The organism is Collimonas sp. (assembly GCF_035566375.1).
Classification (GTDB): Bacteria; Pseudomonadota; Gammaproteobacteria; order Burkholderiales; family Burkholderiaceae_D; genus Collimonas.
This window is the reverse complement of sequence record NZ_DATMRK010000037.1, coordinates 1-56,726: the sequence shown is the minus strand read 5'-3', so window position 1 is coordinate 56,726 and position 56,726 is coordinate 1. Positions and strand designations below refer to the sequence as shown.

Genomic DNA, 56,726 nt, shown 5'->3' with positions numbered 1-56,726 from the left:
GCAGTTTTGGCACATAGCGGGACGCCAGACGCGCTGGCGTCATGGTCCGGACATTTTTATCCGGACCTTACAGCTCAATTCTACTGGGATTGGCGCGCGAGTGGGAGCCGAAAGCTGCGGCAAGCACAGCTACTTCAGCAAATCGTATTTGCCGCCCTTTTCAATCGCGCGCTGATAGGCAGGCCGCGCATGAATACGCTGTAGAAAAGCAAACAGGCGCGGCCGGCTGGCGTCCAGGCCGCCGCGCGATTGCGAGGCTTCCAGCGGGAAGCTCATCTGGATATCGGCGGCGCTGAACTCGTCACCGGCAAACCAGGTCGATTTACCCAGCTCGCCTTCCATGAAATCCAGATGCGTCTTGAGTTGCGGACCGATATAGTTGCGTTGCACGCCGTTCGCAATCGCTCGCGCCAGCGGCCGCAAAATAGCTGGCATAGGCGGCAGCGCCAGGCGTCCGAAAATCAGCTTCATCAGCAAGGGCGGCATGGCCGAGCCTTCGGCGTAATGCAGCCAATAGGTATAGCGCAGGCGATCCTTGCTGTCCGCCGCCGGTATCAGGCGCCCGCCGCCGTATTGCTGCAGCAGGTATTCGATAATCGCGCCGGATTCTGCAATCGTGTTATCGCCGTCCGTGATCACCGGCGATTTTCCCAGGGGATGAACCGCCTTCAGCGCAGCCGGCGCCAGCATGGTTTTTGGATCGCGCTGATAGGGCTTGATCTCATATGCCAGCCCCAGTTCTTCGAGCAGCCACAGCACGCGCTGCGAACGGGAATTGTTGAGATGGTGAACGATGATCATGGTCGGCAAGTCCGGTCAGGTGGAAGGGAAAACTGCGGCCACGCTAGCGTAACCGATTTACCGGAATTGCTGCCGTTTTTAGAGCGCCCCCCTTCTGGCCGAACCGATATTAAACCTGCGTCGGACTCAACCAGCCTTGGCAAGTCGCGCGCTGCGCATCTGCCGCCGGCAGCTTGCCGCACACCGTATCGCGTTGTTGCCGCAAACGCCCCAGCACCGCCTGATGCTTGCCGTCGCCATTCCAGGCGTTGAGCTTTTTCCCGAGCCGCTCCAGCGCCGCACGGTTACGTTCGTAAAATGCATTCTGAGTACTGCCCAGTTCTTGCAACAGGGTATGCGCGACCTTTTCTATGCGCCCTTCGTCTTGCGGCGTCAGCTCCAGCAAGCCGGACAAATACGCCACGCCCCATTGCAAGCGCGTCGCCGGCCCTTGCGCCGCCTGATAGGCTTGCTCGTACCAGTTGATGGCGACGGTTTTATCGCCGCGCTTCTTGGCGTTCGAAGCCAGGCTGAGCATGAAATAGTAAGGCGCATGCGAGCGCTTCAGCTCGGCCTTAAGCAAGCTATCCGAATCGTCCAGCAAACCGGCGTCGCTCAAGGCATGCGCGCCGGCATTGATCACCGACTGCCGCTCATAGGCATCGGTAGTGGCACTGTCCGCTTGCGCCACTCTTAGCCGCACGTCTTTAATCAAGGCCGGCGCCAGCGCACCGTCCGGAGTATCGATACGCGCTAGCGCTACCTGCGCCGCCAGCGCCGACAAGCGATCGGTCTTGGATAAAGTGCGGTCGCCGGATAAACGCTGCATGGCGAGATTCCAGGCCGCAATCAGCTTGGCGCGGGCCGGCGATTTCGGCAAGGTCGCAAGTTGCACCAGGTCCGCCGGATAGTTGGTCAAGATATCCATGTTCTCGCGCGCGGTATGCACATCCGTCACCGCTTTCGTCAGTTGCGCCGCCGCTGCCGTCTGGTCGACAGCAGCGCCCGCCTTGGCCGCAGCGGCCGCCACCAGCGCGCTCAAGGCCAGGCGATTAGCGCTATCGCCGGCTGGAGCAGCTGCCGCCAGGCGTTTCAACGCAGACGGCAATTCCTTGCTGCCGACCAGTTGCTGTTCATCGGTATCCCATGAGTAGTACGCCAGCAAACGCCATTCGTCGGCCGTCAGCCTGGCGCCGGCTAGCGCTGCCTGCAAAGTCTGCTTGACCGGGCGGTTGGCGCTGATGCCGAGCGTCAGCGTCTGCAGATAACGGTCGGCGTCGACCTCGCCTGGCAGACGGGTGATTTCAGTGCCGTCCGGCTTGAACAAGATCATGGTCGGATAGCCGCGCACCTTGAAACGTTCGCCGAGTTTTTGCGCACCGGCACTATCGCCGTCGATATGCACCGGCACAAAAAAACGCGAACGCTCGATAAATCCTTGCCGGTTAAAGATGGTGGCCTTGACTTGATTGCAAGGCGGACACCAACTCGCGCCCCAATACAGGAACAGGGGCTTGTTATGCGCTTTGGCAAAGGCGAAGGCGGCGTCGACATCGCCGTCATACCAGTTGATACCCTCGGCCGCCGTGGTCGCTGCGGCGGCTGCGGGCTTGGCGTCGGCAGGCACAGCGGCGCACGTCACCGTGGCCAACGTAGCAGTCATGACGGCGACAGCGGATAAAATTTTCATCTTGCATCCATATGAACGGTTGAAGCCGCAGCGGCCTAATAGCGGGCTAAATCCAGCTGCGGCAATGAAAATATCTTCTACGAACCAAAGTGATAATTGAATTCCAGCCATCCCTGACGGCCATAGGGATTGTAGTTACCCACAGGATAATACGGCCAACCGGCGGTATTGTCTTGCTTCACCGAATTGAACACATTATTAACGATCAGCGCCACCGATGCCCGTGGATTGATCTGATAACTGGCGCTCAGGTTAACCAACGCAAAGGGCGAGATGCGGCGGGTCTGATCGGAGCTGGGCAAGCTGCCGTAGCGCGTGACTTGCACCGTGCTGGTCCACTTGTCGCGCAACCAGGTCACGCTGGCGTTGACCTTGGAACCCCAGTCCGGATTGGTCAGCGCATTCAACAGATCCTGATCCGGATCGCTGGCAAACTGCCGGTAGTGATGGCTGAGCACCTTGGTGTAATTCGCCTTCAGCAGGAAATCGCCAACGTCGCCTGCCTTGACGCGCCACTTGCCGCTGACATCGAGACCGCTAGTACGCTCTTGCGCGGCATTGATCGGATTCACCAGGATTTCCTGGATGGCGTTCGGATTGAGCGGCGCATTGGCCGGGTTGCGCTGCACCCGCGCCAGCGCATCGACGCAGGTCGGCGAATTGATGTCGAGCTGGCCGGCGCGGCAATTGGCTTCATTGTGCAAAATGATATCGGGGTCGAGATTGGTGACCAGGTTGTCGATCTGGATCCGCCAGAAATCGGCCGATATATCAAAATTGGAACTGGGCGACCACACCACGCCATAACTCCAGGACTTGCCGTTTTCGGCTTTCAGATCCTTGCTGCCGGTCTGGATATAGTTCGCGCCCGGCGAATAATTATTGAACTCACAGCCGGCCAAAGCCTGCCCTGCCTGCTGGCAGCGGTAATAATCGGTGGTCGCAGCATAGTAGCCGCGGGTGGTGGTCGAATAGATGTAGTTCATGTCAGGTGCGCGGAAACTGGTTGCATAGTTACCCCGCAACAGCAAGGTCTTGGCAGGACGGAATTCGAGCCCGGTGTTATAGGTGAATTTGCCGTCGTTGCGGCCGGCAAAGCTGTACTCGTCGTAACGGCCGGCGACGGTGGCGGTCAATTGCTTGACGATCGGGATATTCAATTCCGCGCCCAGGGCGTAGCGCTTGCGCGAACCGCTGGCGCCTTCGGCCGCTGCCTGGTTGAAGAATACGCCTTGGTTATATTGCGGATCCGGGGTGTTGCTGAAACCCTGGCTGCCGAATTCAGTCACCGCCGCCAGACGCACCGGCCCGGCCGGCAAATTAAACAGTTCGCCGTTAGCGCTCAGGCTCAAGGTCTGGGTCCAGGATTTATTGCGGCTGGTCGCTTCGCCGGTGATGGAGTTGAACTGATCCGGCGTCAGAGGCTGGTACAGTTTTTTCGGATCCGGTGCGTAGATGGCGATACCGTCGGCATCATAGCCAAGCCGCGGACCGAGGAAAAAGCTATCGACATTCTTCAGCAGCAAAGGCGTGGTTCTGCGGCTGGTATAGGCGGAGATATTGTAAGCCGTCTCATAATTCCAGCTGCTGGTCGATGGGATATCACCGCGTATGCCTACCGTCAGATTAGCCGCGACGTCATGCCATTTGCTGTTGTAACGCGTCGCTCCGCCGATTTCTTCGGGCGAAATTCGGCGTGCCCAGCTCTCGTTGACGCCGCTATTTTGATTATAGAAATAACTGCCGTTGGCGGCCTCGGAGGTCCAGTTTGGGCCGCGCGTATTATTTTCCGTAGAATTAAATCCCAGCATCAGATCGCTGAACAATTCGGTCTTGCTGCTCAGTTGATAACGCAAGCTGCCGAACAGATTTTCGCTCTCGTTCTGGGTCATGATGGTCCAGTAGGCGGGGCGCGCCTTGCCGCTGCCGCAATACACGCCTTTTTTCACCTGCGTCCTAACCACGCTGTCATAGAACAGGTCGCCGAGCTGACCACAAGTATCTGCGCCCGGATCGATGTATTTATTGCGGTCGACATTGAGCCGCGAAAATACCGCAGTCGGCGCCGTGCCGTCGGATGAAACCGATGACATGAAATCGCGCTGGCGGGCCCAGATCGGCTGGGTCCGGCTCAGTTCTATGCCAAACACTCCGCTCAAATCGCCGCTGCTGCCGCCGCCGGTGAATTGGATCCGCTGGTTGGCGCCACCGCCGTCCTGGCTGCCGCCGGCCTTGATGTTGAGGTCGAAACCGCTGACCTTCTTTTTAGTAATGATGTTGACCACGCCGGCAATCGCGTCCGATCCATACACCGCCGAGGCGCCGCTGTTCAATATCTCAATCCGCTCCACCAGCGCCGACGGGATATTCGCCAGGTTGACGAAATTGACTGAGCCTTCATAGGCCACCGGATAGTCGGCAATCCGCCTGCCGTTGAGCAGGATCAGCGTGTGATTCGGGCCGAGGCCGCGCAAGCTGATGGTGTTCGCCGCGGGCGTGAAGGTGTTGCCGTAGTCGGCGCCCTGGGTCATGCCGGTATTCTGGGTCTGCGCACTAAGGGCCTCGAACACGTTGCGATAGCCCTGCTTTTCGATATCCTCGCCGGTGATCACCGTGACGCTGGTTGGCCCTTCCTTGCTGGCGCGGGGAATCCGCGAACCGGTGACTACGACCGCTTTAGTGTCGCTGGCTGCCGCGTTGTCTTCTGCGGCCTGGGCATAAGTTAGTTGATGAAAATTCGGGATTGCATAAGCAATCAATACAGACAGCGCAGTCTGCGCCGGCAGGTTTTTAAATCTCAACATGTATGGCCATTCCTTCGCATATATTCTTTTGTAAAGAACTGTGTCGCTCTTTAATGGGGATCGAGAATATAGTAGACGGGTGGCAATACAAACTGACAGTTTTACATATCTATATGCGTTATGTGGAAAACACTTTTCGCAAATTTGAATGCAGCGGCCACGCTCAAAGCATGCTTGCCCGGCTTGCTTTAGACTGGGTGTTTTTTCCGCACCTGGAAAATTTCCAGACAGACCGACACACAGGAGCTTTGATGACCGATCTTTCCCTTTTCCCCATCACCAGGAAATGGCCCGCCCGCCATCCCGAACGGATCCAGCTGTATTCCCTGCCGACTCCCAATGGCGTCAAGGTTTCGATCATGCTGGAAGAAACCGGCCTGCCTTACGAACCGCATCTGGTCAGTTTCGACAGCAACGACCAGACCTCGCCGGAGTTCCTCTCGCTCAATCCGAATAACAAGATCCCGGCCATCATCGATCCCAATGGCCCCGATGGCAAACCGCTGCCGCTGTTTGAATCCGGCGCGATCCTGATTTATCTGGCGGACAAAAGCGAGCGCTTCATGCCGCAGGATCGCGCTGGACGATATGAAACGATCCAGTGGCTGATGTTCCAGATGGGCGGCATCGGACCGATGTTCGGCCAGCTTGGATTCTTCAATAAATTCGCTGGCAAGGATTACGAAGACAAGCGCCCGCGCGACCGCTATGTGGCGGAATCGAAGCGCTTGCTGGCGGTGCTCAACCAACGGCTTGCGCAACGTCAATGGATCATGGGAGACACCTACACCATCGCCGACATCGCCACCTTCCCGTGGGTACGCAACCTGATCGGCTTCTACGAGGCTGGCGATCTGGTGGGCATCGCCGATTTCCCGCATGTCACGCGGGCTCTCGCTGCATTTCTTGCGCGGCCGGCAGTGGCCAAGGGTCTGACGATTCCGCAGCGCGGCTGAATTTCGGATAAGCCCGATAAGCCCGATATAAGCCCGATATAAGCCCGATATAAGCCGAATATAAGCCGAATATAAGCCGAATATAAGCCGGATCAAGCAGCGGCAAAGCCCCCGGCGGCTACTCAAGCCGGGGGCGGTGCGATAAAATTGCGCATCCCATTACACTTGGACCGCCATGCCATCGCGCCGAAAATTCCTACAAAAGAGTTTGTTCCTGACCGCCTCCGGACTCTTTTCCAGCCAGCTCCCGTTTGCAGCTCCGACAGCTTTCGCCAAGGAAGCATCCGCCACTCCTTCTGACACCCTGCCGGCAATGGATCCGCCGCCAGACATCTTTGACGCGCAACTGGTCGACCTGGAATTCTGGCTCAAGCCGCGCGTGATCGAGGTGACACGCCCCGCCAGCGGTGAGCGAGCGAAACTTCTATATTGGAAAGATGGGGAAGTTCAAGAGTCCGCCTATCAGCAGCTATGCCATCTGCTGCGCGATGTCCAGGGTAAGCAAACCGCGCCGATAGACCCCAAGCTGCTTGAAACCTTGTGGGGCACCCAGGCTTTTATTGCGCGCTACGGGATTGTCCAGCCGCTGGAAATCCTGTCAGGATTCCGTACCGCCTCAACCAATCAGCACCTGATCGAAACCGGGGTGCCGGCGGCGCGCAAATCATTGCACCTGGAAGGCCGCGCAGCCGACATCCGCCTCACGCAACTGGATGCCGACGTGCTGGGTGGCTTGATCCGCAGCTTCCGCCAAGGCGGAGTCGGCTTCTATTACCGCCCTGGGAAAAATGGCGGCTGGATTCACGCCGACACCGGATTGCAACGCACCTGGAAAGGGTGATTCGCCTTCAAATACGCTCGATGATCATGGCAATGCCTTGACCGCCACCAATGCACATGGTGATCAAGCCATAGCGTTTATTAGTGCGTATCAACTCATACAGGCATTTGATGGCGATGATGGCGCCGCTCGCCCCCAGCGGATGGCCGAGCGCAATGGCGCCGCCGTTGACATTGGTCCGCGCCGGATCAAGGCCCAGGCCTTTGCAGACACCCAGCGACTGCGCAGCGAAAGCCTCGTTGGATTCGATCACATCCAAATCGTCAAGACTGAGACCGGCGCGCTTCAAGGCCAGCTGCACCGCCGGAATCGGACCGGTTCCCATGATCGTCGGATCAACCCCGGCCACGCCGTAAGAAACCACCCGCGCCAATGGCGTCAAACCGGCGCGCGCCGCTGCATCAGCCGCCATCAAGACGCAAGCTGCCGCACCGTCGTTGATGCCGGAGGAATTACCGGCCGTAACCGTGCCGCCCTCTTTCTTGAACGCCGGTTTCAGCTTAGCCAGCGATTCCATGCTGGCGTCGGCTTTCGGATATTCGTCGGTGTCGAACAGTGCAACGCCTTTGCGCGTCTTGATTTCAACCGGCACGATTTGCGATTTGAAGTGACCGGCGGCGATGGCCGCAGTCGCACGTCTCTGGCTTTCCAACGCAAAGGCGTCCTGCTCTTCACGCGAGATGCCGTACTTCTCCGCCACGTTTTCAGCAGTGATGCCCATGTGGCCGGCGCCGAAAGGGTCGGACAAAGCGCCGACCATCATGTCGATCATCTTGATATCGCCCATGCGCGCGCCAAAGCGAGCGGCTTGCGTAGCGTACAGCGAACGGCTCATGCTTTCGACGCCGCCGCCGACTGCAATATCGGTCTCCTCCAGCTGGATGGCGTTGGCGGCAGTGATGATGGCTTGCAGGCCCGAGCCGCACAAGCGGTTAAGCGTCAGCGCCGTGGAATCCTTGCCCATGCCGGCATTCAGGCCGACCACGCGTGACACGTACATGTCGCGCGCTTCGGTGTGGATGACGTTGCCGAATATGATCTGACCGGCTTGGTTTGGCTCGACCTTGGCGCGCGCAAATGCTTCCTTGACCGCAATCGCGCCCAGCTCGCCTGGCGCGAAATCCTTCAATGCGCCGCCATATGCGCCAATCGCGGTACGGGCGGCGCCGACAATTACTACTTCTCTGATGTTAGCCATGTTTATCTCCTGGTTTGATTAATCACGTGATAGCAAAGCGTATGAGCGCCCCCGCAGTGGACTGGCAGCGCCGTTGAATGCAGACAATCATATTAGCGCAGACGCGCTCGCGGAGTTCATTCTAGAACTCATTTCCTTCAGACGTCGTCTGCTGACGGAATTCCTTAGGCGTCAAGCCCGTATGCCGCTTAAAGGTACGGCTGAAATAAGCCGGATCCTGAAAGCCAAGCTCGTAGGCAATGCTGGCTACTGCGGATGGCAGGTAAGTCAGTTTGCGCCTGGCTTCCAGCATCAACCGATGTTGCATCATGTCGAATGCCGATTTGCCGGTGAGCCTGATGCATAGGCGGTTCAGGCGGCTTTCGGTGACACGCAGCTGTTGCGCAAAACGGCCGACCTGCCATTGCTCGTTGTAATGTTCTTCCACCAACACCCGAAAGCGGCTGAACAATTCGAAATCGTGACGGCCGGTGCGGTCCGCCGAGCGCTGATCGGAATGCAGGCGCACCAGCAGCAGCAATACGCTGCGCGCCAGCCATTCCAACATCAGGGTATGCCCGGCGCGCGGCCAGGACGATTCGGTCAGCAATTGTTTTAGCAAGGCTTCGATGCGTTGCCGGCTTTCATCGACGGCAGTCAGATCTATCGCCAGCGGCTCGACGAAAATAGTTGAAAACAAGGCTGCATCAACGCCAGGTTTGTCGCCAAACAGCAAACTCTGGTCGACCGTCAAGACAAAACCTTGTGCTTCCTTTGAGAAATCGAAACCATGCACTACCGATGGGTGGATGGTGAGCGCCACCGGCCCCTCGCATTCCCAAAGTCCGGAGTCGATCTCGGCGCGGACATGGCCGCCGAACAGAAAGAGGATCTGAAACAAGCCGCGATGCGTGTGGCTTTGAATATGCCAGTCGTGCAGCCGGCTGCGTGTTTCTATCAACTCGATATGGACAAATTCGGCGTTCTCTGGCGCCGTGTTTTCTCCATATAAGGCAAATTGCGGGATCTCTCGTTTTATCGCTTTTTTGTTGACTTTCTTGATTGCATGCCGAGCGCTCATGGAGTGTTTCCTGAAACAAGTGACTGTCAAAATAGTACAAGTTATTCTGCGTTTCATCCATTTTTTACTGAAGCCGTCTGGACTAGCATCTATAGCCACCGGGGATATACAAACATCATTAAAAATGGAGAAGACAAATGCACACAATCAAAACCCAAGTAGCTATCGTCGGCGCCGGGCCGGCAGGTCTTTTGCTATCGCACCTGCTGCATCTGAACGGTATCGAATCTGTCCTGCTGGAAAGTCGCAGCCGCGCCGAGATCGAGGCCACTATCCGCGCCGGCGTGCTGGAACAGGGCACGATGGATATCTTGAACCAGAGCGGCGTCGGCGCCAGGATGCAGCGTGAGGGTGTAGTGCATCACGGTATTGAACTGGCTTTCGGCGGCCGCCGTCATCGCATCAATCTGACTGAACTTACCGGACGCTCGATTACTGTTTATGCGCAGCATGAAGTGATCAAGGACCTGGTTGCCGCACGCCTGGCCGCTGACGGAAAAATCCTATTCGAAGTGAGCGATGTCAGCCTGCACGATCTCCAGAGCACGGCGCCCTCAGTGCGTTATACGCATCTGGGTGAACCGGCTGTGTTGCAGGCCGATTTCGTGATTGGCTGCGATGGCTTTCATGGCATTTCGCGGCCCTGCATCCCCGAGAATCCGCGCCAGGATTTCCAGCGCAACTATCCATTCGGCTGGTTTGGCATTCTGGTCGAGGCGCCGCCTTCTTCGGATGAATTGATCTACGCCCAGCATCAACGCGGCTTCGCCCTGGTCAGCACCCGTTCGCCGACGGTGCAGCGCCTGTATTTCCAGTGCGATCCCAAGGACGATGTGAATAACTGGTCCGATGACCGCATCTGGTCGGAACTAAATACGCGCCTGACGTGTGAGGATGGCTGGGCGCTGAAAGAAGGAAAAATATTCCAGAAAAACATCATCGGCATGCGCAGTTTTGTCTCTACGCCGATGCAATACGGACGGCTGTTCCTGGCTGGCGACGCCGCCCATATCGTGCCGCCTACCGGCGCCAAAGGCTTGAATCTTGCCGTCTCGGACGTGCGCCTGCTGGCGCGTGGCTTTGAGCAATTCTATAAAAAGGGCCAGCAGGACTTGCTGGCCAGCTATACCGAAACGGCGCTCAAACGGGTCTGGCGCGCCGAGCATTTCTCCTGGTGGATGACCAGCATGCTGCACAATTTTTCGGATGCATCGCCGTTCCAGCAGCAGTTGCAGCGGGCTGAACTGGAATATGTGGTGGCTTCACGCGCCGCCGCCACAGCCTTGGCGGAAAACTACGTCGGCATGCAATTTTGACGACAGCCTGAATGTGTTTTTCAGAAAATAGAATCAATCTGCAATGTTGAAAACCATGTCCATTTGGGCGGTTATCGCACAATACGTGCGATAACCGCTTACTGCACGACATCAGCGTCTTGATACGGGCTAGTGCAAGCCCTAGTATTCAGCAAACCGGAAGCATGCAAAGATTTGCGCACAACACCAAAGAACGCTCGCCCGTGCTTTGGTGACTTAACTATAAAAATATAAAACCAGGAGACAATCCAATGCCTAGCACCATCCGTTCGCGGCGGCCGCGTGCCGTCCTTATCTTTCATGCCGTTTTTCATATTGATCGCAACCCCGCGCTGTTCCAGCCGTGCAGCGGGAGCCCAGCATGACGGCCAAACCCACCGTCGATGTACAGCAATTCATCGACGACAAACCGTTTTCTCTCTATCAATGGCTGATCCTGGGGCTGTGTTTCCTGATCATCGCGATTGACGGTTTCGACACCGCAATCATCGGCTTCCTGGCGCCCGCCTTGAGCCAGGAATGGGGCGTCGAAAAGGCGGCCCTGGTGCCGGTGCTGAGCGCTGCACTGGTCGGATTGGCGATCGGCGCGCTGCTGGCAGGGCCGCTGGCGGACCGCATCGGCCGCAAAAAAGTGCTGCTGGCGTCGGTCTTGCTGTTCGGTTTCTGGACGCTGATGTCTGCCTTCGCCGGCTCGATCCAGATCCTCACTGCCTTGCGTTTCCTGACCGGCCTCGGATTGGGCGCGGCGATGCCGAATGCGGTCACGCTGATGTCGGAATACGCCCCGCAACGCAAGCGCTCGATGATCGTCAATACCATGTTTTGCGGCTTCACCCTGGGTTCTGCGCTGGGCGGTTTTGTTGCGGCCTGGATGATTCCGCGTTACGGCTGGCACAGCATGTTCCTCGTCGGCGGCTGCTTGCCGCTGCTGCTGGCGTTGCTGTTGATCCAATTGCCGGAATCGCCACGTTTCATGGTGGTGCGGCGCTGGCCGGATAAAAAAATCGCCGAGGTATTGAACCGGATTGCTCCCGGCTCGATTAGCACGGAGGTGCGCTTTACCGTTCCCGAACTGGTTGCCCTGGCGGGAAAAACTGCGCTGGCGGTAATTTTTTCGGCGCGCTACCGGTTTGGCACACTGATGTTGTGGCTGACTTATTTCATGGGCTTGCTGATTTTTTATCTGCTGACCAGCTGGATGCCGACACTCATCAAGAACGCCGGGTTTTCATTGTCGCAGGCCAGCACCATCACCGCCCTGTTTCCCTTGGGCGGCGTGATCGGCACCTTGGCAGTCGGCTGGCTGATGGATCGCATGAGCGCGCATAAGGCGATTGCGATTACCTATGTGCTGACCGGGATTTTTGTGTACGCCATCGGCCGCGGCACCGGCGACGCCGTGCTGCTCGGCGGCTTGATGTTCATTGCCGGCTTGTGCATGAACGGCGCGCAATCTTCGATGCCGGCGCTGGCTGCCGGTTTTTATCCAACCCGGGGCCGCGCTACCGGCGTCGCCTGGATGCTCGGCATCGGCCGTCTCGGTGGCATTCTGGGCGCAACGATTGGCGGCCAGCTGCTGCAATTCGGCTGGAGCCTGAGCGCCATTTTCAGCCTGCTGGCGCTGCCGGCTTTCGTTGCCGCCGCCGCGCTGTTGTTCAAGCATCTCCATTTGAGATCGCACGGGCAGCTCAGCATGGCCGGCAGATGACCCACTGACCCGCTTCACGGAGCCGCGCCTTTTCATTCGCGAATGGCTGCAATGAGATAAGCCGGCTTCCTTTACCACCATGAAACCCCTGGCGGCGAAGATCACGCTTCGCTAAGGCCCGGTATTGCCCCTTTTTAAGCCGATTGATTGGCGGGACGCAGCATGCCCGTCAATTCGTGAAGCATTGCCGCAGCACCTGACTATAAAAATATCTGGAGACATATTTATGAAGAAATCACTTGTTATCTTGTCTGCTCTGGCTACCGTCGCCAGCGCAGCGCACGCGCAGAGCAGCAACGTCACTATCTACGGTATTGTCGACGCCTCCATCGAGTTCGCCAACAACGGCAAAGATAAATTGAACCGCGTGCAAAGCGGCAACCTGAGCCAGAGCCGGATCGGGTTTACCGGAACCGAAGATCTCGGCGGCGGCTTGAGAGCCTTGTTCACGCTTGAAAACGGTTTCAACGTCGACAATGGCTCCTTCGCCCAGAGCGGCTTGTTGTTCGGCCGCCAGGCTTTTGTCGGCCTGAGTTCTAGCGCAGGCGCCGTCACGCTGGGGCGTCAATATGAACCGCTGCATTCGATGCACACTAAATTCAGCACACACGCGGTCGGTTTCGGCGACGCGGCCGCCGCCTACGTGCCGGCGCTCGAAGATGTGCGGCTGGACAATTCGATCAAGTATGTCTCGCCAGTGTTCGCCGGCGTCACGCTGTCGCTGTTCTACGCATTCGGCGAAAATACAACGGTGCCGAACGTCAGCCAGTCCTACGGCAACCTGTTCAACATCCAGGCCAATTACGACAATGGCCCCTTGTCTGCCGCACTCAGCTACGCCTCCAAGAAAAAGACGCCTTCGGTTCCGGATAACCTGACCAAGAATCTGGCGGCGGCTGTGTCCTATGATTTTTCTTTCATGAAACCGTATCTGGTGCTGGAAACGGTACGCAACGATTTCAGCAGTGTGGCGATTCCCAACTACGATTTCTGGTCGGTGGCGCTGGATGTTCCACTGGGCGGCGGCAGAGTCAATTTCAGTTACGGTAGCCTGAAAAACAAAAGCGCCGCCAACGCCAATTCACGCAGTTATGGCCTGGTGTATGACTATGACCTGTCCAAGCGGACTACCTTGTACACCGGCTACTCGCGCGTCAATAACGATGCGAAAGCGAATTTTGGCGTAGGCTCGGCGAATGGCAGCGAAGTCGCCGCAGCCAATCCAGGCGCCGATCCGCGCGCCCTGGTGTTTGGCATGCGTCACAAGTTCTGACAGCAGGGTAAGCCGTCGCAGGCTACGGCCTGCCCGCCCCGTCACATGCGCCTGGAATGATCAAGGCGCGACCCAGCTGGCGATAGGACTTACCAGGCTGCTGGAATTGATCGCGGTAAACGTCGGCTTGGCGCCAAATTCCGTCACATACAAATCCAGCCGCTTCAAGCTTTTTGCCGCGCTGAAATTGACGGCGAAACGTTTGAAGCTGGCGCCGTTAAGCGGATCGTCTGCATTCGGGTTGGCGGTATTGCTGTTGCTCTGATGGTAGCCCTTGGGCAGCAGCACATTTTGTGTCGTGCCATCGGCAAACGTGGCGCGCAAGGTGTAGTCGCAGCCGGTGCTTTGACAGTAATTCGCATATTTCAATTTCATCTGATCCCAGTCGGACTGGCTGGCCGGATCGAAGGTACGGGGCAGATTTCCCTGGCCTGTGCTGCTTACCGCCAGACGATTCAGCGTGCCATCGGTCTTGGAAATGTTGCCCAGCACGGTGACGACCTGCTGCTTGCCTTGCATGTCGCGTTGCAGCTGGCTTACTTTGGAACTGGCGTCGACGTAGGCGCCCTGGCTTGCGGACCAGCTGGTGAATTGGCTTGCAGCGCTGCCCGCGGCCGGATCATAAACGATACGGCTGTTCATCCAGCCCTGTATCAGCGCACTGCTGTAGTCGGCAAACATGCTCCAGCGATAGCCGCTCGCGTGATCGCCGGAGCCGCCTTGCATCGGATCCTGGCGATAGCAGCGTCCTGCAGGGTCCAGCTGGCGGCCGCTGGTTTTGCAAGGCAAGGCAGGCAATACCGGTGACAACAATTGATTGCGGATTGCGTCATAACCCCAGCTCGATCCGGACAAGCTGCCGCCCGGGTAGGGATAGCTGCCGCTGTTATACATATCGCCCGCATGCAACATGCCGAAACCGTGGCCCATCTCATGCACGAAAATGCCGCCATAATTATCGGAATCGCCATCTGCATTAGTGGCGCCGACACTAGTCAGCCCGCCACCCATGCCGATAAGCTTGCCGCTAAGCGGGTCTTCCAGCACCATCGGCATCCAGTAGGCGACATTCAGATTGCCGTCATTGTTCGCCGTCACGCTGCGCAATTCGGGCAGGACTTGCAGCATCTGCCCCATCAGTACATAACCGTCGCCGCCAGACCCGGCCCTGGCGGCGGCGAAGGAAGCATATGCCTGAGCCGCTGCGGTGCCGGTGGGCGCCACCACGAAGTCGCTGAACGACAGGTCGCCAAGATTGACTCCTTGCACCGATGCAGCGGGGATTTCCTGTGCGTAGTCGGCGGCTATGCCGGCATCCATTTCCAATTTTTCGGCGGCGGCCATGACACGCGTGGCGCCGAAGAAAAAGGCCGGCACGGTTTTCACTTCCAGGTTGACGCCGCCGGTCACGGTCAGCGGCACCGTAGCGACTTCGCTGCCACGTGTGATCTTCAACGTAACCCCCGGTTGTATCCATTCCTTCGGCAGCAGCACGCTGTATTTGCTGGAGGAGTAACTGGGCATGCCATTGTCGGTAGCCGGCAATTTGTCGGGGGTATTCAGAGTCAGGCTGCCGAGGCTGCTGCTGACGACTTCGACCTGCATCGCGCCGCCTGCGCTGGCCGGCTCCACCATCAGCAACGCCGCCCGGTTAGCCAGCAGGTTTAAAGTGCGGCTGTTGCCATTCGCGGTTTGCATGGTGCGGCCGGTTGGCGGCACCACATGTGTTTGCGCCAGCTCCACGCTGTTTAGTGCAAGCGAACCACTTACAACAGGCTGGGATGGAGTGGCTGGCGCGCCCTGATTGGGAACAAGCGGTGTCGTTGCTGCGCCGGGATTTTCAGAATTTCCGCCAGCGGCCACGGAACCGGACGTGGTCGATGAGCTGGAGTTATTGGAACCGCCATCGCCGCAAGCAGACAGGAGCAGTGACAAGGCAGCGGCAGCTGTCGCCGAGCGGCGCATGGATGAGAGAGCGAAAAAACGCATTACACACTTTCTTGATGGGCGAAAATTTCCTTTCGGCAATATTCGTGCCATCTGTTTGTAGCGTAATTGCGCTCTCCATAGCCCCAGGTGGGGCAAATATAGGTCGATCGACAGCAAAAAATTGTCACATGAGAACTAAAAATTGTTCCCTGTTTTTGAACCATGAGGGGAGCTGATTAGCGGTGATGAAGTACGGCTAGCAGCAGAGCATTGGGGAAACGGAGCCGCGAGGGCTCCGTCCGCTTCATTTGCACTTTATAAAAACAGATTACGATTCGCCGGATGCGACGGCGGTTGGCGGCACATAGTTGTAACTTACCGGACCTGTACCAGCATTGCTGCGTTGAAGCAGATTTTTCGGACGGTCGATTAACCCGATCCAATTCTCATCTTGCGGTTTTATCCAGGTCTGGCCAGCTAGAATTTCTTTTTCATCGCGCGCCCATTTCGCCATCTTCGCGGTAAATTTGTCTGGATACTCTCTGGCGGGACAGGCGAGATTCAACCAGGGATCGCAAATCGCCACATGCTCGGGCCACTTCTTCATATCCGCCCCTATCAAGTGGGGAGGGACTTCTCCTATCACCGTAGCGGCATGGTCTGTGCCAAACCAGAGTTTGGCAACGGGCGCCGACGGGTTCTTCCAGGCGATCCAGTCTTCAGACGCCTGTGCCAGCGCCGTACAGTTATGGCCCTTTCCGTTCCAAACGCCGCGCGAATATTCCTGCGTATTATTCAGATCAAGATTTCCAATTTGCCCCAACGCCGCACTAGCGTGTTGCAGCCTTGCCTGTTCTTGTCCAGGATCTTTTTTCAGACTCCTTTTATTGAACGACTTAAGCGATCCTTTTTCTTTATCGTAGAGCGTGCTCTTGACGTAACTAAGCGCCTCCTCCGCCAGCTGCATATTTTGTTCACCCTCTGTGCTTACATGGATCGCAGAGATTGAACTACTGGCTGCCAGCGCGTTCGCATCTGACACCGCCGCCTGATGCGATGGCTGACTTTCCGCCCTCAACGAAGAACTGGAAGCCCATTGCGTGCGCAGATTGCTCGCCATAGTGTTTCCTCCATGATTCTTAATCTTGAAAGGCAGAAAATCTACAACTTTATCGGTCATGGATTGGCGCCGGACCAGAGCAGGCGGCTCGCCATCGCTAGTTCCGACTCCGGGCCTGTGCCCTACGACCGCATGATTAGTGAATGGAATCTTCATGGCATAGCTTTTTGGTAGTGGATAAATTTCTAAAATGATTTCCCGTTGTCTGAAACAGTGGCGGCGAACCGAACAACCCTGCAGTCATCGACGAAAGCTGGCAGCACTCGATGGCTGCGACTGTTTTCGGGAAAACCTTTATTGATTAATGAAAAAGACTGCGAAAAAAACTGCGAATAAAAAACAAGCGCCAGCCTCGTTCATGCTCCCATAGGGATCTGTCGAGTGGACTGCATGGGAATGGCGCTTGCGGAAAATTTACCGTGCCGGCAGACGGCTTTGTGCTCAGCAAAGAGAGGACGATTGATCAGCGCTCTGGACATGCAAGGTTTTCCTCTCATCGACGAAGCATTTATATAGGCAATAGGTAACAACAGGATTTGCATGGTTCCGTCCGGCGTCGAATTAAGCTGCGTTTTTCGGCGCCCCGCTTCACTGCTGCACAGATATGCGCCGCAAGCGGCAGCAGTTGCCCGCAATGATGCAGCCGATTCGGGAAAGTCAGAGCGAATGTAAGCAGCTTGTAAGCTAGCGCGCGCACTAATGGTTCTCTTCAAAACCAGTAGAAACAACAGCTGGCTCAAACGCGGAGACATGCTATCTTCTTCGCTTCTCATGAATGCGACGATTGCGTGAGGTGATTCAGATCGGCGCTGCAAAGCGTGGTTTCTTGTTGCAGAATATTTCGCCGTCCGGCACTTGATCCATGCCGTTCTGTGACGACAGCGGTTTTCAGGAACTAGGTCGGCCAGAGAAGCACTTGAAGCACTTGATGTAGCGGCGCGATGATTGTGATCTTCCCTGCCAGCGCTCAGATAAGCGGATCCGCTTACCCGGCATCGCTGAGCGGTCATGAATATTCAAGAATGCTAACGCGACGGGAGTGGTTGGTCGCCCGGGCCGCAACAGCGCGGCCCGGATGCAAGCGACTCCTGCCGCCATGACAGAAAGTTGATTATTTAATCCATGAATATTGCATGTTATATCCGCAATGCTGCGGTTTTCGACCAAGTCCGGGCCGCACTTGTGCGCGCCGGTTTTGAATCCCACCACTTCCCTTCAGAAACAGTGTTATTGCGCAGCTTGCGCCGGCGTAGTTTCGATTTGATCCTGATCGATATGGCGCTGGCATCGAAAGATAACGACAGCATTCTTTCCTGGCTCAATTTCCGCAGTGGCGAGCGTACACCGACCTTGATCCTTTCCACGGTGCGTAACGCGGATCTGGTGGCGCTGGCGCTCGATAGCGGCGCCGACGATTTCCTGGTCAGGCCGTTTGAGCCGGTTGAACTGATCGCGCGCATCAATGCCTTGCTGCGCCGCTGCTCCCCTCCCAATGTACGGCGCGCTATCGAATTCGCCGGCTTCTCCCTTAACCGGGATACGGTGACATTCAGCTATCGCGGCGCCCCTATCGGATTGACGCCGCGCGAATTCGGCATGGCCTGGCTGTTCTTTTCTTCACCCGGCGTATATATTTCGCGCGAGACGATCGGCGCCGTCATCTGGAGCGCCGATAGTGAAATTGCCGGCAGAACCATAGAACAGCATGTCTACAAGCTGCGCAAAAAACTGCAGATCGGAGATCAGCCGATTGTCATGATCCGCACCGCGTATAGCCAAGGCTATCGCCTGGAATTGTGCGCCGCCAATGAAACATTGCCGAGCGCCGCCTTAGCCGGATGAGTTATTGGTTCGACTGCGCCAGCATGGCGGGCGGGATGTTCTTATACACTTTTTTCGCATACTTGATGCGCAGGCCGGGATCACGCGCATTGTAGGCGCCAACGGCTTCCCAGGTCACGCCCATGCGCTGCATGTTTTGCGACAGGATCCAGGCGCCGACCTGAAGATTGGTGCAGGGATCTTTCAGCCGCTGTTCATCAATGCCGTATTTGCGCAAGGTTGGCAACCAGCTGCTGTTTATCTGCATCAGGCCGATGTCGTAAGAACCGTTTTTATTGCGATTCATGGCGTTCGGATTGAGGCTCGATTCGGTCTTGGCAATTGCGTACAGCAGCTGCGGATTGACGCCATACCATGCGGCGACTTCCGCCCAGCAGGCGCGGGCGTTGTGGTGAAACATGAGCAGGCCGGCAGCCAGCAGACCGCACCTGATACTCATCGAAATACGCGCCATGCGCCGTAATTGCGGATCAGGGACTGAAAGTGGCATTGGCATACCTCATCTCTTTATCGGCATAACAAATCAGGGGTGTATGCTGCGAGTCCATCGCAATCGTACCCATCGGCGTGTTGATGAAACGTCTGCCGTTGGCATCGATATCCCAAAAATGGCAAGCGTCGCCCGGACTCATGATGCGGGAGAGTGATATGGAGGGCGAATCCATCCAGCCAGATGCCTCAACTGCCCGTCCGTACACATGACTCACCGCGGTTACGTCACGATTTGCTGTGATGTCGCGGCTGGCGCTAATGTCACGGCCGGCGCTCATATCGCGGCCGGCGCCGATGTCGCTGTCCGAATTGATAGTCCCGCTGGCATGGATGGTACCCTGCGAATCGATGGACTGCGATGCAATCAAATTTGCGGTGCTGACGGTGCCCGGCACGCTCAGGTTATCGTTCTGGTCCACCGCCAGCGCCACCCAGCTGCCGCCGTTGTAGGTAAAGGCACGATTAAGGCCGGTCACCATGCGGACGTCGCCATCGTTACTACCGGCAAAAGGCAGGTTGCCATAACTGGCGACCGGCTCCTTCCATTGCGAAGGAAAGGTCCAGACGCCGTTGCTGCCGCAGGTGAGCAAGCTTCTGGTCGAATTGTCGACCGCCATGCCCGCTTCCGCCACGCCGGCTTGATTCAGGCACGAAGATCCGAGATTCACCAGCGCCGCGCTGGCCATGCGCAGCGGCGTATACATGCGGTTAAGTTCGGGCCGGCCTGGCACCGCGTTACGGTAAAGAAAATCGGTCGACAATTGACCGGCGCTATTGTAAAAAAGATTGGAAACCAGATGCCCGCCGTCGGCGGCAGTGCCGGCCAGCGCCGCTGCGCCGCTGCATGCGACCGAGCGGTAAGGGCTGGTGTCCATGCTCCAGGAAGCGCCTTTGGCCGTGGCCGGATCGGCCGCGCTGATATAACCGCTGCCCTGGCCGGCGTTCATGGCGATCGCGGCAAGGTCGCGGTCAGAAATTTTTTGTCCGCCGGTAGTCGCAATCAAGGCGTCGAATTGCCCCGGATGGGCGGCAGGATCCGGCTGCCGCAGCAGCACGCATGGCGTCTGTCCGTAGACATTAGCGCTGGCGATGCTGTTCGACAGGAACTGCCCGGCTTTCAGATCGGCGACGCTGATGGCGATTACAGTAGCCGCGCTGGGCGTACGGGTCTGCAGCGTTTGCCAGTTAGCGCTGATGTATTTGTTCGCCGCATTGACGATCTGCGATTGATAATAAGCCGCCTGCCCTCCTTTGGTGTCTTCCAGGGAGGTGTCCATCATCGCCGACAAGCCGACCATGATGATCGAGCCAACCGCCAGCGCCCCCATCAATTCGAGCAAGGCGATACCGCTTTGCGGCTTCTTTGTGCAGGCTCTTTTCATATTGGATTTCTTCACGCTGGATGTTTTCACGCTGGACACTTTCACGCCGGGCATCGTCACGCCGGACACTTTCATTTTGGCATCGCGATCCACACCGGCGCGCCATCCGGAACCGACTTTCCGTTCAGGGCCGTCACCGGTATCCTGGTGTCGCCGAAGACCGGCGATTGCAAGGTCGCGACGCCGCTCTGATAGACCCCGTTCAACACCGAATTCTGGGACTTCATGGCGATTGCCGCCGCGATATTGACTGGCGGCAGCGAGGACGCGTAGATGTAGATAACCCCTGTCGCATCGCGGTAGTTATTCCAGATCGGCGCCGCGCTCTGCTGGTACAAGGCCGACCATGCCGGCAGCATGTGGGACGATTTCAAAGCAGAAAAACTGACGCTGGTATCAAGCACATCGTTCTGGGTGAAATAATCGGCGACCGCTTCCCGATACAGCGCCATGCTGTCTGCAATGCTCATGGCGACGCCCGCATCGGTAGCGGCGAAGGTCTCGAAATTCCTGATGGTGTATACCCCCACCAGAGAGATCATGGCCGTCAATACCAGCATATTCCACATTTCCCGCTCCTCTGCTTTTGCGTTGTTTGTGTCTTGCTTCTGTCTTGCTCCGGCTGCGCCAGCTGCAATCCGTCATGGCCGGCAATTAAGACGCGACAATCAAGACGCGGTAAACGTCACCGCATTACCGGTCGCGCCAACCACACTGCAAAGCGCCGTAGCGCCGGCAACCGTGGCCGGAAAGCTGGTGATCGCGTTTGCTCCGGCCTGGTCGATCTGGGTCCAGCCGCTGGCGCCGCTGATCATGTTGATGCAGACATCCTGCGGCACCGCATTGTATGTAATGGAAAATGCGCCGCCGGTTCCAGCGGCAGTGACAGCGCCCCCCCAACTGTTACTCAAGGTGGTGCCGCCAGCGCCTCTGGCGAGCGTATTGGGAATGGCGTTGGAAGTGATCAGGCTAGGCAGCATGGCGGCAGGATAGGTTTGACCGATATACAGTTTCCTGATGCCGGTGCGGATCGCTACCACTTCTTCCGTGGCTTGATTCGATTTCGCGCTGCCGAAGGCGCCGGTCAGCAGCGATACCGCGCCCAGCACCACGATGGCGGCGATGCCCAGGTAGGCGATGCCTTCCAGCAGTGAGGCTCCGCGTTGCCGCGAAACGCGGTCGGCCGCGCTCAGGGCGGTGTGTTTCAAATCGAAAATGCATGTGTTTTTCATGATCAATCCCTCAAGTCAATGTGATAGTTCAATGGACACTACGGGTCACCGCTGCGATTTCCTGCTGAATGCCGAAAAATCCCGTCACCAGCCAGCCAATCACGATCGCCAGCGTGACAATGGCAAAACCGTTCAACACTTTCATCCGGAGCGATATCACCTCTACTCCTTGCTCCATCCATTCGTCCGCCAGCAATTTCAGCGCATCGGCAAAGCCCTTGTATTCCGCGTACACACACAGGTCGTCGATCACCTCTTTCGATGGAAATCCATAACCCGCATTGCGCAATGCCTCGCCGCAATTCAAGCCGGAGCGCACCCCCAGCAAAGCGCCGTCCAGCCGTTCGCGCAGCCAGGGGTCGGCCATGGCAGACAGGCGCACCAGGGATTTCTCAACCGTGACCCCGGCCGATTGCAGGGCCGCAAACGCCATCAGAAAGCCGCTGCCGACGATCAGCCGATAAATCGAATAGGGCGGACAACCATCGAAGAAGACCCTGACATTGCCGCGCCAGCGCGGCATCGATGCAAACACCGCGACGCCGATAGCCAGCGCCGCAAAGATCGCATACAGCATCCAGTTCTGTACCCATAGCGACATCAGGTAGAGCGACTTCGCAGCGCCATGCCAGCCGGAAGGATCGATCATGCGTGTGAATTGCGGAATAACCCGGGTGCCGAACAGATAAATGTAGACCGCGATCAAAAAGAAAATCGCCACCGGATAGGCAATCCCGCCAACAATCACCGAATTGATTTTTTTGCCAGCCTGCACCACATTGACCACCGCCAGCAAGGTAGTCTCCAGGCGCCCCGCCTGCTCGCCCGCCATGATGATCATCTGTTCCGTTTTCGGCACCCACCACTCCAGCCCTTCTGACAGCAGGCGGCCGTTCTGCACCATGCGCCGGCAATCATCGAGCACGATTGCCAGCGGTTCATTAGGTTTGCGTCCCTGCAGCGAAGCGCGGTCGCGCAACTCTTCCAGTATCTTCAGCAGCGGCAAGCCGTTGGACAGCATTTTCGCCACCTTGCGATAGAGCCGCAACCGGGCCGTATCCGAGAACTGGGTTCTGGCCCACCAGCGATTGATGTCAAAGAACACTGCCGGCCTCCACCACGTGCAGATGCGGCGCATGCTGGGTGGCGCCGATCGTAAGATGGCCCACCACTTTTTCCGCCATGCGCGGATCGATCAAACCAGCCGCCACCTTTTCGATGGCATGATCGAGAATCGTCTTGCCGCCCAATTCCTGGAGCCAGTAAGCCAGCGCCTTAGTCTTTTCGCCAAGCCGCACATATCTGAAAAACTGGTCGTCGGGAATGATGATTTCAGCGATCACCGTTCGCCCTACCGTGCCGTGATGCGAACATTTTTCGCAACCGGCGCCGGTGATATAGACGTCCTCCAGGTTACGCGAGACGGCTTGCCTGACGCGCCCCAGCGCCGCCGGTGACAGCTCCTGCTGATGCTCAGCCAATGGAATCTTGCAATGCGGGCATAATAATTTGACCAGGCGCTGACTGATCAGGCCGGTGATGACGGTGTGATCGGCCACCAGGCTGACCGGCAAGCCGAGATCGAGCAAACGGTCGACGATCGCCAATGCGCTGTTGGCGTGCACGGTGGTCCATACCTGATGCCCGGTCATCGATGCGCGCAAGGCATTTTGGGCCGAGGCGCGGTCGCGCATTTCACCAATCATGATGGTGTCCGGATCGAGCCGCATGGCGTTGGAAATGGCGGCCGCAAACAAGCGCGAACGGTCTTCTTCGGTACCGGCGTTGGTGACCGATGTCTGGACCGCGCCTTCGATCGGATATTCGACCGGATCCTCGATGGTCAACACGTGCATCTTGCCTTCGGCTTCGATGATTTCACCGCATAAAATGCGTTGCAGCGATGTCGATTTTCCCGAACCGGTGGGGCCGCTGATGATATTCATTCCGATCGGCTGTTCTTTGAGTTGCTGCAACGCGATGGCGTGCTCCTCGGAAAATCCCAGGGGCCGCAAATCGATATTGTCGCCGGCGTCGTTGTACAGCAGACGCAACACCATCACGCTGCCCTCGTTGGTCGGCACGGTGGCAATCCGCACCCCGTATAATCCCGGCGGCAGCTTGTCGCGGTCGGCGATGCTGGCGTCCTGCCGTTCGGTCGGTTTGTACGAACTATCCGAAACCGAAGTCATGGCGCCGTACAAGGTCGCCAGCAAACGTTCGCCGTACTCGCGCGTCTGGCCGCCAACCGGCACCAGGTCGTTATGAATCCGAAAATAAATTTCAGTGCAATTTTTTTTAACCCGCAGATGAATATCCGAAGCCCGGGCGCTGCAAGCTTTATTCAGCATGTCCTTGGCGGTGACCTGCATCATCGAGTGTTCCTGATGACGGTCGGCCAGCATTGAAAACGCGTTTTGATTGATGCGGCGTATCACCTCGATATTGGTGTAGACCACTCGGAAAGGCCTGTGCATCTTTTCCAGGCGGCCTTGATAAGACAGCACGTGCGGATTCAGATTCTGGCCCGCGGCGATCAGCAGCCGGCCGTCACCGAGCAGGCACAGCAGTTTTTTTTCCTCGGCGCCGGCTTCGAACGCACCACTGTTACTGAGTACGCCGACGCTGGCCAATTCGCTAAAATCGTTCAATGCCGCTATCCCGACCTGGGCACGGGCGTTTTCAGACGGCTTCGCTATGCGCAGATTCATCTTGCCGATCCTCTCGCCTGGCCAGCAGGCTGGGGCTGGAGCGCCGGCTGCGGCAGGTTGGCGCCCGGATAACTCGGATTGAATCCTGGCGCCGGCGGCGCATAGGACGCCAGACGGATGCGCTGGCTGTTCTTTGATTGCGCAATCACTTCACTGGAGCGTATCGACAGGATCTTCATACCGTTAGCCAGGATATCGCCGCTCTGCACATCGACAATGCTGCCGTCGTTCATTTGCAGCGTCGCAAACATCGTCTTGCCGATGCCCTCGATCGCGCGAATCACCGGATCACCCACTACCGGCGGCGCCGAGATGACGCTGGCCATGGTTTGACGGGCCAGGATTTCGTTCTGCTTGTTGACGATATTGACTTGCACTTCGAGCTGCCGTTCGCGCGCTTTCAGCACCAAGGTCTCGGCGTCGATACGTGTCAGGCTCTCCGAGGTGCTCTCGGCACTGGCGATCCCTGCCAGCATCAGCGCAGAAACAGCCGCCAGCATTTTCAGTTTATTTTGCATAAATCGTTCCCTCCATTGACCATTCCGAACCGCGATAAGTGAGTTTGTCGATACGCACCCCGGGCCGGTTAAGCACTGCTGCAATCTCCGCCGGCCCGACGCCGTGTGTGTTCAGGGAGAATGAATACGATTGCCATTCCGGCCGCCAGCCGCCAGTATTTTCGGCAGGCTTGGGCGGCTCGATCTTGACGATACGGAGCGGCACGCTCAACGCCTGCAAACGCGACATGATGGGTTCCAGCAAGCGCTGATTGTCGATCAGGGTTTCATTCACCCCTGGCGCCAGCGGCAGCCGTTTGCTGTAACTTGCCTTATCGCCGCCAGGGTCGATCACGGCGTCCGGCACCTGCTCACGCAACAGGGCGATGGTGGAATTGGTCCTGATCCAGGCATACGCCAGCTGCTCAGGTGTGCAGCTGTAGGATTCGAGTTGCCAGCCGCCGGCGGTGATATGCGAAAACTGATGCAGGCAGGTCCGCACCAGTGCCGGCGGTGCGGCTCTGTTCGACCACGGGCGCGCCACGGCGGACACTTCAAGCAGCATTTTCTGACGCGCCGCCGCCATCGCAATTTCATTCTCGCGCTCTTGCTTTTTACGTTGGTAATATTGCCAGCCCATCAATGCGGAGACAGCAACCAGCACGATGACGCCGGCGCCGATTGCCATCGGCAGCCACGACAGATTGCGATTGATCTGGCGCAGCCTCCACCATTTATGGATACGGATGCTGCCGTCTTTTTTATGCGGGATCAGGCTTTCGATATCTCTTGCATTGAAATTGTGAAAACCCTGCTCTGCCAGTTCGGCGTCGCCGATCACTACGTTCCAGCCGCCCAGCGCATAGTCGCCATGCAGTCGTTCCAGCACCTCTTCCTTGCTGCCGGCGAAATCGCCGTTCGGCAGGAAATTGGCGTCGCGCACGGCAAAATAAGCCCATTTTCCGTCCGCCAGCTTGAATGCCCCGAGCCAGTTGTGCACCGGTTGTTGCTCGCCGTCGTAAAACGCGCCTTCCAGGGCCAAGGTCTTTGAAACCACCGCCCCCAGCGAATACAATATGCCGCGCGCGCCGTCCTTGGTTTGCGCGAATCCGGCCTGCGCCGTCGAATGGTCCATGCGGATGACCATCAGATCGGAATCGATCTTCTTGGCCAGATCGGCCGCTTCCTTTGCCAGATCCCGCGGCCGCGACAGCGATTGCCAGAACAGCCCGCAGACGAATTTATGTTTCTCTAGCTGTGTGATGTAGATCGCCATGACTCGGTCCGCCCGACTAAGAACCGGACATCGCAACAGGCGTGATCAGCACCACGATCACTTCCTTGGTGGCGCTGGCGTTCATGCCGCCGCCGAAGAGAATATTCTTGGGCGTACCGACGCCGCGATAATCGACATTCTCATCGGCTTGTTCAAAACCGCTGATGACCAAGGTTTCGTTCGACTTCATCGATACCCGTTGCAGGAAATTGCGGGTATCGACCTCGGGCATCTGGATCTTGCTGCCGTTGCTTTCGATCTGGCGTATGGTGCGCAAGGTCGAGATATCGGTAGAGAACTGCAGCATCACGGTGCCGTTGGTAAGGATATGCGGCAAGATGCTCATGTTGAAACCTGCTGTCACCACGCCCGGGATCAATGTGGTAGTGGTGCCAACCTGGGCTACGATGGAGGTTTGCGAAGACTGCAGGTAAGACGTCTGCCTGGCCACTTGCACCGGCACCGGCTGGTTGTTCAAGGTCACTACCGAAGCCGTGGTTTTCTGCCGCACCTTGCCTTGCTCGGACAAAGCATTGATCAGCGCTGTGGTGCCCGAGAATTTGGAGCTGCCAAGAATGCCGGCGGTAAAACCAACCACGCTGCTGCTGACCGGAGCGAAACTGTTGGTGATGCCGAATTTCCGGTTCAAGCTGTTGTAAACCACATTCCAGTTGATGCCATATTCATCGGTATCCAACAGGCTGACCGACAGCACCGTAACGTTGATCGCGATCTGCCGCGCCAGCGCCTTGTTTTCCCCCTCAATGTAAGTCGCAATGCGATCGAGAGAATCAGGCGTATCCACCACGGTGATAGCGCCCGTCGCAGGAGACGCCAGCACTTTGCCATACGGCGAGAGCATCACCTTGATGGCGCTTTCGATACCGGTATAGACCGACAACTTCGACGCTACCCCGGTATTTTGAGAGTTGTTTGCCGAGACCACGCTGCCTCCGCTGCTGGCGCCTCCGCCGCCACCGCTGCCGCCGCCCGAAACGCCGCCCGTGGAACTGGCGCCGCTGGTAACGCTGGCGGTGAAAGTGGAGTCGCCTGGAATCGCGCTGATTTGGAAATTACGCGAATCGGTATGGAAAAAATGGATCACGCCATCGACATATTTCCAAGACACGCCGAAGCGCGCCGCCGAGGTATCCAGCAATCCTTTGAGGGGGCCGTTGGCGTAACTGATGCGCACGCCGTTTGCCACATCGCTGAACACCGGCAAGCCTTGAGAAGCGCTATTGGCGCTGGCCCCGGCTGAACGTGATTGCGGCGAGTTCGGCCCACCGTCGCCTGGCAAGCCCGGCGGCAACGCAGGCATGCTGCCGGCCATGCCCGATTGAGGGCCAGCCAGAAGATTCGACCTGGTATGGAAGGCGGCGCTGGATACCGCCAGTGCATCGGCGCTGACCTTGCTTGGAATTCCCGACCGCAAGGTGATTCTTTCCGCCAGTTCCGACAGCGAATTGACGGTGCGATCGAAGGTCGTGGCTTCGTAAAAAACCGGCGGCAATGCGGGTTGTCCCAGCTTGACGATATTTTTTCCGAGCCAGATGCCCGATTCATGCGTGACCAGCGGAGCCGAAGGCATTACCGCCCCCGGTGCGGTATGTCCAACCTCTTTCACCAGGCTGCTGACCTGAACATTGTGCTGGTCGACAGCAGTTTCGATGCGATTCGATAAGGGAGTGCAACCGCCTGCCAGCAATAGCACGGCAATCAGGGCCGATAGTCTGATGGACATTATTCCCCTCCTTTCGCCGTGATGCGCAGTACTTTGTTTCCTTGATAGAAAATCGCCTTCATTGGAATCTCGGCGGTTTCCATGCTCTTGGCGACGGTGCTGACAGCCTCTTCAAAACTGCCTGGCACCGCAGTCCGGGCTTCCACCGCGTAATCGACCGGCAATTCCCATAACAACTGCCAGCCGGCAGTTGCCGCCCAACGCGCCAGAGCGGCGTTCAGGGTTTTGTCGGAGACGACGATTTCCCATACCGGAGCAACCGGCGCGGCAGGGGCGCGCGCTGTCGAGGCCGCGCCGTCGGCAGTAGCGGCGGCGGCAGCCGTGGCTTTGGACGCCGCTGCAGAGCGTCCGGCAGAGGTCGACGAAGCTCTCTTTGTGGTGGTCTTTTCGGTGTCGAGTCTGGCCAGCACGATGGTATCGTCGGCATCGCTCCTGGCCGTGGCGGCGCTGTTGTCGAAACTCAGTATGGGGTCGCCGCAATCGTCGCCGAAGGGACTGCCGCTGGCGTAAAAATCGAAACCCGAACTAGCCATGCCGAAGCCCTGTCCGCTTGGAAATTCGATGCTGGCAGGACTCGCCGTCGGTGCCGGGTTGGCGGCATGAGAGTTCAGGCACAAAAAATAGAGCGATGGAACAAGTACGTGAGCAGCCGTGCGCATGCTTCTGCCCAGAATGGATGTGAGATGCATAACCTAACCCTTCTTTGCCGCGTAGTCGAAAATCAATGAGCGTTACCCACCGTGCAGAAGAGACAAATGTCTTGCCGCCTGCATCGTTTGCATGCCGGCTTCTGATTCATCCCGGGTGGAACGCTGACGAAAATGCCTTGCCAAGCTTTGACTGATTTTTCACTTTCCACATCAGAACCACCTTGCCATTCTTCCCACTGCGCTTTACGAATCGCGCATTCGCATGGTCAAAGTCACGACAAAAAAAACTTCTCTTCAATCGTGTTTCGTTCTGTGTCTGCTTCTTTCGATATCGAAGAATCTGTGACCGATAGTAACCAACAGTTCCAAAAATATTTCTCAAAAAATATAACCAAGACGGTAAGAAAATATAATCGCGTCGATAAAAAAAATTGTCCATGCCACGCTGCGGGGCGTAATTTGTGCTGCAGATGTTTTTTTTATTCGAACGTGCGCACGCAAATCCTGCGCTGTTCATTGCAGTTCGACGGCCACCCGCCGCCAGCAACAGTCAGGCAACGGCGAGGCAACAGTTACGCGTCAGTATGGGAGCTTGTTTTGCAGTGCCGTGGCGGTAACGCGGAACCTGGATGGTCACCGTGCACGGACTTATATCGAACTGAATCCTCGCGGTTTCTCGCACTTTGTTCTGGGCCGCAGCGGCAGCCGCAGTCCGCCGCCCAGCGATACTGCCGGTGCTTTCGAGACCTCGGGCTCGGATGCGGGTGGCACGGCTGCCTCCAGCGGCAGTTTGACCGCAGTTGCCCCGCTGCCGCCTGCAATCGCCGCGGTCGCTTTAGCTCCGGACGGCTGCGGTGCAGTGCCGGGCGACGGTGAAGATGATGATGGCGGCGATGCTGGCGGTGTAGATGGTGGCGTCCTTTCTTCGCCCGCCGTGGCATGCGCCCTGGCCTTGGCTTTCGATACCGGAGCAGCATCTACGCCGACCGTACCCGATATGCGCGGCGTGATCAGGAACAAGCGTTCGCGCGTGCTGTGCGATTGCGACTCACTGCGAAACAGGCCGCCGACCACCGGCAGATCGCCCAGCAGCGGCACTTTTTGCCGGTCCTTGGTCAGCGACTCCTGGCGATAGCCGCCGATCATCAGCGTTTGCTGGGTATCGATGATGGCCTGGGTGCTGATGGTCGAGCGGGTAACGCTGGCAGCGATGGTGCCGCTATTGTTGTTGTTCGAAGCCGAACCGTTATTGCCGGGACTGTCGATCGAGCCGTCTTCGATATCCACTTCCAGCCGCACGCGGGTAGCGCCGCCGTCGTGGATAATCCGCGGAATCACCCGCAGCATGGTACCAGCCGTAATATCCGACATATCGGCCACCCTCTCGCCGATCAGGGAGACATAGGCGCTCCGGCTCAGATCGAGCACCGCCGCCACATTGTCCAGGGTCAGCACGGTAGGCGTGGCCAGGATCCGTGCTTCGCCGTTGGATTCCATGGCCTTCAGCCGGGCATAAAATCGCGCCGCATTGCTGATCAGCAGGGTCGCGCCAGGCAAGGGCAGATCGATGCCTTGCGACACTTGGGTGCTGCTGTTGATCACGGCGTTGACGGCGCCCGCACGCACGCCCCACTCGACGCCCATGTCGGATAATTTGCTGCGATCGATATCGACAATCAATGCTTCGATTTCAATCTGCTGCGGCTGCACGTCTAACTCCGCAATCAGGGCGGCGTACATGTCGTGCTTTTTTACATCGTCGTAAATCATGATGGCGTTGAGGCCCGGATCAGCCTCTATGCGGGGACGGACGTCGCCCTCGCCTTTGTCGCGCGATGAGCGTGCGCCATCGTCCGCATCCTCGCCGCCGGCTTGTACCAGTGGATTCTTGCCTGATGCGGAAGGTGCCGAAAATAGCGGCACAAAACGCTCGCTGGCGACTTCACGCGCGGCGCCTCTTTCATTTTTTGCTGTTCTCGAGCGTTTGTGGCTATCGGCATCGAACTGGGTTGGCGCACCCGATAGCTTTTCATGCGTTTGCGCTCCGAACAGCAAATTGCTGAGGATGGTCTTGATGCCCGGTATGGTTTCGGATTTGCCGCGTGAGTTGATCACCCGGTCCATGGCGGTCGCATATTTGAGCCGGAACACCATGATCTGCCGCCCTTTTTTTGCGGTCTTTTTTTCGTTCGGCAAAAGTATGTCGCGCGCCAGATTGACATAGGAACGCGGGCCGCCGACGATCACCACTCCCTCGTCCGGCAATTCGCCCCAGCCGAAACGATCGTCGAAAAGACCGAGGCCGATCAGCGCTGCCTTGGCGTCCTGCACTGCATCCTCGCCCACTTCCAGCCGGATCGAGGTATTGTCGTCACGCGGCACGACATGCAAAATATCGTTATAGACAAACCAGCGGAATTTATAGGGTTGCGCCAGGCGATTCAGGAAATCGCTGCCGTTGTCCGCCTTCAGGCGCCCCTGCATCACGCGATCGACATCGATCTCGACCGCTAACCGTACCCCATAGGTGCGGCCGAACTCGTCGAGGACGCTGCGCAAGGTCATGCCGCTGGCGTTGATCGAAAAGCCGGTGTCCTTCCAGCTCGCCGGAACCGCCGCCTGCAGCGTGCTGCCCCATGACAGCAGGAGCAGGAGCACGAACGCGAGCAGCGCGGCCATGCCCCAGGATTTGGTCAGCTGCGGGAGTTTCATCTGTAGCTTCCTGAAAACAGTTTTCGAATCCGTTCTTCGCCACGTTTCGACAGATCGTCCTGCTCGACGCCGGGCTGGGGCTGGGTTAGCGCAGCGCGCCACATGCTGGCCTGGTTCAAGATATTTTCCAAGGCTTCGGCGGCCTCGTCCCAGGTACTGACCGCGGGCAGCCATTGCGCCAGCAACAGCGCCTGATCGTCCATCGATACTGCCAGCCCGGCGTCAAATTCGAGGGCGCTCTGGAAACCTGTCCTGAGCGCCTCCGCCAGCTGCACCCCGGTGTAGTTGCGGAACAGGCAGACACTTAGCTCTGCCCCTAGGGCGTGCAGCTTCAGACAGACCGATTCGCCGTCGATATCGACCGGCTCGCCGACCGCCAGGGTTTGCAGCCATTCATCGAGGTCGTGGTTAGCCATGACTGCTACTTGGTTTCGTTCAATACGGTTTTCAGGGGTTTTTGCAGCAGGCTGAATTGCGCCGTCATGGCGCTATGGGTGACCGACTGCTTCTGCAGCAAGTCCATGAAGGCTTTCGGGTCTGGCATTTCGCCGTCCGTCTGACGCCGGTTGAAGTCATTGATCTGCTGGCCGATATCTTCGAATTTCTGATTCAGATGGCGCAAATTCTGCAATACGGGATTGTGATTGTCAGACATGATTCTTCCCTCTCTCGGTTAGCTGCGGCGTCGCCATAGCATTCTCAGATATGTGGCATCGAGAGGGGAATCAGTTCGCCGCGGCTGCAACTTTATTGAGGCGCAGTCGTTGCCACGGGCGTTTGCAGTGCTTCTGGTTGCAGTGCTTCTGGTTTCTCTGCTTCCTCCTGCAAGTGTGGCGGCGATGTTTCCGTGACCTGCGTAAGAGCCGATTTCAGCGCTGCGGCTGCCAGCCCGAATTCGGCGCGCCATTCGCCGTTGCTGGCCTCCAGCTTGCAGGCGCCGCGGGCCAGCGATGGGTCGGCCTTGAGTTCCCAGGCGGTTTGCGGAACCAGGTCGAAATCGTCCGGGTGCACCCATAGCAGCGGCGTCAGCAGTTTGGGCGGTGCTTCGAACTGCAGACGCCGTAGCACCGCTGCGACTTGCTCGCGCGGGGTGGCGGCCATTACCAGGCGCTCGAACAATTGCTGCGCCAGATCGATCACCAGGCCTTGCGCCCGCTCCAGCAGGGTGGCGTGGGCCGCGTTCAAGGTCGCCAATAACTGCGTGGCTTGCGCCGCTACCTGCTCTTGCGCGGTGTGCACCGCAAGCTGGGCCTCGGCCCGGGCTGCTTGCAGCATTGCCTGCTGTTCCACCTGCGCCTGCTGCAACAGATGAGCCGCCACTTTGCCGGCATCCGATGTGACCAGCAAGGCGCTGGCGCGCAACACACCGTGTTCGGCGCGCAGATGGCTGTCCGGAACCAGCCTGGCGGTGCAAAATCCCGTCATGGAAAACTCACTTTCTACAGAGGAAAAGATCTACGCGGCCATCTGGAATTCGGCGTTTTTACGCGCCAATACACGATCGCGGCAATGCGTCCAGCAGCGCCGTGCACGCGCTGACGCTGAGAGCTCTGCGCCAGCTCCGCTCACGCTGGTTTCCAGCGCAGTGTCTACCGCAACAACCGTAGCGGGCGACAGCAGCAGGCGCAGACGCGGCCACACGCCCGGAAACGCCGGCTCAAGCCAACCCGCCAATTCCAGCAGTCCTCTGATCTCAATCCCCTTGACGGCGGCAGGCGCCGGCTGTGCCTGGGCCTTAAGCGGTTGCGTCATCGCAATGCTCATGCACCAACGGCGATCGGCCAGGGCAAGTTGGGCTAGCATGGACTGCTCCGCTTCGCGCGCGACGATCAGGCCGCCAAATAATGCAGCGGCAGCCAACAGATCCGGCCCTTGGGTGGTTGCAGCGACATGCCATGCAGCGTCGAAACCGGCCTGAAAATCTGCGGCCACGCCGGCTTGCGCACACCATAAGCGGTAGCCGTCATGTTGTCCGACCCGGTCAGTCGCGGCCGGCAAGTGGCCCGGCTCGGGCGCCGCATAAGTCCACGGCGCAAACCACCAATCGAGAAAGAAATCAGGCAGCATCGGCGTTGCGGGAGCTGAGCTTTTGGGCGCCATCAGCTGGCTCCGCCGGAGGCGGCTGGCGGCAGCTTGCCGGGATTGGGCGGCTTGCGTGAACGCTGGCTTAGCCAGTGCGCCACCATCGAATTTCGCTGCGCCAGCGTGAACAGAAAAAATCCGGCGCCGCTCAAGGCCAGCAAGGTGATCGCCATCAGGGTCAGCGACAGGGAACCCGCAGAAGCTGCTTCCACCTTGAACGGCCCGACCGTAGTCCATTCGATCCCGGGACGTTGCGCTTCTCCCGGCACCATCACGACCGACACTTTGTTACGGCCGTCGTCGCCGGACAGCCCAGGAATGCTGGACGCCACCAGCCTGCGTATGCGCGGCAGGATGGCGTCTTCGTCCAGCGGCGGACGATACTTGACAAACACCGCCGCCGACGACGGCTGGATCGGTTCGCCAGGCGCGATGCGCTCCGGCAGTACCACATGCACCCGCGCCGAAATCACATTATCAAACTGCTGCAGCGTCGATTCCAGCTCTTCCGACAAACCGTGAATGTAACGAATGCGTTCTTCCATCGGCGTCGAAATCATGCCTTGCTTCTTGAATACTTCACCCAGGTTCGACAGGCTCCGGCGCGGCAAGCCAGCCGCATTCATCGCCTCGGTGGCGCGTGAGATATCGTCATCCCTGACGATCAGGGTGACACCTTCCTTGCCCTTCTGCTTTTCGACGCCGATGCCCTGGCGATTCAGCACCAGGACAATTTCGTTGGCGTCGGCGTCGCTCAGGGCTGCTTGCAGCGTTACCACTTTAGTGCATGCGCACAAGGCGACCAGCAGGCAGCAGATGCACAGCCAGGAAATCGCGTTGCCGATACGCCGTCGATTCATCGCGGCCCGCATAAGCGGGCTTGAAAGCAGGTTTTGCATGGAGTCAATCTCGCGTTATTCATTGATTAATCACTGATTAATCACTGATTAATCACTGCAACTTGGTCAGGGAATCGACGGAAGAAGCCGCTTTCGATACGGTTTTTGAAATTGTCTGGACCCGGATCTGATAGTCGTTCAAGGCCATCATGGCCCGCATCAGCTGCATCGAATCGCCGCTGCGGGTGGCCTGCTCCAGCAGTTTTGAAACATATTGCTGATCCTTCTTTACGTCTGCCGCCAGATTGGTCGCGCGCCCTGCAATCACCTTTCCTAGCGATGCGTTATCGGCACTGCCGGCCGGTGCCCCCTTTTGCATATGACGCTCCAGCGCTGCACGGAACTGCGCGCCATCGGCCGGTTCGACCGACTGTATTTCCAGTGAAAACTGGCCTTTTTGTTGTACTCCGCCGGCAGGAATGCCGGCGGCGATCGAAGTTACTGAATTCACGTTTACTCCCGGTCATGGAAATGCGATTTAAGCGTAACAATTGATTCGTAAGGACAAAATGCTTGATGCTAGGTGGCAGCGCCAGCCGATCCGGTTCCAAACCGGATCGGCTGGCACGTCAATACAAGGATTCATGCAGATGAACGCAATATTCGCCGCCGCAACCGAATTCCGACGAAGGATCGCAAAATCCGTCAGCGCCGCAACGCCGTCCGCATTCGGCGCGCGACGACGGCCGCAAGGAAGGCAGGCTGCGGGGTTTTTCTGGCGCGGCGCGCCGCAATGGCGGCGTGGCGGTGATCGCGATCATGGCCAGATGGTGCGCACGATCACCGCTGCCAATGATGGTTTCATCGCCTGACGTGGAATTCCCGCCACTGTCGAGCGACAGCAACAGGGCGTTGGAGGAAGCCGCCGAGCGATGTCTTGCATGGCTGGCGGTAAGCGGCGTCAACACCTCGTCGGTCATCGCCACGATGACTTCCGCCGCCGCAACGATGCATTCATCCTGCCCTATGCAGGCATCGGGCAGCGCCGGCTTTTCGCTGCCGGCCTGCCCTCTGTTTTTCGGCTGCATGGCGGCCTTGGGTTGCCGCCGCTCTGCCTGGGGCGCGCCGGACTGTTCCGCCAAGGCGATATCTGCTGTTTTCATCTGCTGTCCACGGTTAGTCAACGGTTACGGCGCCTGGCCGGCCGGCGGCTCACCGCAGATTTCCAGCGCCACCTCCTTGCCGGTCTGATGCGATGCGATCAGCTCCTGCACTACCGCGTAGACATGGGCTACCGCTTCATAACTCGATTTCGGCACCACCGTATCCGGCTTGCAGGTGGCGTACAGAGTGCGCGCCAGCCATACGTGGCGGATCACCGGAATGCCGCACTCCCGGGCGCGCTTGATCATCGCCTGCGCCACCTCGTCCTTACCTTTGGCCAATACCAGCGGCACCATGGTTTCGGCGGCATCGTAGAACATCGCCACCGCGAAGTGGGTGGGATTGACCACCAGCGCATTGGCGTCCTCGGTTCTGGCGACCGGCGATTCGTTGGCCCATTGCCGCGCCAGCCTTTTGCGCTGGCCCTTGACCATGGGATCGCCTTCCGACTCTTTGTGCTCGCGCTTGATTTCTTCCATATCCATCATCAGGTCTTTTTTGTGGAAATGCTTTTGTATGGCGAAATCGACAATTCCCAGGCACAGGCAAACTATCACGATGGTATGGAATATCGCCCGCACCAGCTCGATGAAGGCGTGGTAAGCATCTTTCGGCTCACCGCCTGCGAGCTGGACAATCACCGGCAGCTGATTGCGGACCAGCAGATAGACAATCCATCCGATCAGGCTCGCCTTGCCGACGGTAATCAATAACTCGATCAGCTTTTTCATCGAAAACATTTGCTTGATGCCGTTTACCGGATTCAGCTTGTCGAATTTCGGCGTGATCGATTCGGTGGAGACCAGCACCCCGAACTGCCCCCAGTGGGCCGCCACGGCGACTACGATGCAGATCACGAAACAGACGCAAAATACGATCAGCAGCAAGCTGCCGACAGCCATCAGCATTTGCATCATGGCCGGCATGAAATCATGGCCGACGCTGGCGATACTGAAATTCATCAGATGTTGAATCGCATCGCGCCACAGCGGCTCCGAGGCGAATGCGGCTTCCGCCACCGCCACCAGCGTTGCCAGTTTTGCCAGATCCTTGCTGACCGCAATCTGGCCCTTTTTCTTGGCGTCTTCAATCTTCTTGCTGGTGGGTTCTTCGTTCTTTTCTTCACTCATGCCAGCCTCATGTCCCGGCTCTCAACAAGCTGGCGGCAAGATCGAGCAAGTGGGAAAAATCGCCGGCGATGTAATGCGAGAAGGTCGGCCAGTACACCAGCAATATCAGCAGCCCGGTCAGGCTTTTTACCGGCGAAGAGGCAAACGAAACCTGTAAATTCGAAGCGAAAACGCCGACGATGGCGAACCCGAATTCGATCAGGATCAAGGGAATGATGACCGGCGCGCCATACACAACGATATGCCAGAACAATTCGCCGAAACGCTTGATCAGGATATCGAAGTGGCCTGCTTCGAAAGGCGGCATCAGCGTAAAGGAAGGCCAGACACCGTAGCTCTCGATGAGAATCCGCGCCAGCGCCGAAAACAAGCCAGCCTGGACCATGACCAGCACCACCGCCTGGATCAGCATAGCGCCGACGGCGCTGGCGTCGCGGTCGACGCTGGCGTTATTGGCCTGGATCTGGATCGGCGAACGCTGGCTGTCGAGAATCGATCCTATCGATTGCGCCACCCACAACGGGATCGACATCATGACGCCAAGCATCAAGCCGATGATCGCCTCCTTGAAAATCAGCATGCCCGACAACATGAGTCCGGGCGCCGTCTCTTGCACGAAATAAAACGTCGGCAACGCAGCTGGCAAAGCAATTGCCATGGCGGCTGCATTTTTGGCGGCGCCGGTCATGACATTGAGGCCGAAACCCGGCAAGATCACCAGGCACACCAGGACTCGCGGCGTCACCAAGGCGATCGTCACCAGGACGATCTGAATATCTAACAGGAGAGAGGATGGCATCGCTAGTTTCGGAAAAGGGATTTCAACGACCGACGTCGGGCACCATGAGCAGCGCCAGATCGACCAGATGGATCAGCTCGACGCCGATCCAGCGTCCCATCGCCGCCAGAGTGACCGCGACCGCGACCAGCTTGACCACGTAAGGCAGAGTCTGGTCCTGGATCTGCGTCACGGCCTGTATCAGGGAGACCACCAGGCCGCACATGGTGGCGACGATCAGCGGCGGCGCCGACAGCATGACGGCCATCCACAGGCCTTGTTGGAAAAAATTCAGCGTATCAGCCATTGCCGCAGCTCCAGGTTAAACAATCGAACGGCGCCGAAGGCCCGTAATGCTCGTCTGTCAGATGTAAGACATTGCCAGAGCATTGAGCAACTTGCCCCATCCGCTGACCAGGGTAAACAACAGCAACTTCAACGGTATGGTGATGGTCTGCGGACTGACCTGCTGCATGCCGAGCGCCATCAGCAGATTGGAAATCAGCAGATCGATCACCACGAACGGGATATAGATCAGGAAACCGATCTCGTATCCCGATTGCAATTCGGATACCACAAACGCCGGTATCAATATCAGGGCGTCGCTGGAGTGCGCATCGCGGGCGGCGTCCTTCGGCCACAGTTTTTTTGCCGAAGCAAGAAACAGTTCACGCTGTTCCGGACGGCTGAACTTCAACATGAAAGTGCGCAACGGTTCAAACGCATCCTGCGCCTTGGCCAACAGCGGCAAGGTGCGGGCGTTGCCAGCATTGCCGGCATTGCCCGCATTACTGGTACTGACCTCCTGGCTCATCGCGCGCTTGCCGATTTCCTGCACCGTAGGCGCCATGATGAAGACACTCAGCGCCAGCGCTATGCCGTAGATCGCCAGCGTCGGCGGCACCTGCTGGACGCCGATGGCGTTGCGCAGCACCAGCAGCACCAGCGAAATCTTCAGGAACGAAGTGGTTGTCACTACCATTAATGGCACCAGCGACAGCATCGCCAGCATGACGGAAAATGAAACCACATCGTATTGGCTGCTTAGCATGTACTACCCCAATGCGTGATACGTATGCCCAATACGCCATCGACATCGACCGCCTCGCCGCGGCCCAGCGTGCGGCCCGAGCAGACAATCGCAAGCGACGCCGCCGAGCCGTCTTTGACAGAGAGAATCGCCTGCGGCCCCAGCGCGCGCAGCTCGGCCAGCGTAATGCTGATCTTGCCCAATTCGAATCTCAACGTCAGCGGCAGCGCATCGAGTTGATCGATCACGGCCGGCTGGGCATCGACGTTTTCGTCTAATTCTTCTGCTTCCAATTTATTCTCCAAGGCGATGATTTCCAATGAACCGGGAGCCTGGCAACGGACCTGAAACTGCCTGTCGCCGAGCCGCACCGAGCCCTTGCCGTCACACGTAAAATTCGGGCTGTCTGGCAATACAATGTCGCCGGCGGCAAGTCTGCGCACGGCAAATGCCGGCAGCCGATGGCGCGCCAGCAACAGCGTGGTTTCGACCACCAAATCCCTGCATGCAGAAGGCGTCGCCCGCCGCTGCGACCATTCAGCGCCGGATAAAATCTCCAGCCAGGTCGCAGCCGGCGCCCGTGCATGGGTGCTCAAGCTGTGGCGAGCTCCGTGCAAACCGAGCCGCAATAGCGCGACATCGCTGCCGTCAATCCGGGCCACAGGCACCATCCGATCCATAGCGGCCAAGGGCGTAGCGGCCAGGCGGCCGACAGCCGCTGCCTGCAACCATTCGCGGGTATCGCCGGCGGCCGCATCCAGATCGATACCGGTCAGGGCGCGTATCCAGCGCACGCCGTCAGCGATTTCCAACATCCCCGATGGGCCGGCCAGCATCACCGGCTGCGGCCATGCGGCGTCTGGCTCCTCGCTCAGATGGATACTGAATTCGGCGTCCAGCAGCGGCAGCCGTAGTTGCAAGCCGCGCCCGATCATGCGGCTCAAGCTGGCTTGCGCGGCGCTGACGCTGTCTCTGCTCAATAGCAGTTGCCTGACGTCGGAATCGGCAGCCGCCAGGGTGGCCAGACCCGCTGTGTCAGAATCAAGAGCTCGATGCACTAGGGTTGCGGTATCTGGCATGGTCGCTGGTTCTGCTCATTCTGATCTGGCGTTGACAGGAATATCAGGGTTGTCAGGGTTAGGTTGCGGCCCGGACAGTTCTCTCACAAAGTTTGACTTCTGCTGCGCTTGCAGGCCTGAACGCTCTGCGCATTACCTTGCTCAGCGCCTTTCTCAGTGTGCTGCTAAAGAATCGCAAGCTCGATGTTTCTATGCATACGTCGCTGCAAACCCTGTTCCAGTTCCATTTTTTTTGCGCGCAGCATACTGCGCGTTTTGTCGCTGCCGGCGGTTATCAGGTAGGAGGCTGACGCAGGATGCAGATCCACCGCCACGCCCAAGGTTTCGCCACCGGGCAGCAGTACTTCAAAGATGCCGCTGTCGCCGCCGGCTGGCAGCAAATCCAGCAGCTCTTCGGCATCCAGCGCTGCTTCACCAGCCTCAACATCGCCAGCCTCAGCAGCCTTGCCTGATTCGGTGCCGCCATCGTCTTGCCCGCCTGCCGACTGTCCCTGCTGGTCCGTCAACGCCAGGCCACTGAAAAGACCGCAGCAACTATCGTCTGCGCGGTCTTGCGCCGAGCTTTGCCAGGCGCTGCAGGAATTGTCCGTAGCGGATCCCTTGCGGCTGGCCGATGCGACCTTGCGCAGCGGCGGCCGGGCCGGCGGCGCCGGCGCTTCCGGCTGGCGCGGCGGCAACCGTGGGGAAAACGGCGCAGCCGCAGCAGGCTGCTTGCGCACTGGCGGCTGTTGCGCCACGCTGGCCGGGGTTACCGGCGGTATGCGGATGGCGGCCATGCTACATCTCGTCTGTTGACGCCAGCAGGCGCATCTCATCGCGCAGGATGCTCAGTTTTTCCTGCTGGCGATTGGCTTCCAGCACACACTGGCGCGCCTCAAAAAAAACTTTGCCGGCCTGCCGGCAGCGCTGCAGTTTCTCCTGGCATCCCATATATAACTGGGCAGCGTCTTGCTTCATCCGTTCATACATCGATTTGGCCTTGCGAAACTGGCCGCTGGTGGTGCTCATCGCCAGGAATGCCGCGCGCGCCTGCCGCCACTGTTCTTTAGCCTGATGCGAGGCTTCGCGCCAGCGTTGTTTGATATCGTGCAGCGCCTGCCGTTCTGCGCGCCAGGCAGCGCGCGCCGCATTGCGCTCGCGTTCGAGACGGCTCAAACGCTGTTTGCGGACGTTTAGCAGTTGGTCCAGGCGCTTGTCTTCGATTTTCCGTTCCGGCACCTCGACCACTTCACGCCTGGCGCGCCGGCGGCCGTTACCCGTTTCAGTCTCATGGCGGTTCATCCCTGTAGCTCCATCAGCTTGGCTAGCGTCTTTTGATAATCGAAACCGGCGCTGGTGTCCTGGCGCAAGAAAGCCAACTGCTCGGGCCGCATTTTCATCGCTCGGTCAGCGATCGGATCGGCGCCGGATTTGTATTCGCCGAGCCGGATCAGCAATTCCATTTCCTGATAGCGCGCCATCAGCTCGCGGAAATGCGAGGCCGCCTTGCGGTGATCCCTGCTCGTCACATTGCTCATGACCCGGCTGATGCTGGCCAGCACGTCGATAGCGGGGTAATGGCTTTGTTCAGCCAGTTTGCGGGTCAGCAGGATATGCCCGTCGAGCAAGGATTTGGCTTCGTCGCCGATCGGATCGGACGCCGATTCGCCATCCACCAGCACGGTATACATCGCGGTCACCGATCCTTCCGGCGTGCTGCCGGCGCGTTCTATCAAGCGCGGCAGCATGGTATATACCGACGGCGTGAAACCGCCGCGCGCCGGCGGTTCGCCGGCAGCCAGGCCGATTTCGCGCTGGGCCCGGGCAAAACGCGTCAGCGAATCGACCAGCAGCAAGACCTTTTTGCCGCGGGCGCGAAAGGCTTCGGCAATCGCAGTGGCGGTAAACGCGGCGCGCGAGCGTTCCATCGAGGTGCGGTCGGATGTGGCGCAGACGACGATGGTTTTTCGAATCAGATCGGCGTCCAGTTCGTGCTGCAGGAATTCATTCAACTCGCGGCCACGTTCGCCTATCAAGCCAAACACGATGGCGTCTGCCTCGCAACCGCGGGCAATCGCCGCCATCAGCGTGGTCTTGCCGCAACCGGGGCCGGCAAACACGCCTATGCGTTGTCCTACCCCCATTGTCAGCAGGCCGTCGATAGCGCGCACCCCGGTCGCCAGCGGCGTTGCGATGCGCGGGCGGTCGGTCGCCTTGGGTGCGTCGCGCATCACCGGTACCGTATCGCGCCAGGTGGAAACGGTGCCGCTGGCCGCCGGTGCGCGAAACATCCAGCGCCCGAATCCGTCCAGCACGCAGCCGAACAGATGATCTCCGACTTCAATCGAATGCGCGCGCCGCAGCGGCTCGATGATGGTCCGGTTGGAAACACCTTCGAGCGGACTAAGGGCCGAGAGGATGGCAAATTTATCGGTGAAGCCGATCACTTCCGCCAGCATCGGCTTGCCGGGCAGATCCGGGTTAAACAGATGACACAGTTCGCCGATTTGCACCGGCGGCATTTGCGCTTCGATCAGCACGCCCAATACCTGCGACACCTTGCCGTGGCTGCTGAAACCCGGCTTGGGCGGCAACCTTGCCAACCAGGCGGGCAGCTTGCCGCGCATCTGTTCCAGGCTGCGATCGATGCCCTCGATCAGACCGGCTTGCGGCGTCACCACTTCACTTCGATGATGCGCTTGCCGGTAAAGCTAAGCTGGTTGCCATCGATTGCCGCCAGCCGCATGCCGCGATATTCGTCGCCGATATACAGACGGTTGCCATCTTGCGTCACGATGCTGGCGTTGGCGCCGGAAATGACTTGCTGAATCTTGAACGGCAACATCGCTTCGGCGCTGCCGATCTTGACATCGACCGGGAAGCTGATCTGGTTGGCGGCCATGAAGGCGGCCAGCATGCGTTGAAAACGCTGAGCCTCGTCTTCATCCAGCGCCGCCTGCATCGACCATGAATAGTCGTCCAGTTTCAAGTTGAAGCGTTTCAGCAGATCGACTTGCTCCAGGCGCTGGCGGAACGCCTGGCGCAAGGCTTCCTGCGACAATCTTTTTTCCGGCTGGCCAGGCGTCTGCAGCATGCCTGACTGATTTTTTTCCGGCGCCAGGGCCGCGGCCGACCTGATGGATGCGGTTTTCGGCGTAGCGCCCGGATATTTGGCGGTGATCGCGTAAGCGGCGGCGGCGAACAGCACCGTCCCCAGCACCACCGGGATCAGCAGAAAACGGCGTTTGCGGGCGCCACGCTGCGAGGATTTTTGCGCATTGCCGCTAGCCGTCAGCGGCGCCGCAGGATTCGATTCATCGCCAGCCGCCGCTGGATCGAAGCCTGCGGCGCCGGTAGTGCTGTAGATGTCATCATGGTCATCCGCCATAGCGGTGTCGGCGCTGTCCGCTGGCGCGTGGGTTGGCATCGGTGGCGGATCTTGCCAGGCGGATTCCTGCTCAACCACAGTCAGCCATATTTGTCCGGCACGGGCGAAATCGCCGGCAGCCAGATGCAACAGCTGCTGTTGCGCGTTGCTGTCGGCGCTGCGCAGGTCGCCATCCAGGGCGGCTAAGGTCCAACCCTGCGGCGTCAGCTGCAAACTGGCGTGCCTGGGGGCCACACCGGGATCGACCAGCACCACATCGGCGTCGTCGCTGGCGCCGATGATCAGGATCGCTTCGTGCAGAGGCAATGTCGCGCCCCGATGATAGCCGTTGAGAATGCGTAGTTCGACCATGATTCTGCTCCATCAAAAAATGCACATGTATATCGATGAGTAGAATCTGGCGCCGGCTAGTTCCATTGAAAGCGAACGATGCGCTGCGATTCAATCCAAGGTCTTCAACAGCGCCAGCAGAATGCTTTTGCTGTCGCTGCGGCCGGTTGCCGGGTCCAGCGGATCCCAGTCAAGGTTGTCGCTGTTGAGCAGCGCTCCTATCACCATCGCTTCGGCCAGCTCGCGCCTTTGCCTTGCCAAGCCTTCGCGCTGGCGCGCCGCGCTGCACAGAGCGGCTGCGGTATCCTGCTTGCTGCGTAGCAAGGCTGCGGTCTGGCTGCCGGCGCCAAGCGCAAGCGTCACCTCGTGCATGACCTCGTTCACGAATACGCAGCATTTTTCCCGCAATTTATCGATTTCCCTGGCTAGAAACCGGTCTTCGCTGGCGCGCGCGATGATGCTCATGGCGTGCTCGTGCGTCATCGTCGCAGCATGCGTTTGCTCCGATATTTTTTCTGCTGAAGCGTTCATTGCGCTGCTCCGTCCTGATGCTGAGATGGTGGCCTGGAAGCGGAGCGATCCGGGGCGCGGTCCTGGCCGCGATCGTGGCTATCCACATTTTCCTGGTTCTTTTTCAACTGCTCTTGCTGCTGTTGTTCTATCTCGGAAGGCAAAGCGGCAGGCGGCTGTTTTTCAACCTCACTGTGAGCGCCGGCGTTCTGCTGCGGCGCTGCCGCGTCATCAGATGGGCTGCAGCCAATCAGCGCCAACGCGTTCTTGCGTCCGGCTTCGGCCAATGCGCGCCGGGCGTTGTCAGCATCTTTGCAGTGCGACTCCGACCAATCTGCGGGCGCCCCTAGCGTTCTTTCCATCTCTTTCAGTGCGCGGCAAATATCCTGTTCATGGCCCCTAAGCCGCGCGCTTGCAAGGGAAAAGATGTTCCGCGTGAACTGATGCTTATCAATGTGCCCGGCAGCATCAGGCCCGCCGGCCGGAAAACGATGGCTGTGGTCCTGGTGCTGTGGTGCAAAGGCTTGCAGGCGGGCAGTCAGAAAGCCAAAATTGAAGGCGGCGAGTTTGTTGAAAATGCCCAACGGAGCCTTGGGCGCAAACTTGCCGGCGGCGGCTGGCGGATTGTGCTGGCCTGCCTCGGGCGGAGCCACAGGAGACAGATGGGGTGAGTGACTGGGAATCATGCTTGATGCTCCATTTTATGTTCCATTAAATCGATGCTGTGCGGTACATTACCGGCCGCCGCCTACACTTCGATCATGCCGACCGGTTTTACCTTGGCATGCTGCGTCAGTTCAGAAAACGCGAATACCGGCACCGGAAAGAATTCCTCTTCGATTAGCTTACGTACCGAGCGCCGGATGTCGGCTGCGGTGACCAGCACCGGCGGCGCGATGGTGGAACTGACATTGCTTGATAATTCGTTCAATTTATCGAGGATAGACTGTTCGACTTCAGCGTCGATATCGACGTAGCTGCCCTGGCTGGTCTGGCGCATCGCGTTGCGCAATTTGTCTTCCAGCTCTGGCGACAGGAGGATCACTTCGATCAGGCCGTCACGCGCCACCTCGTAACACAGCTGCCGTTTGAGTGCGAGCCGCACATAGTCGGCGATCACATCCGGATCGCGTTCCTTGGGCGCCCAGTCGAGCGTGGTTTCCAGCAGCAGGCGCGCATTGCGCAGCGACACGCCTTCGCGCGTCAGGCGCTGCACCACCTCGGTCAGGCGCGGCAAGGTGACCGATTTGATCACCTCTTTGCCGAGTTCGGGATAGCGCCGTTCAGCCCAGCGGGTAAAGCGTATGACTTCATTCACGCCGACAAACATCTGGCAGTTGCGCAGCATTTCAACTTCGATATCGGCGGCAAACACGCGTTCCCAGCGCTGGAACTGGACGCCGGCCTCGGTCAGCCTGGTTTCATCGTCGAGACGCACCCACACCCGGCTCCGCCGCGAGCCGGCGATGTTACGCTCGATCGCCGTGAAACCCAGTTCGGACAGGCGTTCCTGGCTCTCCCTGGTGGCGCCCCAGCCGAGCATTATTTCATTGTCGACCAATGGCACCTCGGACATCAGGAAATGAACGCGCCCTTCCGGGATCGAAGCATGAAACTCGAAATCAATCGGTTTCAAATCCGGAATGCCGCGCCGTTCCAGCATACCGTTGCGCATAACGCGCACCGCCGTGCGGATGATCTCCGCTTCCTGCGTGGCCTTCATCGATTCCGGCATGCGCAGGATAAAAGGCGTGGTCGCGGAAAAATTCGTCAGATCCACAATACCGGCGTTCTTTCTCTCGGTTTCCTCGGTTTCGCGCTGTTGATGGGCGTCGGCCAACGGTTTCAGCAGGCCGATCACGCCCGCCACGCTGAGGCCGAACGCCAGCGAAATGAATACCAGGGTAGGCATGCCCGGAATCAAGCCGAACAGCAGCATGATGGCTGCCGCGGTCAGCAGCGCCTTCGGCTCGGAAAACAGTTCGCCGACGATATCCTGGCCGATGTTGCTGGTTTCGCCGTCTTTGTGATTGTCGTTGATCACGCGCGTGGTGATCATGCCGGCGCCCAGGGAAATCAATAGCGCCGGGATCTGCGCGATCAGCGCGTCGCCGATCGACAAGATGGAATACACGCGCATTGCTTCGCCGGCGTCCATGCCGCGCTGGACGATACCGATGGAAATGCCACCGATCAGATTGATCGCCACGATGCAAATGCCGGCGATTGCATCACCTTTGACAAACTTCATGGCGCCGTCCATCGCCCCATGCAGCTGGCTTTCCTGGCCTAGATGAGAGCGCTTGGCCTTGGCTTCCTCGGCTGTCAGCAAGCCGGCGCGCAAGTCGCTGTCGATAGACATCTGCTTGCCTGGCATGGCGTCCAGGGAAAAACGCGCCGATACTTCCGAGACCCGCTCCGAACCTTTGGTAATGACGATGAACTGCACCACGGTCAAGATCAGGAAGATCACCAGGCCGACCACCAGATTGCCGCCGACCACGAAATTGCCGAAAGTTTCGACGATATGGCCAGCATCCGCTTCAAGCAGGATCAGGCGGGTGGTGGAGACTGAAATCGCCAGCCGGAATAGTGTGGTCAGCAGCAAGACTGCGGGAAACGTCGAGAATGCAGTTGGCCCCGACATGTACATCGCCACGATCACGATCAAGCCGGAAGCGCACAAGCTGAGGGAAATCAATATATCCAGCAGCCACACAGGCATCGGCAAGACCAGCATGAAGACGATGCCGATCACCAGGGCGGCAGCCATCAGTTCCGCCCTTTTTGCCACCTTTGCGGAAAATCGATTCAGCAATAGTACGATGCTCATCGCTTGCATGAAGGTTTTCCTTGATTGAGTTCAGTGAGTTCATACGGCGCAGCGGCCGTGACGTCGTGAATTTCCATACGGCGCAATACCAGAGCAACCCACTCCGCGCACTCCTCGTCTTTCAAGGCCAGCAACACCTCGCGCTCGACAGGCTCCAGTAATTCCGCGGCGGCATAGGACGCCATCAGGATCAACCACTTGTCCGCCGGCCAGATGCAAAGGCAGCCCCTGGCCAGCCGATATGCTTCTTCAAACTGAAAGGCGTTCAGATGCCCCCATACCAGGCCGGTCGCCAGCATCAGCTCATCCGGCATGGCGTTACGCTGTACTCGTTTCCTCATCGCGCTCTTTATCCTTATCCTCATCCTGCGGATTGAGGTCCGCTTCCGCATCGCTCTTACGCATTTGCTGCCATCTCATGCGCAATTGCACCGCTTGTTCCACCAGCCTGATCGCATCCATGCACTCCGTCCTGTCGCCTGGCGGCCTGGTCAAGGACTGTTCGATCAGTTTTCTTTGCAAAGCCCGCATGCGCGGCAGCGGATCGCCGCTCCAGGCGGGGTTATCGAATGTCAGGCGCGCCCCCAGCATGCGGTTCAGCAGCAGCATCGCCGGCGCGGTGATAATTAGCGGCGGCGGCAACGACGCCGCTTCTTCCTGCGGCAGCAGATAGGTGCGCGATTTCAGCGCCGGCGAGACCTCGGACAGATTCTGGATTTCTCCGAATTCACTGCTGTCCGCATACCTGACTCGGTCTGCGCCGGATAAAGGCAGGCTGCTCAAGTCAATAACTCCTCAGCCGCAATCAATTCTTCCTCGGAGATAGCCGCGGCATCATCGCCGTTAGCGCCTGTGCGTCTGACCACATACCAGCTGCCGTCGTTGAACTGAACCGGCAGCCACGCGCCAAAGCGCGGCATGTCTTGCGAGCGTTTGCGCAATATCGATGCGCCCTGGATCTGGCCGCCACCGCCAATGCCGACGCCGACTGCAACCAGCACGCCCTGTTCCTGCGGATAGGCAAACATATGCATGCCGTTGTCCAAAGTGAGCCCGGCTACGGCCTGCTCCATGCGCGCATCTCGCATCAGTTGCGATAGCAGCTGTTCCATCATGTCGATTCTCCTGTTCGCTGTGGCCGCTTGTTGTCAGCCGGTTACCGTTACCAGTTACTGCTGCCGCTATAGCCGCTGCCTCGATTCCGCCCTGCTCAGCGCTGCTATCGAATCGCGCCATTGCTGTTCCCTCTGTTCTTCATAGCTCGGCAGCAGCGGCATCTCGGCCTGAGCGTTGCTGGCTAGCCGGCCTAATTCTTCCAGCAATTCGCGGCGCGCCGGCAACTTGTCTGGCGGCCACAGCGTCAGCGGCAAATTTTCCATGGCGTCGCGGATGAGGGAATACGCAGTGGATTTCCTGGCCGGGCTGTGTTTCTTCAACTCGACAATTTTGCTTACCAGCTGCGAGGCTTTTCCTTTGCCCCAACCCGCTTCCACAGCGGTGAGCAGAGACACTGCCATTTCGGCCGCACTTTCTTTGGCGAGTATCTGGGTTTTCTCGGCCAGGTCGCGGCGTAAAGCTTCGGCGATATAGAAACTGGAATTGACCAATGTAAACGCCGATGCATCCGACATCGTCAGCCAGTAACGTCCCATGCTTCGCTGCGGATTCTGGCGCAGATCTGATTTCATGAAAATCTCCTCAAAGGCCGGACATCATTCTGGAACGCAGGCTTCTGGTAACTTGCATGCAATTCTCCGCGCCGAAATTTTTTATCAACGCTTTCAGCATGGTCAATGGCGTGAGCGGCGCATCGAAGTTTCCCTTGGATTTGGCACCGATCAGAAAGCGCAGCTCGCGCGTCGACGGCAGCTTGCCATGACCATGTTCGTCTGCCGCCATCGCCTCCAGCGACACCACCAGATCGTCGGTTTCCTGCAGGGCCTTCCTCAACTCGTGCGGATAGCGTTCCATCAGATCGCTCATCATTTCGTTGAGCGCGTTTTTCATTGAATTTTTTTTGTGCTTGCTCACCGGCTGTTGCTCTACATCTTGCAATGCATCGAACAGTACGTTGTAACGCTGCATCGGATCAAAATGCTGCGCCAGCCTGGCTTCCACTTCGGCGCGCTGCTCCCGTCCGCTGTCTTCACGCAGCAAATCCAGCGTATCGGATACGGGAAACAGATGTGGTTCATCTTCATCCATGTCGTCGCGATTATTGACATTGATACGCGGTTTTTTTGTGAGATTGCTGCGATTCGGCGGCTGCGTGCGCGCCGGCGCCAGGCGCCGCTGATGCAGGCTTTTCTTGTGGTAGCTAAGACCTTCCTTGATACCCGCCTGCGCATTGATGGCGTCCAGCGGCGTCAATTCCGTCGCCGTGCTGTTGCTGGCGCCAGCCGGCCTGGCTGCAGTCGACGCCAGCAGTTTTTCCGCGGGCAGCGGCTCCAGGGGATTGTTGTTGAAGCGGTTGATTTGCATGTTCATGGCGATTCTGTGGCGCCGATGGCGATTGCAGTTCCATCCCGCGGCACACAGCTTGCCTGGATTTTCATGCCGCCCGGGGCGCAGCTCAGTCTGCTCGAATGCACCAGCGGTTCCATTCGATGACAGGAAATCGCGCGGTTATTCCTCAACTTTTTTCAATGTCTCACGAATACTCACAGAACCCGCGCGCTTCGCATTACGGCTGCTATCTTTCATCCATACCTGCAAAGACAGCGCCGAAACCAAAGTGGCAGTGTCTTCGCTTTCAGACCAACACCAGTGTTTCAAGGGGAACGCCATGCTGCACACTGCTTCTGATACCAACCACACATTTGTTACCGCCACCGTTGCCGACACCGCCGACAGCAGCGCCGGCGCGCCGGCTGCCAGCATCGACATTGTTCAGCTATATACCGATCACCGCAGCCATCTGCTGCGCTTCGTGCAGCGCTATGTCGGCAATCGCGAAGACGCCGAAGACGTGGTGCAAAATACTTTCATCGAAGCGGTGAAGTGCGTACATCGCTTTTCCGGTTTGTCGAAACCGTCGACCTGGCTGTTCGGGATTGCGCTCAATCTGGCGCGCAATCAGGTGCGTCGCAATAGCGCCGATAAATATGACATGGTCGATGAAAATTTCATGGAACAGATTGTCGATGCGCATGCCGATCCGGCGCTGCTGTTCGAGCTGCGCCAGATCGCCGGTAAAGTGGATGCATTGCTGAGTGAGCTGCCGGCCAAATTACGCTCGACTTTTGAAGCCGTTCTGGATGGCGATGCAACCTACGAAGAAGCTGCCGAACATTTGCATATCCCGATCGGCACCGTGCGCTCGCGCGTGTCGCGCGTGCGGGCCGCAGTGCGCCATGAATGCGGCATGCCGTCCATGTCTGGCTGCCATGATCGCCGTTAGGCGGCGCCGCGCTGGCGAGCTAGCCAGCGCTGATCGAGGACAAATAGGTAGTGGCCAGATCGGCGGTGAGCAGTATGGCGTCCATGATGCTGAAGCCGTCAGGCAGTTCTGTCACAGGTATTTTGCGTACCACGATGTAACGGCCTTCATCGGCGTGCCATAAAAATTCGGCGGTTGCGGCAGCTTGATCCGCCGCAGCTGAGGCTGGGACTGGGACTGGGACTGGGAGCGAAAGATAATGCGGCTGTGCGCATCTGGGCAACAATCCGGTGATCGATAAATAATGATCTGCGCCACCTGCTTCGACGGCGGTCCTGGTCAGGATCTCGCCGATCTGCAATTCGAGCACCGGCGCACCTGGCGCTGCTTGATCGGCTAATAGGATCAACTCCGTGAGGAAGCGATTGATATCCTCCACGGAATAATTGCATTCGCCGTCCATAGCGTCGGTGTCGTCGATGTCGTCGTTATTGTTTCGCAAAATCAAGGTCTTGAGGTTTGGTAATGTCTGCCCATGCGGTTGCAAGGCAGTGAGTTCATGCTGTCGCGAGATTGCGAGAGCATTCTACTCCGTGTCCCCGAATGCGATGGAAAACGGCCGGCACTGACGACATCGAGCGGCAAGTTTCCTGACTTGCCGCGGCAGCAGGTTACAGCACGCTGAGTTGACGCCAGATCGGCAGGCGATGCTGAAGAATCGCTGCGGTGGTGAACTGGAGCTCAGCCAGTGTTTCTTCGGCCGACTCCAGCGGCTTGCCGTCCTTGATCAGGCGATGCCCTTGCACCTGCATGATATCGCGTACCTGACGAGCAATTGCGTCGGCGTCGCCTTTGCCTGGCTGGGCCGACAGGGCCCGGTATATCAGCCGCTGCACCAGGCCGGATTTGACGCCGTTGCCGAGCAGCGGGGAGGCCAGCGCCTGATAGTGATCGTCGAACCGCGACTGTTGCGCCACCGCCAGGTTCATTCTTTGCGCCGGCGCATTTGACATCTGCCCGGAACAAAGAAAATACACGCAGGCTTGCCCCGATGCGGTCAGCAGCGCGGCTATTTCTGCCACTTCCAGCAGGCTCTTTCCCGCCAGCTCAGGCAGCGCCGCCAATGCCGTCAAGCTCTGCGGCTGCCTGGCCAGCGCATCGAGCACCGGCAGATAGAGGTCGGCGTCTGCCTTGATCCTGCCGATCGGCAACGCCAGATCGAGCGTGGCGGTGCTGCGTAATGTGGTCAGCGCCAGGCCGGTCTGGCCTAGCCATTCCGCCTGCCTGGCGGCGCTCATGCGACGGCCGCCGCGAATGAATATGTCTTCGCGAAAACTTGTGTTCTGCAGGTAGTCCTTGATGGTTTCGCGCAAGGCAGGGTCAGCAATGGTGTCGAGCAATTCCTGTTGCTGCGGTGTCAGGAACAGGTGCGGAAACGCTCTCGATAATTCGGCCGAACCGATATAGTCCAGCTTGGCGTCGGCCAGCTCGCGCGCAACATCGGCGTGATACAAGGGCTGCCAGCCGCGGTTCATGTATTCATGCGCAAGATAACCGGTTTTATCTTTGTGGATCGAGTCCATGCGATGCTGGAGATTGGCGTCGCCGTTAAAGTAGGCAGCGCCGGATTGCGCCAGGCTATCGACGAATTGCCGCGCCTGCTCGACCTGCACTTGGCGCGCGTTGGGGTGGTTGTCGGCATATTCCAGTATCAAGCGTTGCAGGGGCAGCGCCGAGGTCCAGCCGGGCATCGCATTGTAGTTGACATAAACAATCCCGCCCGGCTTCAGGTAACGTTCGATGAGCTTGACGATATGGCGCCGGTTTTCCGCCGTTACCCAACTGTAGACGCCGTACATGGTAATGAAATCGAGCTGCGGCAAGGCAACCTCGCCTGCGGCCAGTTCAGCGAAGCTGCTTTCCAGCAAACTCAGGTTATCCAGTTGCGCGGCGCCCGCCAGTTGCCGCGCCGCGGCAACCTGGCCCGGGTTGAAATCGACTGCGTAAAATTGTCCCTGCGGGTTGCTTGCCGCCAGAATATTGGCGGTCAAGCCCTGGCCGGAGCCCAGTTCAAGATAGGTGAAGCGCCGCTCCAGCGCCACCGGCTCAACTCCATTGAGCACGCAGGCAAAGCTCAGATGCGCCGGGCTCTGCTCCGGGAAAAAAGCCGCCGGATAGGCGATATCCGATACATAACCGTCATTCCAATCCATTATTCTTTCCTTCTCCGCTTGAGTGCTAAACCAGGGTTACGCCAATGAGTTACGCCAATGAGTTAGACCAATGCGTCAGGCCAACACTTGCAAGTCTTCCCAGACCGGCTTGCGATATTCAAGAATCGCCTTTACCGTCGACCTGATTGCGCTGAGTTCTTCTTCCTTGGACGTCAGCACATGGCCATCCTGCTCGACCGGCAGCTGCTGTTCCCGCATGGCTTGCCAGACCTGGCCGCTAATCACGTCGGCATCGTTTTCCTCCGGCCGCAGCGACAGCGACAGATACACCAGGCGCTGAAATAACGCCGCCTTGACGCCGCTGCCTAGCAGCGGCGACGCAAACACCCGGTAATTGCTGTCCAGCCGTGCTTGCTGCGCAATCGCTCGATTCATTCTTTGCGCGGGAAGATTGTCCTGGCCGGCGGAGCACAGGAAATAAGTCGAGGCCTGCTCGGATTCCGACAGCAAGGCAGCGATTTGCGCCACCTCGGCCATGCTCTTTCCTGCCAGCGCCGGCAGCGAAGCAAGCTGGACCAAGGTCTTCGGCCCTTGGGCCAAGGCATCAAGTACTGGAACATAAAGCGCTTCCGGCAAGCTGTATTTGTTAAGCGGAAATTTCATGTCCAGGGTAACCGTCGAGCGCAAGGCGGTGAGTGTCAGGCCGGTCTTTTTCAGCCACTCGGTTTGCCTGGCCGTAGTCATCGGCCGCGCTCCACGCACGAAGATATCCTTGCGGAAGCAGGTATTTTTCAGATAGTCCTTGACGGTTTCACGCATGGCGGCGTCGGGCACGGCAGCCAGCAATTCCTGCTGGGCGGGTGTAAAAATGAGATCCGGAAAAGCCCAGGACAAACCTGCCGAACCGACAAAATCCAGCTTGGCGCCCGCCAGTTCGCGCGCAACATCGGCGTGGTATAGCGGCTGCCAGCCACGGTTCATGTATTCATGCGCAATATAACTGGACCAGCTGGCGTCCCCTTCCATGACTGAATTTAGATAAACTTTCAGATTGGCGCCGGTGTTGGACGTGAAGTAGCTCGCCTCGGTTTCGATCAGGCCGGCCACCAGCTTACGCATCTGCTGGATCTGCTGGTGCTTGCTGCCCGGATGCAAATCCACATGCTCCAGGATCAGGCGCTGCAAAGGCAAGGTGGTGGTCCAGCCAGGCATGGCGTTGTAACTGAGATAGGCAACCCCGCCCGGTTTCAGGTAGCGCTTGATGAAATCGACGATATAGCCGCGATTCTCGGGCGTGACCCAGCTGTAGACACCGTGCAGCGTGATGAAATCCAGCGGCGGTAATGCGACCTTGCCGGCAGCTAGTTCTTCAAAGCTGTTTTCCAGGAAAGTCATATTGTTCAATTGCGCGCAATCCGCAAGCTCACGGCTGGCGGCAATATGCGCCGGATTGAAATCGGCGGCATAGAACTCCCCTTGGGGATTGCTGGCGGCTAGTACATTGGCAGTCAGCCCCTGGCCGGAGCCCAGTTCGAAGTAGGTAAACGGCCGATCCAGCGCCACCGGTTCAACCCCATTCAGCACGCAGGCGAAGCTCAAATGCGCGGGGCCTTGGTCTCTGAAAAATTCTGCCAGATAGTCGATATCGGACACGTAGCCGTCATGCCAATCCATAGCGTTTTTCCTGTCAATGAGGGTAATAAAAAAGTACTTCTGTCGCGGATCTGGGTAGCGGCCGCGCGCGCAACCTGGCGTAAGCCTTCAAGTTATTTCTTCGCCATCCGTCGTATCCGATGCCACGGAAATCCTTCTTCCAGCGTTGTGGCGCTGTGCTTGACAACGCCGGGCGCCAGCGCCGCAAGCGCAGGCTTGCCGCCCGCTGCGCAATCCGATTCGCCGATGGGCGATGGCTTCATCTCCATTGCATCCTCCCGAGGACAATTGATCTTAGAAATAATTTTCACAAGCTCGTTCACAAGCTCGACCTGCTATTGCATAGGTAGGCAAAACAGGGGCTCCGGTTCCATGCGTGAGTGACGGACTCTGGCGCGGTGAACGGGTGGCGAATTCCGGCCGTGCATCATCTAGCCGCATATCAGCTAACCGCACCTCATCTCATACGCAGCAAGGCCTTGCGCTGCCTGTCGGCGATATTTTTTCCGGATCGCCGCTGCGCGGTTCCGATGTTGCCGACGGTTCCGCCCAGCGCGCCCGAGGTGGCAGCTGGCGTCAGTTCGAATCTGCTTTCGCGAACCAGAACCGTCCTCGGTTTTTCCGCTTGCACCGGCCGCTCTGTCCGGTGATTGGCAGGAATCGCTTCAATCGCCTTGTATTGTTCGTAGCCGATACCCTTCCAGGCCGGGATGAGACCCTGATCGCCTTCGTCCAAACGATTCCAGGCAGCTCTGACGGATCTGTTGGGCAGCGTCCTGCGCAGGCTGGCAACAAACCACTTGCTGCCTCGCTTTGGGCTGATCAGCGCCTGCCGCGGCGCTTCGACGGCCAGTGTCGGCGCCGCGATGGTTGCCGCCACGGTGGCTGCATCGTTGCGATCCCAATAGTCCCGATAGTTGCTCCAGGCCTGGCACAGCTCACGGATACTTGAAGCACTGCCTGCGACGCCGCCAATCCTCATGTCATTTCCAGGTATTCGGTTCACCAAAAAAACGCACATTGGCGTCCATGGCGCCGCCGGCACAGCTTTCAATCCGCTGCACCGGCGGCCCCGTCTTGCCCTTACGCGGCGATAGTGCCATCCTTACGCGCGTTGTCGGCGTCGCCGGTGGACAACAGGCCGTCATGCGTGCCGGTAGTCGCCGACTCGATGCTCTTGAACATCTCGGCGTCATTCGCCATATAGCGTTTCGCCGCGTTCTGCACCTCTTCCGGCACCTGGAAGGTTTTGCCGTTCTTGTCGGTGCAATAGCCCGTGTCGGCCATTTCCTGCATTTGCTGGACCGATAACAGGTCGATGCCCTTGTCTTTCTGGAAGTTTTCTATCGTGTCTGCTGCGCTTGATTTCGATGGCAGATTACTGGTGTCGTCCGGGGCATAGCTAAACGATGTGTCGGCGCTGTCATCCTTGCCGTAGGTGGACAGCGAGCCATCCTTGCGCGCATTGTCGGCGTCGCCGGTGGACAGCAATCCATCGTGGGTGCCGGTGGTCGCCGATTCCACCGTCTTGAACATTTCGGCGTCATTCGCCATATAACGCTTGGCCGCGTTCTGTACCTCTTCCGGCACCTGGAAAGTTTTGCCATTCTTGTCGGTGCAATAGCCGGTATCGGCCATTTCCTTCATCTGTTGAACCGATAACAGATCGATGCCCTTGTCTTTCTGGAAGTTTTCTATCGTATCGGCTGCGCTTGATTTCGATGGCAGATTACCGGTGTCGTCCGGGGTATAGCTAAACGAGGTGTCGGGGTTGTCATTCTTACCGATCGTGCCATCCTTGAGTGCATTGTCGAAATCGCCTTCACCTAGTTGACCGTCATGTTTGCCATCCGTAGCCGATTCCATTTTTTTAAACAGTTCGCCATTGTTATCCATGAAGGTTTTCGCCGCATCCTGCACTTCTTCCGGCACCTGGAAGGTCTTGCCGTCCTTGCCTGTGCAATAGCCGGTGTCGGCCATTTCCTTCATCTGCTGGACTGACAGCAAACCGATATCGTGATCTTTCTGGAACTGGTTGATGGTTTTTGCCGCGCTGTACTCGGACGGCCGGTTGGGTGACAGATGACCATTCATGACAGCTGACAGGAAATCTTCGTTCTGCAGCCCGCGGGTATGGCCGGAATGGCTGCCGCCGTTTGCCGAAATCGTGCCGTCCTTGACGGCGTTGTCGTAATCGCCCTGGCCGAGCTGGCCGTCGTGCTTGCCGTCGGTAGCCGATTCCATTTTCTTGAACAGCTCGCCGTTATTCGACATGAATTTTTGCGCGGCAGCCTGCACGTCCGGCGGCACCTGGAAGGTCTTGCCATCCTTGCCGGTGCAATAACCGGTATCGGCCATCTCCTTCATCTGCTCCACTGACAATAAGCCGATGCCATGGTCCTTCTGGAAATTATTGATGGTTTTCGCGGCGCTCGAATCCGATGGCAGATCCGATTCGGAATCCATGTTCATCTTGTTGCGGATCATGTCTTTCACTGCGGCAGGAAACGGCAAGCCGTCCAGCCAGCTGCTGTCTCCATCCGACGACCTATGGTGAGCGTGCCGATGGCCTTCTTGACCTATGTCTTCATTTTCCGGACCGTCGTCATCGTGCCTGGCCGGATGGAAACTGCCACGGTGGTGCGAGGATTCGTCGCTGATATAGACAGTGGTGGTGATAGTGGTGACAGTAGACGACATGCTTTTCTCCGAAATTTGGTTGAGTATTCAAACGTCCTGAAGGCACCGGCTCTCACGGACTGAATGCTAAGTAACGATGAAAGATGCTTAGTTCCATCAGCGAAATCATGACATCACCACGGCAGGAGTCATCTGGGGGCTGGAGTCATGTGGGGGCTGGAGTCATGTGGGGGCTGGAGTCATGTGGGGGCTGGAGTCATCTGGGGTCAGATACCGTCTTGAATAGCAAGCCCGTTGGTTAAATAATTTGGATCGAAGGGCTTGCCAGTACGGACCACCCCGTAAATAAGATGCGTCATTTTGTGCATGACGGCCCCGATCACAGCTTTTTTCGCCATGCCGGTGGCCGATAGCCGCTCAGCAAAACGACGTAGTGTTGGGTTGTGTCGGCATGCTACCAAGCTAGGCATGTAAAGTGCTGCCCGCATAGACGTGCTTCCTGCCCTGCTCATCATGGTTCGGCCT

General features: G+C 58.2%; 56 protein-coding genes and 1 pseudogene. 7 read left to right on the top strand and 50 right to left on the bottom strand.

Annotation, left to right across the window (positions count from 1 at the left end; all coding sequences use genetic code 11):
* Positions 1-129: 129 nt before the first annotated feature.
* The 3 genes from VNZ60_RS11980 to VNZ60_RS11970 all read right to left on the bottom strand — a co-directional run bounded on the left by VNZ60_RS11980 (position 130) and on the right by VNZ60_RS11970 (position 5,274).
* Entirely contained in the window at positions 130-801 is a 672-nt protein-coding gene (locus VNZ60_RS11980; RefSeq protein ID WP_325659393.1) for a glutathione S-transferase, read from the bottom strand.
* A 109-nt stretch (positions 802-910) separates the two neighbouring features.
* Positions 911-2,470 (bottom strand): thioredoxin family protein, encoded by a 1,560-nt coding sequence (locus VNZ60_RS11975; RefSeq protein ID WP_325659392.1) that lies wholly within the window; start codon positions 2,468-2,470, stop codon positions 911-913.
* Positions 2,471-2,547: 77 nt separating this feature from the next.
* Positions 2,548-5,274, bottom strand: coding sequence for a TonB-dependent receptor (locus VNZ60_RS11970; RefSeq protein WP_325659390.1), 2,727 nt, complete (start codon positions 5,272-5,274; stop codon positions 2,548-2,550).
* 251 nt (positions 5,275-5,525) lie between these two features.
* Between VNZ60_RS11970 and VNZ60_RS11965 the strand changes: the two genes are divergently transcribed.
* Together VNZ60_RS11965 and VNZ60_RS11960 are read left to right on the top strand one after the other, a co-directional pair.
* The gene (locus tag VNZ60_RS11965) at positions 5,526-6,230 is read left to right on the top strand and encodes a glutathione S-transferase N-terminal domain-containing protein (RefSeq protein WP_325659388.1); all 705 of its coding nucleotides are present in this window, start codon (positions 5,526-5,528) and stop codon (positions 6,228-6,230) included.
* Between the two features lie 175 nt (positions 6,231-6,405).
* Positions 6,406-7,071 carry a YcbK family protein gene (locus VNZ60_RS11960; RefSeq protein WP_325659386.1) on the top strand — a complete coding sequence of 222 codons (666 nt, stop codon included), beginning with the start codon at positions 6,406-6,408 and terminating at the stop codon, positions 7,069-7,071.
* Between the two features lie 7 nt (positions 7,072-7,078).
* Here VNZ60_RS11960 and VNZ60_RS11955 read toward each other — a convergent pair whose 3' ends face one another.
* Positions 7,079-8,269, bottom strand: coding sequence for an acetyl-CoA C-acyltransferase family protein (locus tag VNZ60_RS11955; protein WP_325659384.1), 1,191 nt, complete (start codon positions 8,267-8,269; stop codon positions 7,079-7,081).
* Between the two features lie 121 nt (positions 8,270-8,390).
* Entirely contained in the window at positions 8,391-9,329 is a 939-nt protein-coding gene (locus tag VNZ60_RS11950) for a helix-turn-helix domain-containing protein (protein ID WP_325659381.1), read from the bottom strand.
* A gap of 146 nt (positions 9,330-9,475) precedes the next feature.
* Between VNZ60_RS11950 and VNZ60_RS11945 the strand changes: the two genes are divergently transcribed.
* The 3 genes from VNZ60_RS11945 (at position 9,476) to VNZ60_RS11935 (ending at position 13,626) form a co-directional block, all read left to right on the top strand.
* Positions 9,476-10,645, top strand: a complete 1,170-nt coding sequence (locus tag VNZ60_RS11945; RefSeq protein WP_325659563.1) for a 4-hydroxybenzoate 3-monooxygenase — start codon at positions 9,476-9,478, stop codon at positions 10,643-10,645.
* Positions 10,646-11,006: 361 nt separating this feature from the next.
* Complete coding sequence (locus VNZ60_RS11940; RefSeq protein ID WP_325659379.1) at positions 11,007-12,353, top strand: MFS transporter; 1,347 nt, start codon at positions 11,007-11,009, stop codon at positions 12,351-12,353.
* 226 nt (positions 12,354-12,579) lie between these two features.
* Positions 12,580-13,626, top strand: coding sequence for a porin (locus VNZ60_RS11935; protein ID WP_325659376.1), 1,047 nt, complete (start codon positions 12,580-12,582; stop codon positions 13,624-13,626).
* 60 nt (positions 13,627-13,686) lie between these two features.
* Here the strand turns inward: VNZ60_RS11935 and VNZ60_RS11930 are convergent, their stop codons facing one another.
* From VNZ60_RS11930 to VNZ60_RS11920, 3 genes are all read right to left on the bottom strand, one after another.
* Positions 13,687-15,615 (bottom strand): M66 family metalloprotease, encoded by a 1,929-nt coding sequence (locus tag VNZ60_RS11930; RefSeq protein WP_325659374.1) that lies wholly within the window; start codon positions 15,613-15,615, stop codon positions 13,687-13,689.
* A gap of 268 nt (positions 15,616-15,883) precedes the next feature.
* Positions 15,884-16,735, bottom strand: a complete 852-nt coding sequence (locus VNZ60_RS11925) for a hypothetical protein (protein WP_325659372.1) — start codon at positions 16,733-16,735, stop codon at positions 15,884-15,886.
* Between the two features lie 296 nt (positions 16,736-17,031).
* Positions 17,032-17,427, bottom strand: coding sequence for a hypothetical protein (locus VNZ60_RS11920; protein ID WP_325659370.1), 396 nt, complete (start codon positions 17,425-17,427; stop codon positions 17,032-17,034).
* Between the two features lie 370 nt (positions 17,428-17,797).
* Between VNZ60_RS11920 and VNZ60_RS11915 the strand changes: the two genes are divergently transcribed.
* Entirely contained in the window at positions 17,798-18,517 is a 720-nt protein-coding gene (locus tag VNZ60_RS11915; RefSeq protein ID WP_325659368.1) for a response regulator transcription factor, read from the top strand.
* Between the two features lies 1 nt (position 18,518).
* Here VNZ60_RS11915 and VNZ60_RS11910 read toward each other — a convergent pair whose 3' ends face one another.
* The 35 genes from VNZ60_RS11910 to VNZ60_RS11740 all read right to left on the bottom strand — a co-directional run bounded on the left by VNZ60_RS11910 (position 18,519) and on the right by VNZ60_RS11740 (position 48,842).
* Positions 18,519-18,956 carry a lytic transglycosylase domain-containing protein gene (locus VNZ60_RS11910; protein ID WP_473964751.1) on the bottom strand — a complete coding sequence of 146 codons (438 nt, stop codon included), beginning with the start codon at positions 18,954-18,956 and terminating at the stop codon, positions 18,519-18,521.
* A 31-nt stretch (positions 18,957-18,987) separates the two neighbouring features.
* A complete protein-coding gene (gene pilV / locus VNZ60_RS11905; protein ID WP_325659364.1) occupies positions 18,988-20,484 on the bottom strand; it encodes a shufflon system plasmid conjugative transfer pilus tip adhesin PilV in 1,497 nt (498 codons plus the stop codon).
* Positions 20,463-20,960: a type IV pilus biogenesis protein PilM gene (gene pilM / locus VNZ60_RS11900; protein WP_325659362.1), complete on the bottom strand. Its 498-nt coding sequence runs from the start codon at positions 20,958-20,960 to the stop codon at positions 20,463-20,465. Before pilM ends, pilV begins: the two co-directional genes overlap by 22 nt.
* A gap of 99 nt (positions 20,961-21,059) precedes the next feature.
* On the bottom strand, positions 21,060-21,623 hold the full coding sequence (locus VNZ60_RS11895) for a type 4 pilus major pilin (RefSeq protein WP_325659360.1): 564 nt from the start codon (positions 21,621-21,623) through the stop codon (positions 21,060-21,062).
* A gap of 28 nt (positions 21,624-21,651) precedes the next feature.
* Positions 21,652-22,728, bottom strand: coding sequence for a type II secretion system F family protein (locus tag VNZ60_RS11890; protein ID WP_325659358.1), 1,077 nt, complete (start codon positions 22,726-22,728; stop codon positions 21,652-21,654).
* Positions 22,718-24,334, bottom strand: a complete 1,617-nt coding sequence (locus VNZ60_RS11885) for a GspE/PulE family protein (protein WP_325659356.1) — start codon at positions 24,332-24,334, stop codon at positions 22,718-22,720. The genes VNZ60_RS11890 and VNZ60_RS11885 overlap by 11 nt, the downstream gene beginning before the upstream one ends.
* Complete coding sequence (pilP, locus tag VNZ60_RS11880) at positions 24,331-24,852, bottom strand: type IV pilus biogenesis protein PilP (RefSeq protein ID WP_325659354.1); 522 nt, start codon at positions 24,850-24,852, stop codon at positions 24,331-24,333. Before pilP ends, VNZ60_RS11885 begins: the two co-directional genes overlap by 4 nt.
* Positions 24,842-26,107: a type 4b pilus protein PilO2 gene (pilO2, locus tag VNZ60_RS11875; RefSeq protein ID WP_325659352.1), complete on the bottom strand. Its 1,266-nt coding sequence runs from the start codon at positions 26,105-26,107 to the stop codon at positions 24,842-24,844. The genes pilP and pilO2 overlap by 11 nt, the downstream gene beginning before the upstream one ends.
* Positions 26,108-26,123: 16 nt before the next feature.
* Entirely contained in the window at positions 26,124-27,851 is a 1,728-nt protein-coding gene (gene pilN, locus VNZ60_RS11870; RefSeq protein WP_325659350.1) for a PilN family type IVB pilus formation outer membrane protein, read from the bottom strand.
* Positions 27,851-28,540: a toxin co-regulated pilus biosynthesis Q family protein gene (locus tag VNZ60_RS11865; protein WP_325659348.1), complete on the bottom strand. Its 690-nt coding sequence runs from the start codon at positions 28,538-28,540 to the stop codon at positions 27,851-27,853. The genes pilN and VNZ60_RS11865 overlap by 1 nt, the downstream gene beginning before the upstream one ends.
* Positions 28,541-29,149: 609 nt before the next feature.
* Positions 29,150-31,213, bottom strand: coding sequence for a type III secretion system outer membrane ring subunit SctC (gene sctC / locus VNZ60_RS11860; RefSeq protein ID WP_325659346.1), 2,064 nt, complete (start codon positions 31,211-31,213; stop codon positions 29,150-29,152).
* Entirely contained in the window at positions 31,210-31,629 is a 420-nt protein-coding gene (locus VNZ60_RS11855) for a hypothetical protein (protein ID WP_325659344.1), read from the bottom strand. Before VNZ60_RS11855 ends, sctC begins: the two co-directional genes overlap by 4 nt.
* Before the next feature lie 5 nt (positions 31,630-31,634).
* A complete protein-coding gene (locus VNZ60_RS11850; RefSeq protein WP_325659342.1) occupies positions 31,635-31,868 on the bottom strand; it encodes a hypothetical protein in 234 nt (77 codons plus the stop codon).
* Between the two features lie 92 nt (positions 31,869-31,960).
* A complete protein-coding gene (locus VNZ60_RS11845; protein ID WP_325659340.1) occupies positions 31,961-32,638 on the bottom strand; it encodes a FliH/SctL family protein in 678 nt (225 codons plus the stop codon).
* Between the two features lie 30 nt (positions 32,639-32,668).
* Positions 32,669-33,313, bottom strand: a complete 645-nt coding sequence (locus tag VNZ60_RS11840) for a hypothetical protein (RefSeq protein ID WP_325659338.1) — start codon at positions 33,311-33,313, stop codon at positions 32,669-32,671.
* Positions 33,313-34,155: a type III secretion system inner membrane ring lipoprotein SctJ gene (gene sctJ, locus VNZ60_RS11835; protein WP_325659336.1), complete on the bottom strand. Its 843-nt coding sequence runs from the start codon at positions 34,153-34,155 to the stop codon at positions 33,313-33,315. The genes VNZ60_RS11840 and sctJ overlap by 1 nt, the downstream gene beginning before the upstream one ends.
* Positions 34,156-34,246: 91 nt before the next feature.
* On the bottom strand, positions 34,247-34,645 hold the full coding sequence (locus tag VNZ60_RS11830; RefSeq protein WP_325659335.1) for an EscI/YscI/HrpB family type III secretion system inner rod protein: 399 nt from the start codon (positions 34,643-34,645) through the stop codon (positions 34,247-34,249).
* A gap of 118 nt (positions 34,646-34,763) precedes the next feature.
* Positions 34,764-35,297, bottom strand: a complete 534-nt coding sequence (locus VNZ60_RS11825; protein ID WP_325659334.1) for a hypothetical protein — start codon at positions 35,295-35,297, stop codon at positions 34,764-34,766.
* Positions 35,298-35,321: 24 nt separating this feature from the next.
* Positions 35,322-36,428, bottom strand: coding sequence for a type III secretion system export apparatus subunit SctU (gene sctU, locus VNZ60_RS11820; protein ID WP_325659332.1), 1,107 nt, complete (start codon positions 36,426-36,428; stop codon positions 35,322-35,324).
* 7 nt (positions 36,429-36,435) lie between these two features.
* On the bottom strand, positions 36,436-37,227 hold the full coding sequence (gene sctT, locus VNZ60_RS11815; protein ID WP_325659330.1) for a type III secretion system export apparatus subunit SctT: 792 nt from the start codon (positions 37,225-37,227) through the stop codon (positions 36,436-36,438).
* Between the two features lie 22 nt (positions 37,228-37,249).
* Positions 37,250-37,513, bottom strand: a complete 264-nt coding sequence (gene sctS, locus VNZ60_RS11810) for a type III secretion system export apparatus subunit SctS (RefSeq protein ID WP_325659328.1) — start codon at positions 37,511-37,513, stop codon at positions 37,250-37,252.
* Positions 37,514-37,570: 57 nt separating this feature from the next.
* The gene (sctR, locus tag VNZ60_RS11805) at positions 37,571-38,257 is read right to left on the bottom strand and encodes a type III secretion system export apparatus subunit SctR (RefSeq protein ID WP_325659327.1); all 687 of its coding nucleotides are present in this window, start codon (positions 38,255-38,257) and stop codon (positions 37,571-37,573) included.
* Positions 38,251-39,315: a type III secretion system cytoplasmic ring protein SctQ gene (sctQ, locus tag VNZ60_RS11800; protein ID WP_325659326.1), complete on the bottom strand. Its 1,065-nt coding sequence runs from the start codon at positions 39,313-39,315 to the stop codon at positions 38,251-38,253. The genes sctR and sctQ overlap by 7 nt, the downstream gene beginning before the upstream one ends.
* 164 nt (positions 39,316-39,479) lie before the next feature.
* Positions 39,480-40,091, bottom strand: coding sequence for a hypothetical protein (locus VNZ60_RS11795; RefSeq protein WP_325659324.1), 612 nt, complete (start codon positions 40,089-40,091; stop codon positions 39,480-39,482).
* Between the two features lies 1 nt (position 40,092).
* A complete protein-coding gene (locus VNZ60_RS11790; protein ID WP_325659323.1) occupies positions 40,093-40,596 on the bottom strand; it encodes a hypothetical protein in 504 nt (167 codons plus the stop codon).
* Positions 40,593-41,921 carry a FliI/YscN family ATPase gene (locus VNZ60_RS11785; protein WP_325659561.1) on the bottom strand — a complete coding sequence of 443 codons (1,329 nt, stop codon included), beginning with the start codon at positions 41,919-41,921 and terminating at the stop codon, positions 40,593-40,595. Before VNZ60_RS11785 ends, VNZ60_RS11790 begins: the two co-directional genes overlap by 4 nt.
* Before the next feature lie 47 nt (positions 41,922-41,968).
* Positions 41,969-43,033 (bottom strand): FHA domain-containing protein, encoded by a 1,065-nt coding sequence (locus tag VNZ60_RS11780; RefSeq protein ID WP_325659322.1) that lies wholly within the window; start codon positions 43,031-43,033, stop codon positions 41,969-41,971.
* Between the two features lie 90 nt (positions 43,034-43,123).
* Entirely contained in the window at positions 43,124-43,543 is a 420-nt protein-coding gene (locus VNZ60_RS11775) for a hypothetical protein (protein WP_325659320.1), read from the bottom strand.
* Complete coding sequence (locus VNZ60_RS11770) at positions 43,540-44,208, bottom strand: hypothetical protein (protein ID WP_325659319.1); 669 nt, start codon at positions 44,206-44,208, stop codon at positions 43,540-43,542. The genes VNZ60_RS11775 and VNZ60_RS11770 overlap by 4 nt, the downstream gene beginning before the upstream one ends.
* 62 nt (positions 44,209-44,270) lie before the next feature.
* The gene (sctV, locus tag VNZ60_RS11765) at positions 44,271-46,364 is read right to left on the bottom strand and encodes a type III secretion system export apparatus subunit SctV (RefSeq protein WP_325659318.1); all 2,094 of its coding nucleotides are present in this window, start codon (positions 46,362-46,364) and stop codon (positions 44,271-44,273) included.
* A complete protein-coding gene (locus VNZ60_RS11760) occupies positions 46,352-46,696 on the bottom strand; it encodes a hypothetical protein (RefSeq protein WP_325659316.1) in 345 nt (114 codons plus the stop codon). Before VNZ60_RS11760 ends, sctV begins: the two co-directional genes overlap by 13 nt.
* On the bottom strand, positions 46,674-47,138 hold the full coding sequence (locus tag VNZ60_RS11755; RefSeq protein WP_325659314.1) for a hypothetical protein: 465 nt from the start codon (positions 47,136-47,138) through the stop codon (positions 46,674-46,676). Before VNZ60_RS11755 ends, VNZ60_RS11760 begins: the two co-directional genes overlap by 23 nt.
* Positions 47,135-47,470, bottom strand: a complete 336-nt coding sequence (locus tag VNZ60_RS11750) for a hypothetical protein (protein ID WP_325659312.1) — start codon at positions 47,468-47,470, stop codon at positions 47,135-47,137. The genes VNZ60_RS11755 and VNZ60_RS11750 overlap by 4 nt, the downstream gene beginning before the upstream one ends.
* Before the next feature lie 66 nt (positions 47,471-47,536).
* On the bottom strand, positions 47,537-48,043 hold the full coding sequence (locus VNZ60_RS11745) for a hypothetical protein (protein WP_325659311.1): 507 nt from the start codon (positions 48,041-48,043) through the stop codon (positions 47,537-47,539).
* A 10-nt stretch (positions 48,044-48,053) separates the two neighbouring features.
* Complete coding sequence (locus VNZ60_RS11740) at positions 48,054-48,842, bottom strand: hypothetical protein (RefSeq protein ID WP_325659309.1); 789 nt, start codon at positions 48,840-48,842, stop codon at positions 48,054-48,056.
* A gap of 298 nt (positions 48,843-49,140) precedes the next feature.
* On the opposite strand from VNZ60_RS11740, the gene VNZ60_RS11735 reads away from it, so the two are divergent.
* The gene (locus tag VNZ60_RS11735) at positions 49,141-49,755 is read left to right on the top strand and encodes an RNA polymerase sigma factor (RefSeq protein ID WP_325659307.1); all 615 of its coding nucleotides are present in this window, start codon (positions 49,141-49,143) and stop codon (positions 49,753-49,755) included.
* 19 nt (positions 49,756-49,774) lie between these two features.
* On the opposite strand, the gene VNZ60_RS11730 is transcribed toward VNZ60_RS11735, so the two are convergent.
* The 7 genes and pseudogenes from VNZ60_RS11730 to VNZ60_RS11700 all read right to left on the bottom strand — a co-directional run.
* A complete protein-coding gene (locus tag VNZ60_RS11730; protein WP_325659306.1) occupies positions 49,775-50,236 on the bottom strand; it encodes a hypothetical protein in 462 nt (153 codons plus the stop codon).
* A gap of 169 nt (positions 50,237-50,405) precedes the next feature.
* On the bottom strand, positions 50,406-51,947 hold the full coding sequence (locus VNZ60_RS11725) for a methyltransferase regulatory domain-containing protein (RefSeq protein WP_325659304.1): 1,542 nt from the start codon (positions 51,945-51,947) through the stop codon (positions 50,406-50,408).
* 75 nt (positions 51,948-52,022) lie between these two features.
* Positions 52,023-53,582, bottom strand: a complete 1,560-nt coding sequence (locus VNZ60_RS11720) for a class I SAM-dependent methyltransferase (protein ID WP_325659302.1) — start codon at positions 53,580-53,582, stop codon at positions 52,023-52,025.
* A gap of 92 nt (positions 53,583-53,674) precedes the next feature.
* Positions 53,675-53,824: a hypothetical protein gene (locus VNZ60_RS11715; RefSeq protein ID WP_325659300.1), complete on the bottom strand. Its 150-nt coding sequence runs from the start codon at positions 53,822-53,824 to the stop codon at positions 53,675-53,677.
* Positions 53,825-54,018: 194 nt separating this feature from the next.
* A complete protein-coding gene (locus VNZ60_RS11710; protein ID WP_325659298.1) occupies positions 54,019-54,543 on the bottom strand; it encodes a hypothetical protein in 525 nt (174 codons plus the stop codon).
* 101 nt (positions 54,544-54,644) lie between these two features.
* Positions 54,645-56,261 (bottom strand): hypothetical protein, encoded by a 1,617-nt coding sequence (locus tag VNZ60_RS11705; protein ID WP_325659296.1) that lies wholly within the window; start codon positions 56,259-56,261, stop codon positions 54,645-54,647.
* A gap of 206 nt (positions 56,262-56,467) precedes the next feature.
* Positions 56,468-56,726: pseudogene (locus VNZ60_RS11700) on the bottom strand (IS110 family RNA-guided transposase); the annotation flags it as partial.

Coding starts and splice junctions, on each gene's coding strand:
- VNZ60_RS11920 (WP_325659370.1), bottom strand. CDS start 17,427: ATGTCTCCGCGTTTGAGCCAGCTGTTGTTTCTACTGGTTTTGAAGAGA.
- VNZ60_RS11885 (WP_325659356.1), bottom strand. CDS start 24,334: ATGAATCTGCGCATAGCGAAGCCGTCTGAAAACGCCCGTGCCCAGGTC.
- VNZ60_RS11785 (WP_325659561.1), bottom strand. CDS start 41,921: ATGCGCGGCAAGCTGCCCGCCTGGTTGGCAAGGTTGCCGCCCAAGCCG.
- VNZ60_RS11955 (WP_325659384.1), bottom strand. CDS start 8,269: ATGGCTAACATCAGAGAAGTAGTAATTGTCGGCGCCGCCCGTACCGCG.
- VNZ60_RS11795 (WP_325659324.1), bottom strand. CDS start 40,091: ATGGCCGCCATCCGCATACCGCCGGTAACCCCGGCCAGCGTGGCGCAA.
- VNZ60_RS11775 (WP_325659320.1), bottom strand. CDS start 43,543: ATGAACGCTTCAGCAGAAAAAATATCGGAGCAAACGCATGCTGCGACG.
- VNZ60_RS11970 (WP_325659390.1), bottom strand. CDS start 5,274: ATGTTGAGATTTAAAAACCTGCCGGCGCAGACTGCGCTGTCTGTATTG.
- VNZ60_RS11735 (WP_325659307.1), top strand. CDS start 49,141: ATGCTGCACACTGCTTCTGATACCAACCACACATTTGTTACCGCCACC.
- VNZ60_RS11745 (WP_325659311.1), bottom strand. CDS start 48,043: ATGAAATCAGATCTGCGCCAGAATCCGCAGCGAAGCATGGGACGTTAC.
- sctV (WP_325659318.1), bottom strand. CDS start 46,364: ATGCAAGCGATGAGCATCGTACTATTGCTGAATCGATTTTCCGCAAAG.
- VNZ60_RS11710 (WP_325659298.1), bottom strand. CDS start 54,543: ATGAGGATTGGCGGCGTCGCAGGCAGTGCTTCAAGTATCCGTGAGCTG.
- VNZ60_RS11935 (WP_325659376.1), top strand. CDS start 12,580: ATGAAGAAATCACTTGTTATCTTGTCTGCTCTGGCTACCGTCGCCAGC.
- VNZ60_RS11850 (WP_325659342.1), bottom strand. CDS start 31,868: ATGTCTGACAATCACAATCCCGTATTGCAGAATTTGCGCCATCTGAAT.
- VNZ60_RS11865 (WP_325659348.1), bottom strand. CDS start 28,540: ATGCATCTCACATCCATTCTGGGCAGAAGCATGCGCACGGCTGCTCAC.
- VNZ60_RS11940 (WP_325659379.1), top strand. CDS start 11,007: ATGACGGCCAAACCCACCGTCGATGTACAGCAATTCATCGACGACAAA.
- VNZ60_RS11930 (WP_325659374.1), bottom strand. CDS start 15,615: ATGCGTTTTTTCGCTCTCTCATCCATGCGCCGCTCGGCGACAGCTGCC.
- VNZ60_RS11740 (WP_325659309.1), bottom strand. CDS start 48,842: ATGAACATGCAAATCAACCGCTTCAACAACAATCCCCTGGAGCCGCTG.
- VNZ60_RS11980 (WP_325659393.1), bottom strand. CDS start 801: ATGATCATCGTTCACCATCTCAACAATTCCCGTTCGCAGCGCGTGCTG.
- VNZ60_RS11965 (WP_325659388.1), top strand. CDS start 5,526: ATGACCGATCTTTCCCTTTTCCCCATCACCAGGAAATGGCCCGCCCGC.
- VNZ60_RS11715 (WP_325659300.1), bottom strand. CDS start 53,824: ATGAAGCCATCGCCCATCGGCGAATCGGATTGCGCAGCGGGCGGCAAG.
- VNZ60_RS11770 (WP_325659319.1), bottom strand. CDS start 44,208: ATGATTCCCAGTCACTCACCCCATCTGTCTCCTGTGGCTCCGCCCGAG.
- VNZ60_RS11925 (WP_325659372.1), bottom strand. CDS start 16,735: ATGACCGATAAAGTTGTAGATTTTCTGCCTTTCAAGATTAAGAATCAT.
- VNZ60_RS11950 (WP_325659381.1), bottom strand. CDS start 9,329: ATGAGCGCTCGGCATGCAATCAAGAAAGTCAACAAAAAAGCGATAAAA.
- VNZ60_RS11780 (WP_325659322.1), bottom strand. CDS start 43,033: ATGGTCGAACTACGCATTCTCAACGGCTATCATCGGGGCGCGACATTG.
- sctU (WP_325659332.1), bottom strand. CDS start 36,428: ATGAGTGAAGAAAAGAACGAAGAACCCACCAGCAAGAAGATTGAAGAC.
- VNZ60_RS11760 (WP_325659316.1), bottom strand. CDS start 46,696: ATGAGGAAACGAGTACAGCGTAACGCCATGCCGGATGAGCTGATGCTG.
- sctJ (WP_325659336.1), bottom strand. CDS start 34,155: ATGAATCGACGGCGTATCGGCAACGCGATTTCCTGGCTGTGCATCTGC.
- VNZ60_RS11975 (WP_325659392.1), bottom strand. CDS start 2,470: ATGAAAATTTTATCCGCTGTCGCCGTCATGACTGCTACGTTGGCCACG.
- VNZ60_RS11855 (WP_325659344.1), bottom strand. CDS start 31,629: ATGGCTAACCACGACCTCGATGAATGGCTGCAAACCCTGGCGGTCGGC.
- VNZ60_RS11720 (WP_325659302.1), bottom strand. CDS start 53,582: ATGGATTGGCATGACGGCTACGTGTCCGATATCGACTATCTGGCAGAA.
- VNZ60_RS11790 (WP_325659323.1), bottom strand. CDS start 40,596: ATGAACCGCCATGAGACTGAAACGGGTAACGGCCGCCGGCGCGCCAGG.
- VNZ60_RS11960 (WP_325659386.1), top strand. CDS start 6,406: ATGCCATCGCGCCGAAAATTCCTACAAAAGAGTTTGTTCCTGACCGCC.
- sctT (WP_325659330.1), bottom strand. CDS start 37,227: ATGCCATCCTCTCTCCTGTTAGATATTCAGATCGTCCTGGTGACGATC.
- pilO2 (WP_325659352.1), bottom strand. CDS start 26,107: ATGGCGATCTACATCACACAGCTAGAGAAACATAAATTCGTCTGCGGG.
- sctC (WP_325659346.1), bottom strand. CDS start 31,213: ATGAAACTCCCGCAGCTGACCAAATCCTGGGGCATGGCCGCGCTGCTC.
- VNZ60_RS11825 (WP_325659334.1), bottom strand. CDS start 35,297: ATGAAAACAGCAGATATCGCCTTGGCGGAACAGTCCGGCGCGCCCCAG.
- VNZ60_RS11705 (WP_325659296.1), bottom strand. CDS start 56,261: ATGTCGTCTACTGTCACCACTATCACCACCACTGTCTATATCAGCGAC.
- VNZ60_RS11915 (WP_325659368.1), top strand. CDS start 17,798: ATGAATATTGCATGTTATATCCGCAATGCTGCGGTTTTCGACCAAGTC.
- pilN (WP_325659350.1), bottom strand. CDS start 27,851: ATGTCCATCAGACTATCGGCCCTGATTGCCGTGCTATTGCTGGCAGGC.
- pilM (WP_325659362.1), bottom strand. CDS start 20,960: ATGTGGAATATGCTGGTATTGACGGCCATGATCTCTCTGGTGGGGGTA.
- VNZ60_RS11750 (WP_325659312.1), bottom strand. CDS start 47,470: ATGATGGAACAGCTGCTATCGCAACTGATGCGAGATGCGCGCATGGAG.
- sctS (WP_325659328.1), bottom strand. CDS start 37,513: ATGGCTGATACGCTGAATTTTTTCCAACAAGGCCTGTGGATGGCCGTC.
- VNZ60_RS11910 (WP_473964751.1), bottom strand. CDS start 18,956: ATGAGTATCAGGTGCGGTCTGCTGGCTGCCGGCCTGCTCATGTTTCAC.
- sctQ (WP_325659326.1), bottom strand. CDS start 39,315: ATGCCAGATACCGCAACCCTAGTGCATCGAGCTCTTGATTCTGACACA.
- pilP (WP_325659354.1), bottom strand. CDS start 24,852: ATGCAAAATAAACTGAAAATGCTGGCGGCTGTTTCTGCGCTGATGCTG.
- sctR (WP_325659327.1), bottom strand. CDS start 38,257: ATGCTAAGCAGCCAATACGATGTGGTTTCATTTTCCGTCATGCTGGCG.
- VNZ60_RS11725 (WP_325659304.1), bottom strand. CDS start 51,947: ATGGATTGGAATGACGGTTATGTATCGGATATCGCCTATCCGGCGGCT.
- VNZ60_RS11845 (WP_325659340.1), bottom strand. CDS start 32,638: ATGACGGGATTTTGCACCGCCAGGCTGGTTCCGGACAGCCATCTGCGC.
- VNZ60_RS11895 (WP_325659360.1), bottom strand. CDS start 21,623: ATGAAAAACACATGCATTTTCGATTTGAAACACACCGCCCTGAGCGCG.
- VNZ60_RS11840 (WP_325659338.1), bottom strand. CDS start 33,313: ATGGCGCCCAAAAGCTCAGCTCCCGCAACGCCGATGCTGCCTGATTTC.